The sequence below is a fragment of the Agromyces agglutinans genome, from assembly GCF_009647605.1.
In the GTDB taxonomy this organism is placed as follows: Bacteria; Actinomycetota; Actinomycetes; order Actinomycetales; family Microbacteriaceae; genus Agromyces; species Agromyces agglutinans.
In genome coordinates this window covers 1-56,247 of sequence record NZ_WJIF01000003.1, presented here as the reverse complement: position 1 = coordinate 56,247, position 56,247 = coordinate 1, and the positions used below count along the sequence as shown (strand labels likewise).

General features: G+C 71.7%; 51 protein-coding genes, 1 tRNA gene and 1 pseudogene (1 of these 53 only partly in view). 31 read left to right on the top strand and 22 right to left on the bottom strand.

Annotated features, from left to right (window positions below; translation table 11 throughout):
- The 3 genes from GE115_RS06470 to GE115_RS06455 form a co-directional block, all read right to left on the bottom strand.
- On the bottom strand, nt 1-941 hold the 5' portion of the coding sequence (locus tag GE115_RS06470) for an RNA polymerase sigma factor (protein ID WP_312854960.1). The gene continues 379 nt to the left of window position 1, outside the view; the window shows 941 of its 1,320 coding nt (coding positions 1-941); the start codon lies at nt 939-941; its stop codon lies beyond the left edge, outside the window.
- A 29-nt stretch (nt 942-970) separates the two neighbouring features.
- Nucleotides 971-1,795 carry a YciI family protein gene (locus GE115_RS19210; protein WP_312854959.1) on the bottom strand — a complete coding sequence of 275 codons (825 nt, stop codon included), beginning with the start codon at nt 1,793-1,795 and terminating at the stop codon, nt 971-973.
- A 127-nt stretch (nt 1,796-1,922) separates the two neighbouring features.
- Nucleotides 1,923-2,729, bottom strand: coding sequence for a LysE/ArgO family amino acid transporter (locus tag GE115_RS06455; RefSeq protein ID WP_312854958.1), 807 nt, complete (start codon nt 2,727-2,729; stop codon nt 1,923-1,925).
- 71 nt (nt 2,730-2,800) lie between these two features.
- On the opposite strand from GE115_RS06455, the gene GE115_RS06450 reads away from it, so the two are divergent.
- The 3 genes from GE115_RS06450 to GE115_RS06440 all read left to right on the top strand — a co-directional run bounded on the left by GE115_RS06450 (nt 2,801) and on the right by GE115_RS06440 (nt 7,242).
- On the top strand, nt 2,801-3,700 hold the full coding sequence (locus tag GE115_RS06450; RefSeq protein ID WP_153683996.1) for a LysR family transcriptional regulator ArgP: 900 nt from the start codon (nt 2,801-2,803) through the stop codon (nt 3,698-3,700).
- A gap of 130 nt (nt 3,701-3,830) precedes the next feature.
- Nucleotides 3,831-6,947, top strand: a complete 3,117-nt coding sequence (locus tag GE115_RS06445) for a hypothetical protein (protein WP_153683995.1) — start codon at nt 3,831-3,833, stop codon at nt 6,945-6,947.
- Between the two features lie 121 nt (nt 6,948-7,068).
- On the top strand, nt 7,069-7,242 hold the full coding sequence (locus GE115_RS06440) for a CsbD family protein (RefSeq protein ID WP_153683994.1): 174 nt from the start codon (nt 7,069-7,071) through the stop codon (nt 7,240-7,242).
- 124 nt (nt 7,243-7,366) lie between these two features.
- On the opposite strand, the gene GE115_RS06435 is transcribed toward GE115_RS06440, so the two are convergent.
- The 3 genes from GE115_RS06435 to dgt all read right to left on the bottom strand — a co-directional run bounded on the left by GE115_RS06435 (nt 7,367) and on the right by dgt (nt 12,627).
- A complete protein-coding gene (locus tag GE115_RS06435; RefSeq protein ID WP_312854957.1) occupies nt 7,367-8,593 on the bottom strand; it encodes a pyridoxal phosphate-dependent aminotransferase in 1,227 nt (408 codons plus the stop codon).
- Nucleotides 8,594-8,723: 130 nt separating this feature from the next.
- A complete protein-coding gene (locus GE115_RS06430; protein WP_153683993.1) occupies nt 8,724-10,997 on the bottom strand; it encodes an esterase-like activity of phytase family protein in 2,274 nt (757 codons plus the stop codon).
- 112 nt (nt 10,998-11,109) lie between these two features.
- Nucleotides 11,110-12,627 (bottom strand): dGTP triphosphohydrolase, encoded by a 1,518-nt coding sequence (gene dgt, locus GE115_RS06425; RefSeq protein ID WP_153683992.1) that lies wholly within the window; start codon nt 12,625-12,627, stop codon nt 11,110-11,112.
- 205 nt (nt 12,628-12,832) lie between these two features.
- Between dgt and GE115_RS06420 the strand changes: the two genes are divergently transcribed.
- The 5 genes from GE115_RS06420 to rplA all read left to right on the top strand — a co-directional run bounded on the left by GE115_RS06420 (nt 12,833) and on the right by rplA (nt 15,655).
- A tRNA-Trp gene (locus GE115_RS06420) sits at nt 12,833-12,905 on the top strand.
- A 40-nt stretch (nt 12,906-12,945) separates the two neighbouring features.
- Nucleotides 12,946-13,221, top strand: a complete 276-nt coding sequence (gene secE / locus GE115_RS06415) for a preprotein translocase subunit SecE (protein WP_312854956.1) — start codon at nt 12,946-12,948, stop codon at nt 13,219-13,221.
- A gap of 70 nt (nt 13,222-13,291) precedes the next feature.
- Nucleotides 13,292-14,221: a transcription termination/antitermination protein NusG gene (nusG, locus tag GE115_RS06410; RefSeq protein ID WP_312854955.1), complete on the top strand. Its 930-nt coding sequence runs from the start codon at nt 13,292-13,294 to the stop codon at nt 14,219-14,221.
- A gap of 190 nt (nt 14,222-14,411) precedes the next feature.
- Nucleotides 14,412-14,840 (top strand): 50S ribosomal protein L11, encoded by a 429-nt coding sequence (gene rplK / locus GE115_RS06405; protein WP_127792295.1) that lies wholly within the window; start codon nt 14,412-14,414, stop codon nt 14,838-14,840.
- A gap of 125 nt (nt 14,841-14,965) precedes the next feature.
- Nucleotides 14,966-15,655 (top strand): 50S ribosomal protein L1, encoded by a 690-nt coding sequence (rplA, locus tag GE115_RS06400; protein WP_153683991.1) that lies wholly within the window; start codon nt 14,966-14,968, stop codon nt 15,653-15,655.
- Between the two features lie 215 nt (nt 15,656-15,870).
- On the opposite strand, the gene GE115_RS06395 is transcribed toward rplA, so the two are convergent.
- On the bottom strand, nt 15,871-16,155 hold the full coding sequence (locus GE115_RS06395; protein WP_153683990.1) for an acylphosphatase: 285 nt from the start codon (nt 16,153-16,155) through the stop codon (nt 15,871-15,873).
- A 62-nt stretch (nt 16,156-16,217) separates the two neighbouring features.
- On the opposite strand from GE115_RS06395, the gene GE115_RS06390 reads away from it, so the two are divergent.
- Nucleotides 16,218-16,448 (top strand): hypothetical protein, encoded by a 231-nt coding sequence (locus GE115_RS06390; RefSeq protein WP_153683989.1) that lies wholly within the window; start codon nt 16,218-16,220, stop codon nt 16,446-16,448.
- 76 nt (nt 16,449-16,524) lie between these two features.
- Here GE115_RS06390 and GE115_RS06385 read toward each other — a convergent pair whose 3' ends face one another.
- Nucleotides 16,525-17,889: an NAD-dependent succinate-semialdehyde dehydrogenase gene (locus GE115_RS06385; RefSeq protein WP_153683988.1), complete on the bottom strand. Its 1,365-nt coding sequence runs from the start codon at nt 17,887-17,889 to the stop codon at nt 16,525-16,527.
- Between the two features lie 199 nt (nt 17,890-18,088).
- Here GE115_RS06385 and GE115_RS06380 point away from each other — a divergent pair, with 199 nt between their 5' ends.
- A complete protein-coding gene (locus GE115_RS06380) occupies nt 18,089-19,228 on the top strand; it encodes a CaiB/BaiF CoA transferase family protein (RefSeq protein WP_153683987.1) in 1,140 nt (379 codons plus the stop codon).
- A complete protein-coding gene (locus GE115_RS06375) occupies nt 19,225-20,436 on the top strand; it encodes an acyl-CoA dehydrogenase family protein (protein WP_153683986.1) in 1,212 nt (403 codons plus the stop codon). Before GE115_RS06380 ends, GE115_RS06375 begins: the two co-directional genes overlap by 4 nt.
- A 70-nt stretch (nt 20,437-20,506) precedes the next feature.
- Here GE115_RS06375 and GE115_RS06370 read toward each other — a convergent pair whose 3' ends face one another.
- Nucleotides 20,507-20,833, bottom strand: a complete 327-nt coding sequence (locus tag GE115_RS06370; protein WP_153683985.1) for a hypothetical protein — start codon at nt 20,831-20,833, stop codon at nt 20,507-20,509.
- Between the two features lie 292 nt (nt 20,834-21,125).
- On the opposite strand from GE115_RS06370, the gene GE115_RS06365 reads away from it, so the two are divergent.
- From GE115_RS06365 to GE115_RS06350, 4 genes are all read left to right on the top strand, one after another.
- The gene (locus tag GE115_RS06365; RefSeq protein ID WP_153683984.1) at nt 21,126-21,947 is read left to right on the top strand and encodes an amino acid ABC transporter substrate-binding protein; all 822 of its coding nucleotides are present in this window, start codon (nt 21,126-21,128) and stop codon (nt 21,945-21,947) included.
- A 39-nt stretch (nt 21,948-21,986) separates the two neighbouring features.
- Nucleotides 21,987-22,652 carry an amino acid ABC transporter permease gene (locus tag GE115_RS06360; RefSeq protein ID WP_312854954.1) on the top strand — a complete coding sequence of 222 codons (666 nt, stop codon included), beginning with the start codon at nt 21,987-21,989 and terminating at the stop codon, nt 22,650-22,652.
- Entirely contained in the window at nt 22,639-23,505 is an 867-nt protein-coding gene (locus GE115_RS06355) for an amino acid ABC transporter ATP-binding protein (RefSeq protein ID WP_153683983.1), read from the top strand. Before GE115_RS06360 ends, GE115_RS06355 begins: the two co-directional genes overlap by 14 nt.
- 91 nt (nt 23,506-23,596) lie before the next feature.
- Nucleotides 23,597-24,331, top strand: a complete 735-nt coding sequence (locus GE115_RS06350; protein ID WP_153683982.1) for a Pr6Pr family membrane protein — start codon at nt 23,597-23,599, stop codon at nt 24,329-24,331.
- Here GE115_RS06350 and GE115_RS06345 read toward each other — a convergent pair.
- The 4 genes from GE115_RS06345 to GE115_RS06330 form a co-directional block, all read right to left on the bottom strand.
- Complete coding sequence (locus GE115_RS06345; protein ID WP_153683981.1) at nt 24,216-25,742, bottom strand: flavin monoamine oxidase family protein; 1,527 nt, start codon at nt 25,740-25,742, stop codon at nt 24,216-24,218. The two genes, GE115_RS06350 and GE115_RS06345, sit on opposite strands and share 116 nt — an antisense overlap.
- Nucleotides 25,743-25,801: 59 nt before the next feature.
- The gene (locus GE115_RS06340; protein ID WP_153683980.1) at nt 25,802-26,992 is read right to left on the bottom strand and encodes an aminotransferase class I/II-fold pyridoxal phosphate-dependent enzyme; all 1,191 of its coding nucleotides are present in this window, start codon (nt 26,990-26,992) and stop codon (nt 25,802-25,804) included.
- Between the two features lie 136 nt (nt 26,993-27,128).
- Nucleotides 27,129-28,487 (bottom strand): aspartate aminotransferase family protein, encoded by a 1,359-nt coding sequence (locus GE115_RS06335; RefSeq protein WP_153683979.1) that lies wholly within the window; start codon nt 28,485-28,487, stop codon nt 27,129-27,131.
- A 12-nt stretch (nt 28,488-28,499) separates the two neighbouring features.
- On the bottom strand, nt 28,500-29,987 hold the full coding sequence (locus GE115_RS06330) for a CoA-acylating methylmalonate-semialdehyde dehydrogenase (RefSeq protein WP_153683978.1): 1,488 nt from the start codon (nt 29,985-29,987) through the stop codon (nt 28,500-28,502).
- Nucleotides 29,988-30,089: 102 nt separating this feature from the next.
- Between GE115_RS06330 and GE115_RS06325 the strand changes: the two genes are divergently transcribed.
- The 5 genes from GE115_RS06325 to GE115_RS06305 all read left to right on the top strand — a co-directional run bounded on the left by GE115_RS06325 (nt 30,090) and on the right by GE115_RS06305 (nt 35,207).
- Nucleotides 30,090-31,793: a PucR family transcriptional regulator gene (locus GE115_RS06325; RefSeq protein WP_153683977.1), complete on the top strand. Its 1,704-nt coding sequence runs from the start codon at nt 30,090-30,092 to the stop codon at nt 31,791-31,793.
- 151 nt (nt 31,794-31,944) lie between these two features.
- Entirely contained in the window at nt 31,945-33,477 is a 1,533-nt protein-coding gene (locus GE115_RS06320) for an APC family permease (RefSeq protein ID WP_153683976.1), read from the top strand.
- Complete coding sequence (locus GE115_RS06315) at nt 33,461-33,895, top strand: GlcG/HbpS family heme-binding protein (RefSeq protein ID WP_153683975.1); 435 nt, start codon at nt 33,461-33,463, stop codon at nt 33,893-33,895. Before GE115_RS06320 ends, GE115_RS06315 begins: the two co-directional genes overlap by 17 nt.
- Nucleotides 33,896-33,991: 96 nt before the next feature.
- Complete coding sequence (locus GE115_RS06310; protein WP_153683974.1) at nt 33,992-34,444, top strand: VOC family protein; 453 nt, start codon at nt 33,992-33,994, stop codon at nt 34,442-34,444.
- A gap of 13 nt (nt 34,445-34,457) precedes the next feature.
- Nucleotides 34,458-35,207 (top strand): winged helix-turn-helix transcriptional regulator, encoded by a 750-nt coding sequence (locus tag GE115_RS06305; RefSeq protein ID WP_153683973.1) that lies wholly within the window; start codon nt 34,458-34,460, stop codon nt 35,205-35,207.
- A gap of 9 nt (nt 35,208-35,216) precedes the next feature.
- Here GE115_RS06305 and GE115_RS19080 read toward each other — a convergent pair whose 3' ends face one another.
- The 4 genes from GE115_RS19080 to GE115_RS06285 form a co-directional block, all read right to left on the bottom strand.
- A complete protein-coding gene (locus tag GE115_RS19080; protein ID WP_312854953.1) occupies nt 35,217-35,657 on the bottom strand; it encodes a cupin domain-containing protein in 441 nt (146 codons plus the stop codon).
- The gene (locus tag GE115_RS06295; protein ID WP_312854952.1) at nt 35,654-37,102 is read right to left on the bottom strand and encodes an NAD(P)/FAD-dependent oxidoreductase; all 1,449 of its coding nucleotides are present in this window, start codon (nt 37,100-37,102) and stop codon (nt 35,654-35,656) included. The genes GE115_RS19080 and GE115_RS06295 overlap by 4 nt, the downstream gene beginning before the upstream one ends.
- Before the next feature lie 138 nt (nt 37,103-37,240).
- Nucleotides 37,241-37,720 (bottom strand): OsmC family protein, encoded by a 480-nt coding sequence (locus GE115_RS06290; protein ID WP_153683971.1) that lies wholly within the window; start codon nt 37,718-37,720, stop codon nt 37,241-37,243.
- Nucleotides 37,717-38,358, bottom strand: coding sequence for a GntR family transcriptional regulator (locus tag GE115_RS06285; RefSeq protein ID WP_216648777.1), 642 nt, complete (start codon nt 38,356-38,358; stop codon nt 37,717-37,719). Before GE115_RS06285 ends, GE115_RS06290 begins: the two co-directional genes overlap by 4 nt.
- Nucleotides 38,359-38,527: 169 nt before the next feature.
- Here GE115_RS06285 and GE115_RS06280 point away from each other — a divergent pair, with 169 nt between their 5' ends.
- The gene (locus GE115_RS06280) at nt 38,528-38,935 is read left to right on the top strand and encodes a DUF7144 family membrane protein (RefSeq protein WP_153683969.1); all 408 of its coding nucleotides are present in this window, start codon (nt 38,528-38,530) and stop codon (nt 38,933-38,935) included.
- Between the two features lie 3 nt (nt 38,936-38,938).
- On the opposite strand, the gene GE115_RS06275 is transcribed toward GE115_RS06280, so the two are convergent.
- Nucleotides 38,939-40,447 (bottom strand): XRE family transcriptional regulator, encoded by a 1,509-nt coding sequence (locus GE115_RS06275; protein ID WP_153683968.1) that lies wholly within the window; start codon nt 40,445-40,447, stop codon nt 38,939-38,941.
- Between the two features lie 634 nt (nt 40,448-41,081).
- Here GE115_RS06275 and GE115_RS06270 point away from each other — a divergent pair.
- A complete protein-coding gene (locus tag GE115_RS06270; RefSeq protein WP_153683967.1) occupies nt 41,082-41,651 on the top strand; it encodes a putative endonuclease domain-containing protein in 570 nt (189 codons plus the stop codon).
- Nucleotides 41,652-41,816: 165 nt separating this feature from the next.
- Here GE115_RS06270 and GE115_RS06265 read toward each other — a convergent pair whose 3' ends face one another.
- Both GE115_RS06265 and GE115_RS06260 read right to left on the bottom strand, forming a co-directional pair.
- Nucleotides 41,817-43,277 (bottom strand): permease prefix domain 1-containing protein, encoded by a 1,461-nt coding sequence (locus tag GE115_RS06265; protein ID WP_216648776.1) that lies wholly within the window; start codon nt 43,275-43,277, stop codon nt 41,817-41,819.
- A gap of 4 nt (nt 43,278-43,281) precedes the next feature.
- Complete coding sequence (locus tag GE115_RS06260; RefSeq protein ID WP_153683966.1) at nt 43,282-43,647, bottom strand: PadR family transcriptional regulator; 366 nt, start codon at nt 43,645-43,647, stop codon at nt 43,282-43,284.
- A gap of 184 nt (nt 43,648-43,831) precedes the next feature.
- On the opposite strand from GE115_RS06260, the gene GE115_RS06255 reads away from it, so the two are divergent.
- The 4 genes from GE115_RS06255 (at nt 43,832) to GE115_RS06240 (ending at nt 48,569) form a co-directional block, all read left to right on the top strand.
- A complete protein-coding gene (locus GE115_RS06255) occupies nt 43,832-45,262 on the top strand; it encodes an anaerobic C4-dicarboxylate transporter family protein (RefSeq protein ID WP_153683965.1) in 1,431 nt (476 codons plus the stop codon).
- 31 nt (nt 45,263-45,293) lie between these two features.
- On the top strand, nt 45,294-46,643 hold the full coding sequence (locus GE115_RS06250; protein WP_153683964.1) for a M20/M25/M40 family metallo-hydrolase: 1,350 nt from the start codon (nt 45,294-45,296) through the stop codon (nt 46,641-46,643).
- Between the two features lie 43 nt (nt 46,644-46,686).
- Nucleotides 46,687-47,994 carry an APC family permease gene (locus GE115_RS06245; protein ID WP_153683963.1) on the top strand — a complete coding sequence of 436 codons (1,308 nt, stop codon included), beginning with the start codon at nt 46,687-46,689 and terminating at the stop codon, nt 47,992-47,994.
- An 83-nt stretch (nt 47,995-48,077) separates the two neighbouring features.
- Nucleotides 48,078-48,569: a hypothetical protein gene (locus GE115_RS06240; RefSeq protein WP_153683962.1), complete on the top strand. Its 492-nt coding sequence runs from the start codon at nt 48,078-48,080 to the stop codon at nt 48,567-48,569.
- Nucleotides 48,570-48,634: 65 nt separating this feature from the next.
- Here the strand turns inward: GE115_RS06240 and GE115_RS06235 are convergent, their stop codons facing one another.
- Nucleotides 48,635-49,075: a VOC family protein gene (locus GE115_RS06235; protein ID WP_153683961.1), complete on the bottom strand. Its 441-nt coding sequence runs from the start codon at nt 49,073-49,075 to the stop codon at nt 48,635-48,637.
- 112 nt (nt 49,076-49,187) lie between these two features.
- Between GE115_RS06235 and GE115_RS06230 the strand changes: the two genes are divergently transcribed.
- The 3 genes from GE115_RS06230 to aceB all read left to right on the top strand — a co-directional run bounded on the left by GE115_RS06230 (nt 49,188) and on the right by aceB (nt 53,491).
- Nucleotides 49,188-50,267, top strand: a complete 1,080-nt coding sequence (locus tag GE115_RS06230) for a helix-turn-helix transcriptional regulator (RefSeq protein WP_153683960.1) — start codon at nt 49,188-49,190, stop codon at nt 50,265-50,267.
- A gap of 144 nt (nt 50,268-50,411) precedes the next feature.
- Nucleotides 50,412-51,758: an isocitrate lyase gene (gene aceA, locus GE115_RS06225; protein WP_153683959.1), complete on the top strand. Its 1,347-nt coding sequence runs from the start codon at nt 50,412-50,414 to the stop codon at nt 51,756-51,758.
- A gap of 47 nt (nt 51,759-51,805) precedes the next feature.
- Nucleotides 51,806-53,491: a malate synthase A gene (aceB, locus tag GE115_RS06220; protein ID WP_153683958.1), complete on the top strand. Its 1,686-nt coding sequence runs from the start codon at nt 51,806-51,808 to the stop codon at nt 53,489-53,491.
- A gap of 95 nt (nt 53,492-53,586) precedes the next feature.
- Here the strand turns inward: aceB and GE115_RS06215 are convergent, their stop codons facing one another.
- Nucleotides 53,587-54,963 (bottom strand): ATP-binding protein, encoded by a 1,377-nt coding sequence (locus GE115_RS06215; RefSeq protein ID WP_153683957.1) that lies wholly within the window; start codon nt 54,961-54,963, stop codon nt 53,587-53,589.
- Nucleotides 54,964-55,024: 61 nt separating this feature from the next.
- On the opposite strand from GE115_RS06215, the gene GE115_RS06210 reads away from it, so the two are divergent.
- Together GE115_RS06210 and GE115_RS18520 are read left to right on the top strand one after the other, a co-directional pair.
- The gene (locus GE115_RS06210) at nt 55,025-55,609 is read left to right on the top strand and encodes a GNAT family N-acetyltransferase (protein ID WP_246190616.1); all 585 of its coding nucleotides are present in this window, start codon (nt 55,025-55,027) and stop codon (nt 55,607-55,609) included.
- Nucleotides 55,610-55,662: 53 nt separating this feature from the next.
- Nucleotides 55,663-56,247: pseudogene (locus tag GE115_RS18520) on the top strand (hypothetical protein); the annotation flags it as partial.

Below are 56,247 nucleotides of genomic sequence, written 5' to 3'. Positions count from 1 at the left end.
GGCGGGTCGCCGCGGAATCCGTCGACGAGCGCCAGCCCCTCGCGGATCTCGGCGGCATCCCACGCCGTGCGGTCCTGCTCGCCGAGCGGCACGAGGTCGCCGTCCGCGTCGACTCGCGCCGCCGACCGCGCGTGCTGCAGCAGCAGGAGGGCCAGCAGGGCTCGCGCCTCCGCGGCATCCGGGACGAGCGCGACGAGGAGCCGCGTGAGCCGGATCGCCTCGGCGGCGAGGTCGAGCCGCTGCAGGTCGTCGCCGTGCGACGCGAGGTATCCCTCGTTGGCCACGAGGTAGAGCACGGCGAGCACGCCGCCGAGGCGTTCGGGCAGTTGGTCGGCCGCGGGCACCCGGTAGGGGATGCCCGCGTTGCGTATCTTGCGCTTGGCCCGCACGATGCGCTGGGCCATCGTCGCCGCGGGCACGTGGAACGCGCGTGCGATCTCCACCGTGTCGAGGCCGCCGACGGTGCGCAGGGTCAGCGCGACCCGCGCCTCCATCGGCAGGGCGGGGTGCGCGCACGTGAACACGAGGCGCAACCGGTCATCCCAGGCGGGCTCGCCGCCGGCCGACCCGGCAGCCCCGGCAACCCCGGCGGGCCCGGCGAGACCGCCGGATGCGGCGACCTCGGCCGGATCGGGCGGTCCGTCGGCTCGTCCCTCCAACCGCTCGTCCATCAGCCACTCCTTCACCTTCTCGGCCTCGACGCCTCGACGTCGCAGCCGGTCGAGGGCGAGATTGCGGGCCGCGGTGGTCAGCCAGGCCCCCGCATTGCGCGGGATGCCGTCGCGGGGCCAGGTCAGTGCGGCGCGCTCGAAGGCGCCCGCGGCGGCCTCCTCCGCGACATCCCAGTCGCCCGTGACGCGGATGAGGGTCGCGACGACCCGCGCCCACTCGGCGCGGTACGCGTCGCGGAGCGCGTCGGCGACCTCGGGTGCGAGCGGCACGCCGCCCGCACCCGTCGCTTCGTCGTCGGTCAGAGCGCCGCCCCCGCGAGCGCGTCGGCAGCCGCCGGCTCCAGCCGTCGGTCGCGGTCGGCCGCTTCGCGCTCGGCCCGCTCGACGTGGTCCTCGTGCTCGTCGAAGGGCCACAGCGGGCGCAGCTCGATCGTGCCGCCGCGGGCCATCGGATGCTTCGCCGCGACCTCGATCGCCTCGGCGAGGTCGCGCACCTCGAGCAGGTCGAAGCCGGCGATCCACTCCTTGGCCTCGGAGAACGGCCCGTCGGAGACGAGCACCTCGCCGCGGCGTCGGCGCACCATGGTCGCGTCGGCCGGCGGGTGCAGCACGTCGCCGAACAGGCGTGCGCCACGGGCGTCCATCTCGGCGACCCACGCCTCGGGGTCGTCGTCGCCCGACTCATCGCGCTCGCCCGCCGGGTCGGAGACGACGAGCATGAGGTAGCGGCGTCGGCCGGGCTCGGGCTCTTCGGCGAAGCCGTCGGGGACGATCCGGGCGCCGGGCTCGGCATCGTGCCACTGCATGAACGGACGGACCTCGACCCTCCCGAATGCGGCGACCGGATGCTTCGACGCGACCTCGATCGCCTCGTCGAGGTCGCGCACGTCGATGATGTCGAACCCGCCGATCGACTCCTTCGACTCGGTGAACGGGCCGTCGGTCACGAGCACCTCGCCGCCGCGGACGCGCACGGTGGTGGCATCCTGCTCGGGGCGCAGGCGCTCTCCGTACTCGGAGATGCCGCGGGCCTCGATGTCGTCGACCCAGTCGCCGACGTTGTCGTCGGCGGGCACATAGGGAAGGGCGTCGACTCCCTCGGCGTAGAACAAGGCGTACTGCATGGTGGATTCCTCTCTCTCGGTCACGCTACGCAGGTGCGACGAACGAGGGGAGGGGGAATCGACAGGTCGGCCGGAATTCGTTCCGAGATTCGGCCGCGACGCGCACCGCGCACCGCGGGCCGCCGACTCAGTGCGGCAGCACCAGGGAGACGCCGAGCGCGACCATCACGACGGCGATGATCGCATCGAGGATGCGCCAGGCGCGAGGCCCCGAGAGCCAGCGGCCGAGCCCGCGCGCGCCGTAGGCGAGGCCGAAGAACCAGATGATGCTCGCGAGGCTCGCGCCGAGGGCGAAGACCCAGCGGTCGTCGCCGTGGGTGTTCGCGACCGAGCCCAGCAGGAACACGGTGTCGAGGTACACGTGCGGGTTCAGCCAGGTGAGGGCGAGGCAGGTGAGGATCGCCGCCCGCAGCGAGGTCCGTCCTGCAACGCCCGCCGGGCGGGCCGTGTCAGAGCCGGCGCCAGTTCGTGATTCAGGAACCTCACCTCGATGCTCCGGCGTGTCGGACCCCGGCCCGCGGCGTGTCGGAGATTCTTCCTGAATCGCGGATTCGGCGCGGGCGTGGATGGCGGCGGAGGCGGCGGGTGCGGTGTTCGCGAGCACGGATGCCTCGTCGACGTCCTGCTCGACCGCGAGCGCCTCGCCGCTCGGCTTCCACGCGCGCTTCGCCGCGAGCAGCCCGTAGACGACGAGGAACGCCGCGCCCGCCCAGCGGATCGCCTCGACGAGCCACGGCACCGCGATGAGGATCGCGCCGATGCCCGAGACCCCGACGATGATCAGGGTCAGGTCGCTCACGGCGCAGATGGCCGCGACCGCGAACACGTGCTCGCGCCGGATGCCCTGTCGCAGCACGAAGAGGTTCTGGGCGCCGATGGCGACGATGAGCGAGAGGCCGAGGCCGAGGCCGGCGAAGAGGGCAGCGAGATCCACGCTTCGACGGTAAGCGCCCACCTCGCTGCAATCCAGTTCAGGATTCTGCACCACCATTAGCATGACTTCAGATGGAGATACCGCTCGAACTCGCGCGCACCCTCGCCGTCGTCGTCGACGAGGGCACCTTCGACGCGGCATCCCGTCGCCTGCAGGTCACGCCTTCGGCCGTGTCGCAGCGGGTCAAGGGGCTCGAGCAGCAGCTCGGCCGCGTGCTGCTCGTCCGATCCAAGCCCGTGCGGCCCACCGAGGCCGGCGCGGTCATCGTGCGCCTCGCGCGCCAGCTCGCCCTGCTCGAGCACGATGCGCTCGCCGAGTTCGGCCTCGACGCGGCCGGCGGCGACCGCGGGCGCCCGACGTCGATCCCGCTCGCCGTCAACGCCGACACCCTCGGCACGTGGATCCTTCCGGCGCTGGCACGGCTCTCGGCGCGGCATCCCGTCGTGTTCGACCTGCACCGCGACGACCAGGACTTCACCGCCGAACTGCTCGAGTCGGGCACCGTGATGGCCGCGGTGACCTCGCAGGCGACGCCCGTCGCCGGCTGCGTCGCACGCCCGCTCGGCGTCATGCGCTACCGCGCCGTCGCGACGCCGGCGTTCGCCGAGCGCTGGTTCGGCGGGGGCGCGACGCCCGCGGCGCTGTCGCGCGCGCCCGTCGTCGAGTTCGACCGCCGCGACGACCTGCAGACCGGCTACCTGCGATTCGTCGGTGCGGATGCCTCGGCGCCGCCGCGCCACTACGTGCCCGCGTCGAACGACTTCGCCGTCGCGATCAAGCTCGGGCTGGGATGGGGGCTCCTGCCCGGGTTCCAGTCGACGGATGAGCTCGCCTCGGGCGAGCTGGTCGCGCTCGGCGGCCCGCCCATCGACGTGCCGCTGCACTGGCAGCAGTGGAACCTGCGCTCACCGCTGCTCGAGGCGATCGCCGACGAGGTGGTCGCCGAGGCGCGTAGCGCGCTGCGAGGGTGACCCGGCCGGTCGCGCCGAGCGACGCGGCCGGGCCGCGGCGCGGCGGCCCCAGCTCGGCGGGCCCCGTCCGATCACGGTTCGACAACGCCACTGGGACATCTGACCCACTCTTGCTACGCTCGCCCGCGTGATGACGCGAACCCGACGATCGGTGACCGTCGGCATCGCGCTCACGGCCCTGCTCGCGCTGGGCGCGGGCGTCGCGTTCGTCGTCGGAGACGAGCTCGGCATCCGGAGCGAGGCGGCCGACGTTCCGCTCGAGCACCCGACCGCCGCGCCCGAATCGCCGGCGGTCGCCCCGCCCGAGTTCACCTCGATCGACGCGCCGGCGTCTCCACGGCTCGACCTCGCGGTGGGTGAACTCCGCGACGCGGTCGGCGATGCGGTCGCCACGTCGGGCGCGGTATCGCTCCAGGTCGTCGTCGGCGGGGGAGCGGCGGACGGCACGTCCGCAGACCGGGCAGACGCCGCCGGCCAGGACGCACCAGCCGACGAGACGTACCGACTGGAGGGCGACGCCGCATCCCTCCGCATCGTCGCCGACGCGGAGGCCGGCGCCGTCCGCGGCGTCTACGACATCGCCGCGGCCGTGCGCGACCGGCGGTCGGTGAGCGAGCGACTGGGCGAGACCGTGACCTCGCGGCTCGGATTCCGCATGGTCGACCTCGGCGCGGTCGGCGTGAGCGTCGACGAGACCGCGTGGGCCGCGGGCGACGACTACTCGCACCATTCGAAGGCGTTCGCCGACGTGATCCTTCCCGGGGCGCCGTACATCGACGAGGCCGCGCTCGAGGTCGCGCGCGCCGACTTCGATGCGTACCTGCGGCACGTCCTCGCCGAGGGGTACACGGCGATCGCGATCCCGGGCTTCATCGAGTACCTCACGTTCGACCGCGTGGGCGACGGCCACGAGGTCTACGACGCCGACGACGAGCACGTCGCCCGGGCACTCGCGATGCGCGAGGCGTTCGGACCGATGTGGGAGCAGGCGCACGAACTGGGGCTCGACGTCTACTTCCGCACGGATATGCTGACCCTGACCACGCCGCTCGAGGAGTACCTGACCGAGCGATTCGGCTCGCTCGCGACCGAGGATCCCGCGTTCTGGAGCGTCTACGCCGCCGGCCTCGACGAGCTGTACGCCCAGATGCCCTACGTCGACGGGGTGCTCGTGCGCATCGGCGAGGCGGGCCGCGTCTACGACCTCCCGGGCTGGGACTACTACTCCGAGTTGGGGGTGACCACGGTCGATGCGGTCCGGGCGATGCTCACCGCGCTGACCGACCAGGCCGAGCGCGCCGACCGCGAGGTGATCTTCCGCAGCTGGAGCGTCGGCGTCGGGGCGGTCGGCGACATGCACACCAACGTCGACTCGTACCACGCGGTGCTCGACGGCATCGACTCGGAGAAGCTGGTCGTCTCGACCAAGTACACGCTCGGCGACTTCTACAGCCACCTGCCGTTCAACGACACGCTCGAGGTCGGCGAGCAGCGCCGCATCGTCGAGTTCCAGAGCCGCCGCGAGTTCGAGAACTTCGGCGCCTTCCCCAACGACCTCGGCGAGCAGTACCGGGGTGCGCTGCAGCGCTTCCTTGCCGCGAATCCGCGGGTTGAGGGCATCTGGACCTGGACGCAGGACGGCGGGCCGTGGCGTGCGGGCCCACTCGCGCTCGAACTGAAGGCCGGCTTCTGGCAGCTCTACGAGCTCAACACCGAGCTCGCCGTGCGCCTGGCCCGCGACCCCGAGACCGACCCCGCCGCGATCACCGCCGACTGGGCGCGGCGCTGGTTCTCGGATGACCCGGCAACGGTCCGCGCGATCGGCGAGGCGATGTCCGACTCGCGCACCGCGATCACCGATGGCCTCTACATCGGCCCCTTCGCAGACCGCCGCGTGTTCGCGATCGGCCTCGAACCGCCCCCCATGATGTGGATCTTCGAGTGGGACATCCTCACCGGCGACAGCGCGGTGCTCGACGTCATCTACGACGTGAGCCGCGATGACCTCGACGAGGCGATCGCGGGCGGCGAGCGCGCACTCGCCGCCGTCGAGGGCATGCACGAGCGCATCGCCGCGACGGATGCCTCGACCTGGCGGGATGCCTCGCTGCGCGACGAGTTCCTCGCGACCTTGGACTACCAGGCGTCGACGTTCGCCATGCTCGGCGACTATCGCGAGATGTTCCTGCGCCAGGCGCAGTGGCACGACACGCTCGATCCGGTCGCCCACGAACAGTGGGATGCCGCCCGCCGCGCGTTCGAGGCATCCGCCGCCGCCCACGAGGCGGCCTACGCCGGCGACCCGTACCACCCGGCCTACAACCTCACCGCCGCGCGCATCGGCGTCGAGCGCGCCGAGCGGGACCTGCCGATGGCGTGGGCCGCCCGCATCCTGCTGGTGCTGCTCGTGGCGTGGGTCGCGTACGGGGTCCTCGCCGGCCGGAGTCGCTTCGCGCGCCTCGCTGCGTGGCCCGGCGCCCGCGCGGCACGCGCGCTCTGGGTCGCCGGGACCCGACCGTGGCGGGCCGCCGAGGCGACCGCCGCGCTCGGCGCGCTCGACCGGGCCCTGCTCCTGGCCGTGCCCGCGGTGCTGCTGGCGGCGAGCCGCGGCATCCAGACCTGGTTCCTCGCACCCGCGCACCTCGCGGTGACGCTCGGCTCGTGGCTCGTCTTCGTGCTCGTCGTGCTCCTCGTGCTCCGGCTGCTCGGTCGGCGTCCGGCCTGGCCGGTGCTCGCCGCGATCGGCGGCGCCGCGACCCTGCGCGTCGCGCTACTGCTCGTCGCGCTCGTGCCCTCCGGGCCTGGCGGCTACTGGTTCGGATTCTGGACCGACCCGGTCGCCCGCTCGCTCTACGTGACGGTCGCGTTCGCGGCGTTCGGCTGGGTGCTGGTCGCGGTGGCCTGGGCGCTCGCCGGAGCTGTCGGCGGGCGCCGGGCGCTCGGCGCCGTCGTCACCGCCGTCGGCACCGTGCTCGCCGCCGCGGGCGCACTCATCGGCCTCGTCGGCCTCGAAGCCGCGGTGACGGAGTGGAATGACCAGATGTCGCTGCTGCCGTGGGGACTCTCGCGCATCCTCGGCATCACCGTGTACCTCGACATCCCGGCAGACACGGCCTGGTGGGTGGCGGCCATGGGTGCGGCCGTCGCGGTGGCGGGCGTGCTGCTCGCCATTCCGTGGCGGCGCGCCGCCCGCCCCGGCCGCGCCGCCGACGGGACCGCCGCATCCGAGACATCCGCGGGGCGCTAGCGCCTCGACCGGCGATCGGCAAGCCCCTGTCGTCTGCGGGCCGCCTCGCGTTCACTGGGTGTCAGGCGGTGATCCCGCCGGAAGCGAGGCGGGGCTTCCCCCGCCCGGGAAGGAGATCGAGATGGGTGCCGACGAGCGCGCCGATGCGACGGGCGATGACATCAAGGGCAAGGCGAAGGAGGCCTGGGGAAAGGTCACCGACGACGAAGGTCTCGAGGCGGAGGGCAAGGTCGACCAGGCCAAGTCCGACCTGAAGAACGCCGGCGAGGACGTCAAGGACGCCTTCAAGCACTGACCGTCAGCGGGCCAGCCCGCGCACGGAACACGACGGCCGTCGGATCGCTCCCCCGATCCGGCGGCCGTTCCGTGTGCCCGGGGCGCCGAGCCCGGCTCAGCCGGGAGAACCGCCGGTCAGCTGGTCAGCCGAACAGTCGCTGCAGCCGCTGCACGCCCTCGAGCAGCGCCTCGTCGCCGAGCGCGTAGCTGAAGCGCAGGTAGCCCGAGGGCCCGAACGCCTCGCCCGGCACGGCCGCGACCTCGGCCTGGTCGAGGATCAGGTCGGCGAGCTCGAGCGACGAGCTCGGCGTCACGCCGCCCCATTCGCGGCCGAGCAGCCCGGTCATGTCGGGGTAGACGTAGAACGCGCCCTCGGGCACGGGAACCGTGAAGCCGTCGATCTTCGACAGCTCGGCGACGATCGTGCGCCGGCGGCGGTCGAACGCGCGGCGCATCTGCTCGACCGGCTCCTGCGGGCCGGTGAGGGCCGCGAGCGCGGCGCGCTGCGAGATGTTCGAGACGTTCGACGTGAGGTGCGACTGGAGGTTGGCGGCGCCCTTCATGAGGTCGGCGGGACCGACCATCCAGCCGAGCCGCCAGCCGGTCATCGCGTACGTCTTCGCGACCCCGTTCACGAGGATCGCCTGCTCGGCGAGCGCCGGCACGGCCTCGACGATGGAGACGGCCCGGGGCGCGGGGGCATCCGCGTCGCCGTCGATGGGACCGTAGGTGAGGTTCTGGTAGATCTCGTCGGCCACGACGAAGATGCCGTGCTCGAGCGCCCACTCGCCGATCTCGCGCACCTGCTCGGGCGAGTACACGGCGCCCGTCGGGTTCGACGGCGAGACGAACAGCAGCGCCTTCGTGCGCTCGGTGCGCGCCGCCTCGAGCTGGTCGACCGTGACGAGGTAGCCCTGGTCGGCGCCGGCGAACACGTCGACCTGCCGACCGCCGGCGAGCTTGATCGCCTCGGGGTACGTGGTCCAGTACGGCGTCGGCACGAGCACCTCGTCGCCGTCGTCGAGCAGGGTCTGGAACGCCTGGTAGACGGCCTGCTTGCCGCCGTTCGTGACGACCACCTGCGATGCGGATGCCTCGAGCCCCGAGTCGCGCGCCGTCTTCGCCGCGATCGCCTCGCGCAGGTCGGGCAGGCCCGCCGCGGGCGTGTAGCGGTGGTTCTTGGGGTCGCGCACGGCCGCGAGGGCCGCCTCGACGATGTGCTCGGGCGTCGCGAAGTCGGGCTCGCCGGCCGCATAGGAGATGACGGGCCGGCCCTCGGCCTGCAGGGCCTTCGCCTTGGCGTCGACCTTCAGGGTCGCGGACTCGGCGATGGCGGCGATACGGGCGGACAGGCGCGGCTTCTCGGTCACCCTCGGATCCTATCGAGCGGGCGCGGAATCCTCGCGAGCGGATCCGACGTCGGCGCGGGCGCGCTGACGCGACGGATGCCGCGGGCAGGCGCCCGCGGCATCCGGTCGGTTCACTCGTCCGGTCGGCCCGTCAGCCCTCGACGGGCGCCTCGACCGTGGCCGCGACATCCGGGTGGTCGCTGAAGATGCCGTCCATGCCTGCCTCGAGGAACACGGCGATCTCGCCGGCGAGGTCGCCCGGCGCGTTCGGGTCGGCGCTCGAACGGAACTCGAGCGGCAGGAACACGTTCTCGAGCCGGAACGTCCAGCCGTGCACGGTCAGCCCGGCGCGGTGCGCGTCGCGGATGACGGGCGTCGGCGCGCCGAGGTTGCCGGCCGTCGTGCGAGGGATCATGACGGACTTCTCGAGGCCGACGCCGTCGGCGTAGCGGGCGATCTCGCGCAGGCCGCGCGGGGTGACGAGGTCGGCGTACGTGCGCGAGTCGCCCGCGACGGTGAAGTCGTAGGGCCGGCCCGACGCGCTGACCAGCTGGGCGAGGTCGACGCGCGTCAGACGGCTCAGTTCCTTCAGGTTGCCGACCTCGAAGCTCTGCACGATGACGGGCGCGTCGCGCCGGTCGAGCCCGTTCTGCTGGAGCGCGGCCACGAGCGGCTCCTCGAGCGAGAGCCCGATGCCGTCGAAGTAGGTCGGATGCTTCGTCTCGGGGTACACGCCGACCTGGCGGCCGTCGCAGCTGACCGAGTGGCGGGCCAGGTCCATCACCTCGTCGAGCGTGGGCACCTGGTAGAGCCCGTCGAACGCGGTGTTGGCCGGGCGGGTCAGCGGCAGGCGCTCCGTCGCCCGGAGCGCCTTCAGCTCGGCGAGCGTGAAGTCCTCGGTGAACCAGCCGGTGACGCTCACGCCGTCGATGACCTTCGTGGCGCGCCGGTCGGCGAACTCCGGCCGGTTCGAGACATCCGTCGTGCCGCTGATCTCGTTCTCGTGCCGCGCGACGAGCACGCCGTCCTTCGTGGAGACGACATCGGGCTCGATGTAGTCGGCGCACTGGATGATCGCCTGCTCGTAGGCGGCGAGCGTGTGCTCGGGACGGTAGCCGCTCGCACCGCGGTGGCCGATGACCGTGACATCCGACCGCTCGACGCGGGTCTTCACCAGTTCGACGACGTCGAACTCCGTGTCGTCGGGCGTGCCCGTGATGCGAGCGTCGTTGCCCGGGTAGTTGTTGTCGTTGCCGATCAGGAGGCGCCCGTCGCGCAGCAGTACGACCGTCTCGAACGACTGCACGGGCAGCGAGAAGACCTCGCCCGTCCCGTAGCCGTCGCCCGCCCCGATGCCGTCGGGGTTGTCGATGCGGAGCGCGTCGAGCACGAGCGACTTCTCGAGGCGGCCCTGGTCGTCGGTGCGGCCGAGGTCGACGGAGTAGACCCGCTTGGTGACGGCCTGGTCGCCCTCGAAGTCGTCGCGCTCGACGATGAGCATCGAGTCTCTGCCGGTCATGAAGGCGTCGCCGAGCACGTTCGCGTCCTGGTCGGCCTCGTACCTCCAGGTGCGGCCGGTGTACGACGTCGTGCGGAGGTCGAACTCGTGCACCTCGCGGCGGCGCAGGTCGGTCTCGTCGGCGTAGGAGCCCTCGATGATCGGGTAGAGGTAGCGGCCGTTGGAGGCCATCGCCTCGAAGCCCCGGCTCGCGCGCACCCGCGGCGTCTCGCCCGGCTGCAGGTACGGGTTCTGCGGGGACTTCAGCCCGTCGAGGGAGTAGGGCTGCTCGAGCAGCGTGCCCTCCGCGTCGAAGTGGAGCAGGAACGGGCCGAACTCCTCGCCCACCCAGAACGTGCCGTCGTCGGCGCGCACCACCGACTCGATATCGAAGTCGGCACCCGTCAGCAGGCGATCCTCGGTCGCGTCGTTGACGATCGGGAACTCGAGCACCCGGTTGCGGTCGTTGTACGAGATGAAGCGCTCGACGCCGATCGACCCGTCGCCGCCGTCGGCGGTCTGCCAGGCGGGGCGGACCAGGTAGTTGCGGAGCAGGAAGTCGGCCGAGTTGCCCTTCGAGCCGAACCCGTTGTCGGGCTGCGCCCAGAACGTGCCGTCGCCGTTGTCGATCATCGCCGAGAAGCCGGGGATCACCTGGCCCGGCCACGGGCCCGTGCGGCCGTTCGCGGGGCTCGCGAGGGCGCCCGACGCCGGGCCCTCCTCGAGGTGGTCGGCCGACAGCGTCGCCCGGGCGACGAGCGTGGGCACGGTCGCGTCGCGGCCGTGCGAGTGGCCGCCGCGGCCGCGTTCGCCCTCGCCGTCCGCGGCCATGGCGGCATTCGGCACGAGGAGCACGGCCGCCGTGGCGGCGGCGGCGATCACGGCGAGGGTGCGCGGTGTCGCGCGTCGTTTCAGGATTCCGGTCATGCGCCCGAGCCAACCGACCGCGGGCTGAATCACCGTGACGTGCGGGCTTCCGGCAAGGGGCGGCTCGGTGAACGGATGCCCCCGTTCGGGGTACACGGGAGGGGAGGGGCCGCTACAGGCTCTGGCCGATGTCCCAGAGCCGGTCGGGCCGGCCGTCGATCGCCTCCGAGACGGCGAGCGCCTGGTCGTCGGAGAGCGAGGCGATGTAGTCGACGACGCCCCTTCCGACGCCGAGCCTCGCGACATCGCCGGCCTCTGGCACCGGGACGCCCTCGGGGCGCGCCGCGCGCACCTTGGCGTAGCCCTCCGTGGCGAGCTCGACGAGCTCGCGCAGCCGCTCGGGCACGCGGTAGCGGTCGACGTCGTCGGTCACCCACGCCGTGAGGCCCTTCACGGCCCGGGTCAGCACGCGGCTGAGCCCGCGCTGGTACATGGCGATGTCGGCACGGTCGAGGATGAAGTGCCGGTGCACGAACTTCAGCACCTCGACCTGGTGCCACGCGAGCCGGTCGAGGGTCACGAGTCCCGTGCGCGGCTCATCGGCCGGCGCCGGCACGACCGAGTTCTGCAGGTGGTCGATCCAGCGGTTCGTGAACGACGAGAGCGCCCGCTCCGACGCGATCGAGCCGTCGAACGGCGAGGCCAGCAGGCCGTCGACGAGATCGTCGGCGACCACGTCGACCGCCTCGGCGAAGGCATCCGCGTCGGCGATCCACGGGTCGCTGCGCGCGATCTTGCGACGCAGCCCCTCGAGCGCCGCGCCGGGCGGCGCGCTGCGCGCCGCGAGCGCGGCGTCGTCGAGATCGCGCAGCTCGGCGGTGCGCTCGAGCCAGCCGCGGAACTCGCGCGCGACCGCGCCCTGGCTCAGCAGCCCGGCACGGTAGAAGTCGTCGACGTCGTGGATCGAGTAGGCGATGTCGTCGGCGAGGTCCATGATCGAGCACTCGAGCGACTGCGCCAGGGCCGGCAGCCCCTGTCGTGCCTCGGCGAGGTCGGCCGCGTCGAGGTCGTACGCCGAGAACTTCGCCACCTCGACGCCGCCCGAGAGTCGGCGCATGCCGCGGGGCAGCCGCCCGTCGCCGAGCGTGCGCGGGTCGACGAACCGGGTCCACGGGTACTTCGCGACTCCCGACCGCACCGCCGCGGTCAGGTTCAGGCCGTGCGGGGCGGACTCGGTGACGTCGAGCGTCGCGATGATGCGATACGTCTGCGCATTGCCCTCGAACCCGTCGGCGAGCCCCAGCGTCTCGCGCGCCAGGCGGTCGAGCACGCGTTCGCCGAGGTGCCCGAACGGCGGGTGCCCGAGGTCGTGCGCGCTCGCCGCGGCCTGCACGACGACGGCGTCGCAGCCGTGTTCGGCGGCCACGGCGCGGGCCGCCGGCGAGGCATCCGGAAAGGCCACCGCGATCGCCCGCGCGACCGCCGTGACCTTGATCGAGTGCGTGAGCCGGTTGTGGATCAGGGGGCCCGCGCCCGGCTGCGCGATCACCTGCGTGACGGCCGACAGCCGCGAGAAGTACGGAGAGAAGCGCACGCGCTCGAGGTCGAGCCGGAACTGCGAGTGCTCGCCGACGACGTCGACGCTGCCCCTCGGCTCGGCCGTGCGGCGGGCGGCGCGGTCGATTCGCATGCGGTCCTCCTCGCGGGCGACGTGACGGATGCCCCGCCCCGGCCCCAATCTACGGCGCCGGGAGGCGCCGGGCGCGCGTGGTTTGGCGGCGCGGCATCCGTCGCCTAGACTTGCTCAGGTTGCGACGCCGACCAAGCTCCTCCATGCCTTCAACCGGCAGGAAGCGCGAGGCCGGGCAGCGACCGTCAGGAGCACACGCTCCTGAAGGGCGGTGGCTCAATTGGTAGAGCAGCGGTCTCCAAAACCGCAGGTTGCAGGTTCGAGTCCTGTCCGCCCTGCGAGCCGGCAGTGAATGCCGGCCCACGAAAGGGAATACGAGTGGCCCGGAAAGTCATCGACGAACCCAGCGAGGACGTCGTCGCCAACGCCAAGCGCGAGCGCGCGGCGAAGCGCAACCCGTTCTCCCGGATCGCCCTGTTCATGCGACAGGTCTTCGCCGAACTGAAGAAGGTCGTCACCCCGACCCGCAAGGAGCTGTTCAGCTTCACGGTCGTGGTGCTCGTGTTCGTCGTCATCATGATGGCGATCGTGTGGGGGCTCGACCAACTGGCCGGCCTGCTGGTGCTGTACGTCTTCGGACAGCCGGGCGTCTGATCGGGCCCTCGGCGCCGAAGCGGAAGCCCGGATCGGGGTTCCGATCCGGCGAGAGAGAAGGATCAACGAAGTGACGAAGTACGAGCGCGACGACGTCGACTGGGCGACCGCGGCCGAGCAGTCGTCGGAAGACGACGAGGCCCAGGAGGGCTCGTCGCTCGAGCACGACGAGGCATCCGTCGAGGCTGCCGAGCACCGCGCCGTGCACGTCGTCGACGACGAGGGCAACGACGTCGACCTCGACGCCGTGCTCGACGCGATCGCCGAGGCCGCCGACCCCGAGGCCGACGCGGTCGTCGACGACGCCCTCGAGATCGACTCCGCCGACGAGGCCGAGGCTGCCGCAGAGGCCGTCGAGGAGGAGGACGCGGAGCACGAGCACGACCCGTACGAGGAGTTCCGCGCCGAGCTGCGCTTCCTCCCGGGCAAGTGGTACGTCATCCACTCCTACGCGGGCTTCGAGCGCCGCGTGAAGGCGAACATCGAGCAGCGCCGCGAGTCGATGGCGATGGCCGACTACATCTACCAGGTCGAAGTGCCGATGGAAGACGTCGTCGAGATCAAGAACGGCCAGCGCAAGATGGTCACGCGCGTGCGCATCCCGGGCTACGTGCTCGTGCGCATGGAGCTCAATGAAGACAGCTGGTCGGTCATCCGCCACACGCCCGGCGTCACCGGCTTCGTCGGCAACGCCCACAACCCGACGCCGCTGCGCTTCGAGGAGGCCTTCGGCATGCTGAAGAGCCTCGTCGAGCCCAAGGAGGCCCCGGTCGCGAAGGGCGCGAAGGCGACCGCCGCTCCCGGCGCCGCCCGCGTCATCCCCGCCGAGATCGACTTCGAGATCGGCGAGACCATCACGATCAAGGACGGCTCGTTCGCGGGCCTGCCCGGCACGATCAACGAGATCAAGCCCGAGAGCGGCAAGCTCACCGTGCTCGTCTCGCTCTTCGAGCGCGAGACGCCGGTCGAGCTCAGCTTCGACCAGGTCACCAAGCTGTAGCGAGCGACGGATGCCCCGGGCCACGGTCCGAGGCATCCGATCGCCCAGCACGCTCGGAGGATTCCTCCGCTATCATTGACCGGTTGCCCGCCGCGCGCGTGCGACCTCCCCAAGACCACCGCATCCCGGAACCGCCGGGCGTGCGGGAGAGTGCCCGGTTCCCGGGCGTTCGAACAGAAAGAGAGAAATCATGGCACCGAAGAAGAAGGTCACTGGTCTGATCAAACTTCAGATCAACGCCGGCGCCGCCAACCCCGCACCGCCCATCGGTCCGGCGCTGGGTCAGCACGGCGTGAACATCATGGAGTTCTGCAAGGCCTACAACGCGGCGACCGAGTCGCAGCGCGGCAACGTGATCCCCGTCGAGATCACCGTCTACGAAGACCGTTCGTTCACCTTCGTCCTCAAGACCCCGCCCGCTGCCGAGCTCATCAAGAAGGCCGCCGGCGTCGCCAAGGGCTCGGGCGTCCCGCACACCACCAAGGTCGGCAAGATCTCGCCCGACCAGGTCCGCGCGATCGCCGAGCAGAAGATGGCCGACCTCAACGCGAACGACCTCGACGCCGCGTCGAAGATCATCGCGGGCACCGCTCGCTCGATGGGCATCACGGTCGAATAAGGCCGGTCCGTCCGGAGGTCTCGATACCGCGCTGCGCGCCGACTCGACCGCCGGAAAGCACAGAACTCTCATTCGTGGCAGCGCCCGCCAGGCGCGATGACCACACTCTCGCTAGGAGAACCAACATGGCACAGAAGTCCAAGGCCTACCGGGCCGCGGCCGAGAAGATCGAGGCCGGCAAGTACTACGCACCCACCGAGGCGGTCGCCATCGCCAAGGAGACCGGCTCGGCGAAGTTCGACTCGACCGTCGAGGTCGCGCTGAAGCTCGGCGTCGACCCCCGCAAGGCCGACCAGATGGTGCGCGGCACCGTCATCCTCCCGCACGGCACGGGCAAGACCGCCCGCGTCATCGTGTTCGCGACCGGCCCTGCGGCCGAGGCTGCGATCGCGGCGGGCGCTGACGAGGTCGGCGGCGCCGAGCTCATCGAGAAGGTCGCCGGCGGCTACACCGCGTTCGACGCGGCGGTCGCCACCCCCGAGCTCATGGGCCAGGTCGGCCGTCTCGGCAAGGTGCTGGGCCCGCGCGGCCTCATGCCGAACCCGAAGACCGGCACCGTGACCCCGAACCCGGCCAAGGCCGTCGAGGAGATCAAGGGCGGCAAGATCGAGTTCCGCGTCGACAAGCACGCCAACGTGCACTTCGTCGTCGGCAAGGCCTCGTTCTCCCTCGACCAGCTCAACGAGAACCTGCGCGCCGCGCTCGACGAGGTCCTGCGCCTCAAGCCGTCGAGCTCGAAGGGCCGCTACGTGCAGAAGGGCGCCGTGTCGACCACGTTCGGCCCCGGCATCCCGCTGGACGTCAACGCACTCTGAGTCCCGCACTCGTCACGAAGGGCCCGCCGGTTGGCGGGCCCTTCGTCGTCAACCCGGATGCCTCCGGTGCGGATGCCTCTGTGCGGATGCCTCCGGTGCGGATGCCGCTGGTGCGAGTTGCTCGCATCCGTGCGGGATCCTCGTCGCACCGGGGCGAGGAAGTCGCACGGCGGCGTGGCGGCGTGGCGACGGCGCGGCGGCGCGCGGGCGGGGGGTCAGTGCGTGATGCGGAAGTCGGATGCCTCGGAGCCGGGTTCGCGGGTCGCCTCGAGCTCGTGCGCCGTCACGGTCACGACCTCGGCCTCGGGCGGCCCCGCCGCGAGCCATCCGAGCATCGACTCGACCATCTCGTCGTCGCCCTCGATCTCGGCCTCGACCGAGCCGTCGGGAAGGTTGCGCACCCAGCCCGACAGGTCGCGCCGCCGCGCTTGGCGCCGCGTGGCATAGCGGTAGCCGACGCCCTGCACCTCACCGTGCACCACCACCCGAACCCGCCGCATGCCGCGAGGATATCCCGCGGGTGGGATGCCCGCCATGGGCGGGTCGGCGTAGCATCCGTGACATGAGCGAACGAGCGAAGGTGGTCGGCGCCGTCATCGGGGTGACGGTCGCGGTCCTCGCCGTCGACCTCTGGTTGTCGTCTCTTGGCGCCTGGGGCCTCGCGGCGTACTGCACGGCGCTCGGGGCGGTGATCGCGTGGCTGCTCGTCGCCGATCACCGGCGGCAGACCCGCGACGAGGTCCGGTCGGATCCGAGAGCAGCGGCCGGGCACGGCCTCGAGTGGTCGCCCTGACGCGGTCGGGCGGGTGAGATGCAACGAGCGGATGCCCCCCGCCGGGGCATCCGCTCGGTCGCGGGTTCTGCGTGCGTCAGCCGATGCGGATCAGCTTCTTGTTGACGAACTCGTCGGCGCCGAAGCGGCCGAGCTCGCGGCCCGAGCCCGAGCGCTTGACGCCGCCGAAGGGCAGCTCGGCGCCGTCGGCGAGCACGACGTTGACGAAGACCATGCCGGCCTCGATGCCGTCGGCGACGCGCAGCGCCTGCTCGCGATCGGTCGTGTAGACGTACGAGCCGAGGCCGAAGGGGATGTCGTTCGCGATGCGCACCGCGTCGGCTTCGTCCTTCGCGCGGTACACCTGCGCGACCGGCCCGAAGAACTCCTCCTTCGAGGCGGGATTGTCGGACGTGACCTCCGTCAGCACGGTCGTCTGGAAGAAGGCGCCGTCGCGACCGCCGCCGTGCACGAGCTTCGCCCCGTGCTCGACGGCGCGCTTGACCTGCTCGTCGAGACCCTCGGCGGCCTTCAGCGACGACAGCGGCCCGAGCGCGGTCTCGGCGGCGGTCGGGTCGCCCGTCTCGACCTCGGCGAGCTTCGCCGTGAACTTCTCGAGGAACGGGTCGTAGAGCTCGTCGGCGACGATGAACCGCTTGGCCGCGTTGCAGGACTGGCCGTTGTTGTCGAGGCGTGCATCGACGGCGTTCTGCACGGTGGCGTCGAGGTCGTCGGTCGACAGCAGGATGAAGGGGTCGGAGCCGCCGAGCTCGAGCACGACCTTCTTCAGGTGCTTGCCCGCGATCGCGGCGACCGCTGAGCCCGCACGCTCCGATCCCGTGAGCGAGACGCCCTGCACGCGCGGGTCGGCGATCACGGTCTCGATCTGCTCGTGCGACGCGTACACGTTGACGTAGGCGCCCTCGGGGAAGCCCGCGTCGAGGAAGATCCGCTCGATCGCCGCGGCCGACTCGGGGCACTGCTCGGCGTGCTTGAGGATGATCGTGTTGCCGATGATCAGGTTCGGGCCGGCGAAGCGGGCGACCTGGTAGTACGGGAAGTTCCACGGCATGATGCCGAGGAGCACGCCCAGCGCCGAGCGGCGGATGACCGCCGAACCCTCGCCGTCGAGCAGCGTGATCGGCTCGTCCTTCAGGAAGTCCTCGGCGTGATCGGCGTAGTACTCGTAGATCGCCCCGGCGAAGTCGGCCTCGCCGAGCGCCTGCTCGATGGGCTTGCCCATCTCGCGCACGATGATCTCGGCGAGCTCCTGGCGACGCTCGACGTGGAGTTCGCCGACGCGGCGGACGAGGGCGGCGCGCTCGGCGACCGTCGTCGACTTGGACCACGTGCGGTGCGCCTCGTCGGCCGCCGCGATCGCCGCACCGAGTTCGGCTTCGGTGATCGTGGGGAAGGTCTTGATCGTCTCTCCGGTAGCCGGATTGACCACGGCGTAGCTCATTGCGCTCCTTCTCGGACGGTGCACGGGAACTCGTCGACCGGCGGTGACGACGGTGCACACCTGGCCCCCAGCCTACGTCGCGACGGCGCGCGCGAGAACGGACGGGATGTCGCGAGGACGCGCCGGATTCGACGGGATGTACACCGGCGTCGGCTGGAGCCGTCGGTATCGTGGGCCGCGATCGAGCCGAGGAGGGTGCATGGGGCGCAGCGTGCTCGACGGCGTGCGCGTGGCCGACTTCTCGCGCGTGCTCGCCGGCCCCTACGCGACCATGACCCTCGCCGACTTCGGCGCCGACGTCATCAAGGTCGAGCCGCCCGGAGGCGACGACACCCGGGCCTGGCGGCCGCCCGTCGACGCCGCGGGCGACGCGACGTACTTCGCGAGCGTGAACCGCAACAAGCGCTCGGTCGCGCTCGACCTCGCGACCGAGTCGGGCCTCGCCGAGGCGCGCCGCCTCGTCCGGACGGCCGACGTCGTCGTCGAGAACTTCCGACCGGGCGTGATGGAGCGGTTCGGCCTCGCCTACGACGACGTCGCCGCGGTCAACCCCCGGGTCGTGTACTGCTCGATCACCGGATTCGGCACCGCCGGGGGCGCCGGGCTCGCCGGCTACGACCTGCTCGTGCAGGCCGTCGGCGGGCTCATGTCGATCACGGGCGACCCGTCGGGCGGGCCGGTGAAGGCGGGGGTCGCCCTCGTCGACGTGATCACCGGGCAGAACGCGGTCGCCGGCATCCTGCTCGCGCTGCGCGAGCGCGACCGGAGCGGTCGCGGCCAGCACGTCGAGGTGAACCTCCTGCACGGGCTGCTCGCGGCCCTCACGAACCAGGCGGGCTCGACGCTCGCGACCGGTGCCTCGCCGCGACGGCTCGGCAACCGGCATCCGTCGATCGCGCCGTACGCGGTGTTCCGCGCCGCCGATCGCGATCTCGTGCTCGCCGTCGGCAATGACCGGCAGTTCCGCTCCCTCGCGCGGTTGATCGGCCGGCCCGACCTCGGCGACGACCCGCGGTTCGCCGGCAACGAGGCGCGCGTCGCGAATCGCGACGCCCTGACGGAGGCGCTCGAGGCGGCGCTCGCTGTCGGCGCGGCCGCCGACTGGGTCGAGGCGTTCGCCGACGCCGGCGTGCCCGCCGGGCTCGTGAACGACGTGGCCGAGGCGATCGCGTTCGCCGAGTCGCTCGGCCTGGACCCCGTCGTCGACCTCGGCGGGCGCCGCTCGATCGCCGACCCCATCGGACTCTCCGCGACCCCGGCCGAGCACCGAACCCCGCCGCCCGCGCTCGACGAACACCACGGCGCCGACTGGCGCGAAGCCAGGAAGGAACCCCGATGACCGCAGCACCCCGCATCGACGCCGTCTTCGACCTCGACGCCCTGCTCACCGACGACGAGCGCGACTGGCAGCAGCTGGCGCGCGCGTTCGCGCAGGAGCGCATCCTGCCCGTGATCGAGGCGGACTTCGAGGCGGCGCACTTCCGCCGTGAGCTGGTGCCCGAACTCGGCGCCGCCGGATTCCTCGGCATGCACCTGAGCGGCTACGGTTGCGCCGGAGCCGGCGCGGTCGCCTACGGGCTCGTCTGCCTCGAGCTCGAGGCGGCCGACTCGGGCTGGCGCACCTTCGTGTCGGTGCAGGGATCGCTCGCGATGAGCGCGATCCACACGTACGGCTCCGAGGAGCAGAAGCAGCGCTGGCTTCCCGGCATGGCCGCCGGCGACCTGATCGGATGCTTCGCCCTGACCGAACCGCAGGGCGGGAGCGATCCCGCCGCGATGACGACGGTCGCCCGCCGCGACGGCGACGGCTGGGTGCTCGACGGCGCGAAGCGCTGGATCGGCCTCGCGTCGCTCGCCGACGTCGCGGTCGTCTGGGCCCGGGTCGAGGACGCGAGCGGCCCCGACGGCTCGAACGCGTATGGCGCGGGCGCCCGCGCCGTGCGCGGGTTCCTCGTACCCACCTCGACGCCGGGGTTCACCGCGACCCCGATCGACGGCAAGCTCTCGATGCGCGCGTCGGTGCAGTGCGACATCGAACTCGCGGGCGTCCGAGTGGGCGACGACGCGCTGCTGCCCGGGGCATCCGGCTTGTCAGGCCCGTTCGGATGCCTCAACGAGGCGCGCTACGGCATCGTGTGGGGCGCGATGGGCGCCGCGCGGTCGTGCCTCGAGGCGGCCCTCGAGCGATCGGTCGCGCGCGAGGTGTTCGGCCGACCGATCGGCGCCAACCAGCTCACGCAGGCCAAGCTCGCCGACATGTTCCTCGAGGTCGAGAAGGGCGTGCTGCTGGCCCTGCACCTCGGCCGGCTGAAGGAGCGCGGCGCGCTCACCGCCGCCCAGATCTCGGTGGGCAAGCTGAACAGCGTGCGCGAGGCGCTCGAGATCGCGCACCAGTCCCGGAGCATCCTCGCCGGCGACGGCATCACCAATGCGTGGCCGGTGATGCGGCACGCCGCGAACCTGGAGTCGGTGCGCACGTACGAGGGCACCGACGAGATCCACCAGCTCGTGATCGGCCGGGAGCTCACCGGGCTCAGCGCGTTCTGAGGGCGGGCGACGCGAAGCGCATCGAGGCCCGTGCGGGGTCTCGATACGCTTCGCCACTCGACCGGCGGTGTCAGTTGATGCCGGGGATCACGATCCAGTGGTTGACGAGGATGATCCAGATGCCGATGACGACGAGCGCCGCGATCGTGAGGCCGCGACCGGTGCGACCGCCGGCGAAGAGGGCGACGACGAGCGCGATCAGCGTCGCGACGGCGAGCACGAGCCCGCCCCACGGGATCGGGACGAAGAACGACAGGATGAACAGCGCGGCGACGATCACCTCGATGACGCCGACGATCGTCGAGCCGCCGCGGGCGCGGAGTCGCCAGATGCCGTCGACGAGGGCGAGCACGCCGCCGATGAGGCCGATGAGGAGGAGCCAGGACAGGGTGATCATGACACTGCCTTCCGTGTGGTGAGGGGGGCACCGCGACGCGGGAGGGATCCCGCGACCTCCGTCACGCTAGTGAGTGCGCGAGATCCGGAGCGAGGGGTTGCGGAACCGGCCCGCGAACCGGTATTCCGCGCGAGGAATACGGCGCAGGCGGCGAATCGGGGGAACGATCGGGGAATGCCACACGGCGTCATCGGGTTGGGATCCCGGGTGCGCCCGTGCTGGACTGAAACGGTCCCCGGGCGCGCATCGATGCCCATCGGGCATCCCAGAATCCCCACGAAGGAGCCGTTCCATGATCCGTGCCCGCCGTACCGCCATCGGTCTCGCCGCCGCAGCCCTGACCGCCATCGCCCTCGCCGCCTGCTCGTCGGGCTCGACGGGTTCCGACGGGGCCGGGGCATCCGCATCGGGTGACGAGTACGGGCTCGTCTCGGCCGGCACGCTGACGGTGGCGACCGAGGGCACGTACCGTCCGTTCAGCTACCACGACGAGGGCTCGGGCGACCTGGTCGGCTACGACGTCGAGATCGCCGAGGCGGTCGCCGAGAAGCTCGGCCTCGACATCGAGTTCCAGGAGACGCAGTGGGACGCGATCTTCGCGGGCCTCGACGCGGGCCGCTTCGACGTCATCGCGAACCAGGTGTCGATCAACCCCGAGCGCGAGGAGAAGTACCTGCTGAGCGAGCCGTACACCGTCTCGCCCGGCGTCATCGTCGTCAATGAGGGCGACTCGTCGATCTCGAGCTTCGACGACCTCGCCGGCAAGACCACCGCGCAGTCGCTGACGAGCAACTGGTACGAGCTCGCCCAGGAGGCGGGCGCGAACGTCGAGGCCGTCGAGGGCTGGGCGCAGGCCGTCGCGCTGCTCGAGCAGGGTCGCGTCGACGCCACGATCAACGACGAGCTCACCTTCCTCGACTACCTGAAGTCGACGCCCGACGCGCCGATCGAGGTCGCCGTCGAGACGGATGACCCGTCGCTGAGTGCGTTCGCCGCGGCGAAGGACAAGCAGGCGCTCGTCGACGCGATCGATGCCGCGCTCGAGGAGTTGCGCGCCGAGGGCGTGCTCGCCGGACTCGGTGACAAGTACTTCGGCGCCGACGTCTCCGAGTAGGGTGACTCCGCGGCGGAAGCCTGCGGAGGGAGGCCTCGCGTGAACGACGGCTTGCAGCTGTTCCTCGATTCGCTCTGGCCGATCGTGTGGGGCGGGCTGAGCGGGACCATCCCGCTCGCCCTGGCCTCGTTCGTGATCGGCCTGGTGATCGCGCTCGGCGTCGCGCTGGCGCGGATCTCGAAGAATCGGGTGCTCTCGGGCATCGCCCGGTTCTACATCTCGGTGATCCGCGGCACGCCTCTGCTCGTGCAGCTCTTCGTGATCTTCTACGGCATGCCCGCGGTCGGCGTCGTGCTCGACCCGTGGCCGAGCGCGATCATCGCGTTCTCGCTGAACGTCGGCGGGTACGCCGCCGAGGTCATTCGAGCGGCCATCCTCTCGGTGCCGAAGGGCCAGTGGGAGGCCGGGTACACGATCGGTATGTCGAGCGGGCGGACGCTCCGGCGCATCATCCTGCCGCAGGCCGCGCGCGTGTCGGTGCCGCCGCTGTCGAACACGTTCATCTCGCTCGTGAAAGACACGTCGCTCGCATCGCTCATCCTCGTGACCGAGCTGTTCCGCGTGTCCGAGCAGATCGCCGCCTTCAGCCAGGAGTTCATGCTGCTCTACCTCGAGGCGGCGCTCGTCTACTGGGTGTTCTGCCTCGCGCTGTCGGCCGGGCAGAACCGCATCGAGAGGAGGCTCGACCGATATGTCGCAGCCTGACGAAGCATCCGGCGACGCCGTGCCCGAGGCATCCGGCGACGCGCTCGGCGCATCCGGCGACGCGCTCGCGCCGCAGTCCGCGCCCGACGACTCGGTGCTCGTGCGCGCCCGTGGCATCCGCAAGACGTTCGGCGGCAACGAGGTGCTGCGCGGGGTCGACCTCGAGGTGCGCCGCGGCGAGGTCGTGGCGCTCATCGGCCCGAGCGGCTCGGGCAAGACCACGGTGCTGCGGTCGCTGAACGGCCTCGAGACGCCCGACGCCGGCGAACTCGAGATCGTCGGCGGGCCGCGCATCGACTTCGCCGCCCAGCGCCCGCTGCCGAAGGCAGCGCGCTATGCGCTGCGGGACCGCTCGGCGATGGTGTTCCAGCACCACAACCTGTTCCCGCACATGACGGTGCTGCAGAACGTGATCGAGGGTCCGGTGCAGGTGCGGCGGATGCCGCGTGCCGATGCGACCGCGCATGCCGAGGCTTTGCTCGCCCGGGTCGGACTCGCCGAGAAGCGCGACGCGTACCCGTTCGAGCTGTCGGGAGGCCAGCAGCAGCGCGTGGGCATCGTGCGGGCGCTCGCGCTCGAGCCCGACCTGCTGCTCTTCGACGAGCCGACGAGCGCGCTCGACCCCGAACTCGTCGGCGAGGTGCTGCGCGTCATCAAGGAGCTCGCCGACGAAGGCTGGACGATGGTGATCGTCACCCATGAGCTCGCCTTCGCGCGCCAGGTCGCCGACGAGGTCGTGTTCCTCGACGGAGGCGTCATCGTCGAACGCGGGGCGCCCGCGACGCTGTTCACGGCGCCGCGCGAGGAGCGCACCCGGCGGTTCCTCGATCGCCTCCTCCATCCGTTCGAGTAGCGCGACTCCCATCCGTTCGAGGAGCACGGTCGGGGGTCGCGCTCGCGCGCGCCCGGCTCGCGCGGCGCCGCCTGCCGCGTACCGTGGAGGCATGTCCCCGCGGTCCGCGCGCCGGTTCCTGGGAGGATTCCGCCTCGCGGTCGCGCTGCTCGAGATCGTGGCGATCATCGGCAACTTCCAGTACGTGCTCGGTTTCCGCTTCTTCGCGACCGCGAACTTCTTCAGTTACTTCACGATCCAGTCGGCGTTCCTCGCGGTGATCACGCTGCTGATCGCCGCTGTGTTCGCGCTGTCGGCTCCCCGGGATCCGGCATGGCTCGGCATCCTGCGCACGATGGTCACCGTCTACGTGCTCGTGTCGGGCGTGGTGTTCGGGCTCATCGTGAGCCAGGCGTCGACGCGCGACTACCGCATCGAGGTGCCGTGGTCGGACACGCTGCTGCACTTCGTGGTGCCGGCGCTCGCGCTCGTTGCGTGGACGACCGACAGCATCATGGCCGTGAACCCGCGCGTGCCGTGGTCGACGGTCGGGTGGGTGCTCGTCTACCCGACGATCTGGCTGGGCTACACGCTCGCGCGCGGGCAGGACATCGGCTGGTTCCCGTACTTCTTCCTCGACGAGACGCAGGTCGGGGGCTGGACCGGGGTGCTGCTCTACTGCCTGCTGTGCCTGGTGATCTTCGTCGCGATCACCGCCGGGCTCGTCGCGATCAACCGGCGTCTGTGGGCGCGGCGGCGGCGAACGGCGCGAGGCTCGCGAGCACCTCGTCGAGGAACGCGCCGTCGTCGAGTTCCTCGAGTCGCCGAGCCTGCTCGGCCGCGATGATCCCGACCAGCAGCGCCTGGTCGCCGGAGCCTCCTGCGTCGATCCAGGCGCCGACCGTCGTCGTCTCGCCGACGACGGTGAGCACGTCGCGTCGAGGATCGCCGGGAGCGGCATCCGACCGCCAGAACGCGTCGTCGAACCGCAGCCAGACGAGATCGAGGCGACCCATGCCGAGCACCGAGATGGCGTGCTGGTGCGCGCGCGGCAGCCGCGGCGAGAAGCGGATCGTGTCGGTCTGGAGGACGCCCAGCGGCGCCGTCACGATGACCCGGTCGACGCGCAGCGACTCCCCCGAGTCCATGCGCAGGCTCACGCGCCGGTCGTCGTATGCGATGCGCGTGACGACGTTCGAGACGGCGACGTCGACGGATGCCGCGAGCTCGTCGATCACGTCGGCCAGGCGCCCTCGGACGAGGCTCGCCGGCTGCCAGGCCGAGGTCGGCTGGGCCTGGCGCGCCGACATGAGCCGCGGCGACGCGCCGGTCGACGGCTCGACATCGCTCGCGAGCGTGTAGGCGAGCCAGTCGGCCGGCGACGGGCCGGGCACGCCCTCGGTGTCAGGTTCGGTCGACAGGGCGCCGGCGCCGCTGCCGGCGAGCGCGGCGTCGAGACCGACGTCGTAGGGCCAGGCCTCGGCCCAGGCCCGGGCGGCCGCGATCGCCTCGAAGCCGACCGGCTGGATCGGCGCCCAGGTGCCGTCGGCGGTGCGCGCATCGGCCGGCGGCGCGACCGGTCGGGTGTCGACGGAGGCCTCGGCGAGGAGGTCGGCGACGGCGGGGGCATCCTCGCCGACCAGCAGTGCGCCGAGCTCGACCGTGCCGTCGGCATCACCCGTGAGCGCCTCGTCGGCGACCGAGTGGATGCGCCCCCCGACGCGGTCGCGCGCCTCGATCACCACGACCTCGAACCCGCGGTCGACGAGCTGGTTCGCTGCGGCGAGTCCGGCGAGGCCCGCGCCGATCACCGCGATGCGCTCGCCGTCCTCGGCGGTGCGTGCGACGTCCTGCGCGGCCGCGAGGCCCGTCGCGAGCGCGCCGCGCAGGGTGCCGGGCGCCTCGGCCGAGCAGGCCTCGCCGGCGAACCACACCCGATCGCCGATCGGTCTCGCGAGCTGCTGCCTCAGCTCGGGCGTCGTGCCGATGGCGTCGAAGCTGAACGCGCCACGGGCGAACGGGTCGGTGCCCCATTTGGACCGCCGCATCGCGGTGGGGGCCGGCACACCCGGCGGCAGCGTCGGCTCGGGCGTGGGCGTCGGGGTCGCGCTCGGCGTGCGCGACGCGGTCGGGCTCGGTGTGGGCTCGGGCCCCGTGCAGCTCGCGAGCACCACCGTCGCGACGCCCGCGACGGCCGCGGCGAGGAAGCCGCGACGCGGCACGCCGCCCGGAAGGCCGCCGGCGCCCTGGGAGTCCATGCGTTCAGGCTAACCCGGGTGGGTGCGCGTGCTTCGGAAGCGGTACCCGGTGCGGGCTGTCAGCCGACGCGGTCGAACGCGGCCGCGAAGCGCGGCAGGCTCTCCTCGATCGTGGCCATGGTCGCGGTCAGGCAGATGCGGAAGAAGCCGGGCGTCTCGAACATCGTGCCCGGGAGCACGAGCACGCCCTCGCGGTCGAGCGCCTGCGCGAAGGCGGCGTCGTCGCCGCCGGGCGCCTCGGGGAAGAGGTAGAACGTGCCCTCCGGCACGCTGACGCGGTAGCCGATCTCGCGCAGCGCGGCGACCATCACGTCGCGCTTGCGCTGGTAGAGGGGGATGTCGAAGGCCAGGGTCTCGAGCTTCGGCAGCGCGTACTGCATGGAGGCGTTGGGGAAGAGCCATCCGCCCGTGATCTGGATCGCCTCGATCGCCGCCCGCAGCTCCTCGCGGTCGGGCATCGTGGGCGGCACGGCGAGGTAGCCGATGCGCTCGCCGGGGGAGAGGAGCGTCTTGCCGTAGCTGTACGCGAGGAAGCTCCACGGATAGAACTCCGTGGGGCTGCGGAAGTGCGCACCGTCGTAGACGATGCGGTTGTACGCCTCATCGGAGACGAGGTGGATGCGGCGGCCGTTGCGCTGCGAGGCGTCCTCGAGCACGGCGGCGAGGCGTTCGAGCGTCTCGGGCGGATAGATGCGGCCCGTCGGGTTGTTGGGGCTGTTGACGATGACGATCCTCGTGCGCGGCGTGATCGCCGCGGCGATCGCGTCGAGGTCGAGGTCGAACGTGTCGCGATCGATCGAGACCTTCACGGGCACGAGGCCGGCCTCGAGGATCAGCCCCTCGTAGAGGAACCAGGGCGGCAGGCTGTAGAGCACCTCGTCGCCCGGGTCGCCGACGATCTTCAGCGCGGTCGAGATCGCGGCGAAGCCGCCGGTCGTCAGGTGCACGTCGGCCGGCTCGAAGGGCATGCCGACGTGCCTTCGGAGCGACTCGGTCGCCGCGTCGATGGCCTTCGCGTCGCCGAAGTTGTACGCGAACCAGAGCTCGTGCTGCGGCACGGTGGCCTCACGGAGCGCCTCGACGTAGGCCTCCGACGGCGGCTCGTGCGGATCGCCGAAGGTGAAGTCGAGCACGCCCGGCTCGTGCCGCCGGCGTTCGTAGCCCGAGAGTCGGTAGAACTCGTAGAGCCGCTGGAACGGCGTCGCACGCGCGACCGTGTCGACTCGATGCGATGTGGGCCTGCCGTCCATGGCGCCTCCCCCGAGGGGCGGGCGCCGAGGCATCCGGCCGCCCGCGGATGCCGCCCATGCTACTCGCGGGCGGCATCCGCGACGCGACCCCCGAAGGAGGCGCGCAGGAGCTGCAGGCTGCCGGCGGCGGCTCCGGTCAGCCCACGCGGGCGTCGGCCAGGGAGAGCGCCTCGTCGATGACGTCGAGGCCGCGGCGCAGCTCGTCCTCGGAGATGATCAGCGGCGGCGCGACATGCAGGCGGTTGAAGTGCGTGAACGGCCAGACCCCGGCGCGCTTGCACGCGGCGGCGACCTCGGCCACGGGCGTGGCATCCGCCCCCGACGCGTTGAACGGCACGAGCGGTTCGCGCGTCGCCGGATCCTTCACGAGCTCGATCGCCCAGAACAGGCCGAGCCCCCGCACCTCGCCGACCGACGGGTGCACCGCGGCGATCTCGCGCAGCCGCGGCTCGACGACGCGCGCGCCGAGGTCGCGCACGCGCTCCAGGATGCCGTCGCGTTCGAACACCTCGAACGTCGCGACGCCGGCGGCGCAGGCGAGCGGATGCCCCGAGTACGTGAGTCCACCCGCGAACGCGACGGTGTCGAAGTACTCGGCGATGCGCTGCGAGATGACCACGCCGCCGAGCGGCACGTAGCCCGAGTTGACGCCCTTCGCGAAGGTGATGAGATCGGGAACGACGTCGAAGTGGTTCACCGCGAACCACTCGCCGACCCGGCCGAAGCCGACCATGACCTCGTCGGCGATGTAGACGATGCCGTACTTGTCGGCCAGCGTCCGCACGCCCGCGAGGTACCCGGGCGGGGGCACGAGCACGCCGTTGGTGCCGACGATCGTCTCGATGATGATCGCGGCGATCGTCGACGCCCCCTCGAGCACGATCACCTGCTCGAGGTGGGCGAGCGAGCGCTCGGTCTCCTGCTCGGGGGAGTCGGCGTGGAACGACGACCGGTACGGGTAGGGCCCGAAGAAGTGCGCGACGCTGCCGTCGCTCGGCTCGTTCGGCCAGCGCCGCGGGTCGCCCGTGAGCGAGATCGCGGTCGCGGTGCCGCCGTGGTAGCTGCGGTACATCGAGAGCACCTTGCGGCGCCCGGTGACCGCGCGCGCCATGCGCACGGCGTACTCGTTGGCGTCGGCGCCGCCGTTGGTGAAGAACACCTTGTCGAGGTCGCCCGGCGCGACCTCGGCGATGCGGCGGGCGAGCTCGCCGCGCACGTCGGAGGCCATCGAGGGCTGGATCGTCGCGAGGCGCCCGGCCTGGCGCTGGATCGCCGCGACGAGGTCGGGGTGCTGGTGGCCGAGGTTGAGGTTCACGAGCTGGCTCGAGAAGTCGAGGTACGCGTTGCCGGCGTAGTCGCGGAAGGTCGACCCCTCGCCCGAGGCGACGGGCAGGGGATCGATGAGCGCCTGCGCGCTCCACGAGTGGAAGACGTGCGCGCGGTCGTCGGCGCGCACCTGCGCGTCGGCCGCGAGGTCGGGAAGGGTGAGGGTCATGCGGATGCTCCGTCAGTGGTTGCTCGGGAAGCCGAGGTTGACCTGCGACTCGGAGGGGTCGGGCCAGCGCGTGGTGACGACCTTCGAGCGCGTGTAGAAGTGGATCGACTCGGGGCCGTAGATGTGCGAGTCGCCGAAGAGCGAGTTCTTCCATCCGCCGAACGAGAACGCGCCGATCGGCACGGGGATCGGCACGTTGACGCCGACCATGCCGACCTCGATGTCGAACTCGAACTGGCGCGCCGTGCGACCGTCGCGCGTGAACAGCGCGACGCCGTTCGCGAAGCGGTTCGCGTTGATGAGCTCGACGGCCTCGTCGTAGGTGCCGACGCGCACGACCGAGAGCACTGGCCCGAAGATCTCGTCCTCGTAGACCTTCATGCCGGGCCGCACGTGGTCGACCAGCGACGTGCCGATGAAGAACCCGTCGCCCTCGAATTCGGCCTGCGTGCCGTCGACGACGACCGTCGCGCCCTCGGCGGCGGCGCCCGTGACGTACGAGGCGACCTTGTCGCGGTGCTCGCGCGTGATGAGCGGGCCCATCTCGCTCGAGGCATCCGTGCCGTCGCCGATCTGCAGCTTCGCCATGCGCGACGCGACCTTCTCGACGATCGCGTCGGCGACCTCGTCGCCGACGGCGACGAGCACCGACACGGCCATGCAGCGCTCGCCCGCGGAGCCGTACGCGGCCGAGACGGCGGCGTCGGCCGCCGAGTCGAGGTCGGCGTCGGGCATGACCACCATGTGGTTCTTGGCGCCGCCGAGCGCCTGGACGCGCTTGCCGGCGGCCGAGGCGCGCTCGTAGATCGACTTCGCGATCGGGGTCGATCCGACGAAGCTGACGGCCTTGACGTCGGGGGAGTCGAGGATCGCGTCGACCGCGACCTTGTCGCCGTGCACGACGTTGAGGACGCCGGCGGGCAGGCCCGCCTCCTCGAACAGCCGAGCGAGGAAGACCGATGCGCTCGGGTCCTTCTCGCTGGGCTTCAGCACGACCGTGTTGCCGCAGGCGATGGCCGAGGAGATCATCCACAGCGGCACCATGACCGGGAAGTTGAACGGCGTGATCGCGCCGACGACGCCGACCGGCTGCTTGACCGAGTGCACGTCGACGCCGCGCGCGACCTGCTCGGCGTGCTCGCCCTTCAGCAGGTGCACGAGCCCGGCCGCGAATTCGACGTTCTCGATGCCGCGGCTGATCTCGCCCTTGGCGTCGGCGAGCACCTTGCCGTGCTGGCTCGTGATGATGGCAGCGAGGTCGTCTTGACGCTCGACGAGCAGCTGACGGAGGCGGAAGAACACGTCGGCGCGCTTGACCAATCCGGTCGCCCGCCAGCCCGGCAGGGCCGCCTTCGCCGCGGCGATCGCGGCGTCGACCTCGGCGGTCGACGCGAACGCGACCTCGTGCGCCCGCTCGCCCGTCGCGGGGTTGAAGACGGGACCGGTGCGCTCGGCGTCGCCGGTCTCGCGGCCGTCGACATGGTGGCGGATGAGGCTCATGGTGTTCCTTCGCGTGCGGTGGTCGGCGCCGATCGGACACATCGACCGAGCGTCGTCTAGGCTGACGATCCTCAGTGTCGCAGAGCAGGAAAGGGCCCAACGATGGCAGATCGTCGCGAAGCGGCGAGGATCAGGACGGATCGTCCGCCCGACCCGTCAGCCGACCAGGGGCTCCCCACGGTCCGCGAGATCCTCACCCTGCAGGCGGTCGTCGACGGCGTGCCCGAGGTGCTCGTCGGCGACGACGCGGGCGACGCGCTCGGCGCGAGGGTGCGCTGGGCGCACGCCTCCGACAGTGCGGGCGTCGCGCGGCTGCTGAACGGCGGGGAGCTGCTGCTGTCGACCGGCTCGGGCTGGCCCGAGGCGCCCGACGAGCTGCGCGCGTTCGTGGCCGGCCTCGTCGAAGCGGGCCTCGCGGGCCTCGTGCTCGAGCTCGGCGTGCACTACCGCTACGTTCCGGCGGTCGTGGCCGACGCGGCGCGCGAGCACGGGCTGGCGCTCGTGGCCCTGCACCGCGAGGTGAAGTTCGTCGCCCTCACCGAGGCCGTGCACAGCCGCATCATCTCGGAGCAGACCGCGGCGCTGCGCGCCCGCGACGAGGTGCGCGAGCGGTTCATGGCGCTCGCGCTGCGCGGATCGCCTGCCGACTTCGTCGTGCACCAGCTCGCGCAGACGCTCGGGGCGTCCGTCGTGCTCGAGAACCTCGCGCACGAGGTCGTCGCGGCCGAGGTGCCGCTCGCCGACGACGAGGCCCTGTTCACCGGCTGGGAGGCGCGGTCGCGTGCGGCTCACCGCGACGACGACGCGCGCCGGGCGAGCGGCCAGTCCGTCGCCGATGCCGACGACTGGCTGATCGTGCCGGTTGAGGCGCGGGGCATCCGCTGGGGGCACCTGATCGCGCTGCCCGGTCCGCCGCACCCGGCCGGGCGCGCGAGCGTGCTGGAGCAGGGCGCGATCGCGCTCGCGCTGGGTCGGCTGGCCGACGGCGACGCCGACGAGTGGGCGAGGATCGGCCGGCGACGCCTCGTCGACGGGCTGCTGGCGGGCCGGTTCGCCGGCCTCGCCGGCGCGTCGGCCCGGTTCGAGGCGGCGGGCCTGCCGGTCGACGGCATGCGCCTGTACGGGCTCGTCGCGGCGGGCGCGGCGGTCACCGTCGAGCGAGCGGATGCCGCGGCGCGCGAGCTGGGCGGACGCGTCGTGCTCGGCTCGACACCCGACGGCACCGGGGCCCGGGTCGCCGCACCCGCGGCGGCGATGCTGCTCGCCCTGCCCCCGTCGCGCCGGTTCGACGACACCGTGGCCCTCGGGTTCGCCCGCGCGCTCGCGGCAGACGCCGCGGCGGCCGAGCGCCTCGTGCTCTCGGTCGGCTCGGCCGCGGCCGGACTCGAGGAGGGCCTCGCCTCGCTGCACGAGGCCGTCGACCTCGCCCGCGGACCCGCGCCGCGCGCCGGCCGTTCGCTCGGCGCGCGCGGACCGTCGCTGCGCCGCGCCGAGGACCGCCCGCTCGTGCGCCTCGTCGCGACGCTGCGCGACGACCACCGGCTGCTGGAGCACGGCGAGCGGATGCTCGCGCCGCTGATCGAGTACGACCTCGGCCGGGGCGGCGACCTGCTCGACGTGCTCGCCGCGATGCTCGCGCATCCGGGCAACCGTACGGCCGCGGCATCCGCGTCGCACCTCTCGCGCTCGGTGTTCTACCAGCGGCTCGCGCTCATCGAGGAGCTGCTGGGCGTCGACCTCGACGACGGCGAGACGCAGACCGCGCTGCACCTGGCGCTGCTCGTGCGCCGCAGCATGGCCCGCTGACCGTCGCCCGCCGGGCACGCAGATCGGCCGGAAGCGGCGCCGGCTCCGGGCGGAGTGTTCGGACCTGCGCCGCGATGCCCGATGGCGTCTGGACACGTCCGATCGCGCAGCCCTAGCGTCTGGTCCACCTCGATTCTCAGACAGGAGCCTCATGGCAGAACGCAGCGCGCTGCGCAGCAACGCGGTCGGACTCGGCGGCGCGGTCATCATGTCCGCCGCCCTGATGGGCCCGGCGGTGTCGGTCTACTTCAACCCGCAGGTGGTCGCCGGGAGTGCCGGTGCGGCGATGCCGCTCGTCTTCGTGATCGCGCTCGTGGTCATGCTCGTCGTCGCGAGCAGCGTCATGGAGATGGCGCGCGTGTTCCCGAGCGCCGGCTCGTTCTACACGTACGTCTCGCGCGGCATCGGGCCGCGCACCGGGTTCGTCACGGGCGGGCTCATGTTCATCGCCTATGCGCTGCTGGTTCCCGCTGAGCTCGCGCTGATCGGCGTCTACACGCAGGACGTGCTCGCCGGGTACGGCGTGACCATCCACTGGACGATCATCTCGGCGGTGTTCACCGCGCTCATGCTCGTGCTGTCGCTGCGCGGCATCGCCGGGTCGCTGCGCACGGCCGCGATCCTGTTCTGCGTCGAGGTCGGCGTGATCGTGCTGCTGAGCGCGATCGTGCTCGCGCAGGGCGGCGCCGACGGGCTCACGCTCGAGCCGTTCTCGCCGACCTCGTCGCCCACCGGGATCTCGGGACTCGCGCTCGGCATGACCTTCGGCATCCTCTCGTTCGTCGGCTTCGAGGCCGCGACCACCCTGGGCGAGGAGGTCAAGGAGCCCCGTCGCAACGTGCCGCGCGGCATCCTCTACTCGCTGCTGCTCGTCGGTGCGATCTACGTCTTCTGCACGTACAGCGAGATGATCGGGTTCGGCATCGCCGGCGCCGGCGACCTCGCCGGCAACTCGGCGCCGTTCAACACCCTGGCCCGCACCTACGCGCCCTGGCTCGACCTGCTCATCGGCCTGGCCGGCATCTCGAGCATCTTCGCGGTGACGATGAACGCGAACAACGGCGTCGTGCGCATCCTGTTCGCGATGGGCCGCGAGGGCATGCTGCCGCGCGGGCTCGGACGCATCCACCCCGTGCACGCCACGCCGACGAACGCGATCTGGCTGCAGGCCGTGATCGCCGTGGTGTTCACGTTCGGCGTGGGCCTGCTTTCGGGGCCGTTCAACGCCTACGTGTACCTCGGTTCGATCCTCACGCTCGCGATCATCCCGGTCTACATCCTGACGAACCTCGCGGTCATGCGGCACTTCGGCGGCGCAGGCCGGGGCGAGCGGCGCGTCTGGCGGCACGTCGTGCTCCCGGTGCTCGGCATCGCATTGCTCGCGATCCCGATCTACGGCCAGGTGTACCCCGTGCCCGCGGCGCCGCTGGCGTTCTTCCCGTACCTGATCCTCGCGTTCATCGCCGTGATGACGGTCGTGGCGATCGTCATGGGCCGCCGCCGGCCCGATGTGCTCGCCCGCGCGGGCGCGGTGCTCGCGACGGGCGACGCCGCGGAAGCGGTCGATGCGGATGCCTCGGGCGATGCGGATGCCACGGGCCACGCGGATGCCACGGGCCACGCGGATGCGTCGAGCGACGCGGATGCTGCCGGCCGGACCGACGCGGATGCCGGACGCCGCTGAGCTGCGCGCGGCCGCCTCGATCCCGCTCGACCTCGCGGTCGAGCTGGTCGGGGCGGCCCGCGCCCACGCCGAATCGCTGGGCGTCGCGGTCAGCATCGCCGTGGTCGACGCCGGCGGTCACCTCGTCGCCTTCGCCCGGATGGACGGCGCCGAGATCGCCGGGCCGACGCTCGCGGTCGACAAGGCGTTCACCGCGGTGGCCCACCGCGCCGCCACGGGCGACCTCGGACCGCTCGCGGTTCCGGGCGGACCGCTCGCGGGCCTGCACGCGAACGGCGGCGGACGGTACGTCGTCTTCGCGGGAGGGCTCCCGCTCGCCGTCGACGGCGTGGTGGCCGCGGGTGTCGGGGTGAGCGGTGCGAGCGCCGACGAGGATGCCGCGTGCGCGGCCGCGGCGGCGGAGAGGTTCGCCGGCTGAGGCATCCATTTCACTTGCTATTGACAAGTTCACTTGCAAAGAGCAAGCTGGGTGCTGCAACCCGGAACCACCACCATCCATGAGACCGGAGACATCATGTCCAGCAGCATCTTCGTCAACCTGACCACCACCGACCTCGAGCGGGCCAAGGCGTTCTACGAGGCGCTCGGCTGGAGCATCAACCCGCAGTTCACCGACGAGAACGCGGCGTGCGTCGTAATCGACGAGCACCTCTACTTCATGGTGCTGACGCGCGAGTACTTCGCGACCTTCACCGACAAGCAGGTCGTCGACCCGAAGACCCACGCGCAGGTCTCGCTCGCGATCACGCGCGACTCGCGGGAGGACGTCGACGACATCCTCGCCAAGGGGCTCGCGGCCGGCGGCACCGAGCCGCGCGACCCGCAGGACCTCGGGTTCATGTACTCGCGCGACCTCGACGACCCCGACGGCAACAACCTCTCCTTCCTGTACATGGAGCCGGCCGCCGCCGAGCAGGGCCCCGAGGCGTACCTGGCCGAGCAGGGCGCCGGCTCGGCGTCGGCCTGACGGCCGGCCCGAGATGGCCACTCGCGCCGCTCGGGGCCTCGGCCAGTACAGCGGCGTCGCGCGCGCGGTCGAGCGGGTCGGCGAACGGTGGGCCCTGCTCATCGTCCGCGACCTGCTCGGCGGCGCGCGCCGCTACAGCGACCTGAAGGCCGGCCTCCCGCGCATCCCGACGAACATCCTGAGCGATCGTCTGAAGGAGTTGCAGGAGGCCGGCATCCTGCGCCGTGTGCCCACGGTGCGCGGCGGGTACGAGCTCACGGCCACGGGGCGCGCCCTCGAACCGGTCGTGCTCGCGCTGGAACGCTGGGGCTTCTCGGGCCTCGGCGAGCCCGCCGAGGGCGAGATCATCACCGCCGACGCCCTGGCCGTGACGCTGCGAGCCGCCTTCCGACCGGATGCCGCGGCCGCGCTGCCGCCCACCGAGTACGTGCTGCACGTCGGCGGCACCTCGGTTTCGGCGACCGTGGTCGGCACGACGCTCGACATCGTGCCGGTCGGGCCCGGGGCGCTGCCCCAGCCGGCGCGGGCCGTGGCATCCGTCGACCCGCCCGAGGCGATCCTCGAGCTGATGGCCGAGCCCCGGGCGTTCCGCGACCTGCTCGCCGGGGTCGGCGATGGGGCCGCGGTCGGGGATTCCAGTGGGGTGACCGTGCTCTCGGGCCGGGCCTCGTTCGTCAAGCGCTTCGCGCGGACCTTCCGGATCGAGCCCATCGGGCCGGTGGGCGACTCGCGCGAAGCGGGCGTGACGGCGTCGGTCGCGTAGGCCTCGCCGCTACGGCGCGATGTAGATCTTGCGGAGCGTCTCGCGCACGGTCCAGGTCGTCTGCATGCCGGCCGTGAGTCGCACCACCGAGCCGGGCCGCAGTTCGATCGGGTCGAGCGCCGGCTGCTCGAATGCCACCGTCGCGTCGCCCGCGAGCACCACGAAGATCTCGTCGGCCTCGACGTCGCGCATCGCGCCGACGCTCATCTCCCACACGCCGACGGTGCGGCCGGATGCCGCCTCGCCGGCGATCGCCTCGCCGACACTCGCGTCGCCGACACTCGCGTCGCCGGCACTCGCGTCGCCGGCGATCTCGTCGAGCACGGCGTGACCGGTGGTCGGTGAACCGGCGACGACCTGGTCGGGTGCGACCGGTTCGTGCGGGAGCGGGAGGCTCGAGGCATCCGTCGTAGTGGCGGCGGCGAGCCGCACGGTCGTCTCGCCGCTCACGAGTCGAACCCCAGGCCGAGCGCGTCGAGCGTCTTCAGTAGCAAGTTGCGCCGGCCGCGGTTGTGGTCGGCGCGGTCGAGCGACCAGCGCGTGGCATTGATGCCGATCGCGGCGGCCGGCTCGGGCGGGAACGGCAGCGGGCGCTTGCGCACCATCTCGAGCCGCGTGCGCTCGTTGTCGCGGCGCTCGAGCAGGTCGAGCATGACCTCCGCGGCGAACCGGGTCGAGCCGACGCCGAGGCCCGTGAAGCCGGCGGCGTAGGCCACGCGGTGGTCGCGCGCGGTGCCGAAGAACGCGGTGAACTGCGTGCTCGTGTCGATCGCGCCCGCCCACTGGTGGCTGAAACGCAGGCCGTCGAGCTGCGGGAACGTGGTGAAGAAGTGGCTCGCGAGCCGCTGCCACGACTCGGGCCGGTGCTCGTACGACTCCCGGACGCGCCGGCCGTAGTGGTAGATCGCGTCGTAGCCGCCGAACAGGATCCGGTTGTCCTTCGAGAGCCGGTAGTAGTGGAACTGGTTGGCGAGGTCGCCGATGCCCTGGCGATCGCGCCAGCCGATCGATGTCAACTGGTCGTCACTCAGCGGCTCGGTCATCAGCACGTAGTCGTACACGGGCACCGTCATCAGGCGGTTGCGCTTCAGGAGCGACGGGAACACGTTCGTCGCGAGCACCGCGTGCTGGGCGTCGACGCGCCCGTGGTCGGTGAAGACCTCGACCGCACCCGTCGAGCCCGGCGTCTCGATGCGGCGCACGGGGGAGTGCTCGAAGATCTCGACGCCGCGCTCCTGCGCGACGCGCGCCAGTTCGGCCGCGAGCAGGGCGGGATGCAGCATGCCGTTGGTGCGCTGCTCCCAGAGTCCGGCCAGGTAGGTGGGGGAATGCACGGCGGCCTGCACCTCGGCTGCGTCCAGGAAGACGACGCCCTCCTCGCCGTGCGCGGCCGCCTCGTCGGCCGCCTCGCGCAGCCACTCGACCTGGTGCTCCTCGATCGCGGGCGCGAGCTGCCCGGTGCGCTCGAACTGGAAGTCCATGCCGTACCGCGACTCCGCCGCCTCGATCGCGTCGAGGTTCTCGAGTCCGAGGCGCTTGAGCAGCGGCATCTCGCCGGGCCAGCGCGCGAGGCCGTTCTCGTCGCCGTGCGTGAGGCTCGCCTCGCAGAAGCCGCCGTTGCGGCCCGATGCCGCCCAGCCGATGCGCTTGGCCTCGACGAGCACGACGTGCGAGTCGGGGTTGCGCTCCTTTGCGAGCAGCGCCGTCCACAGTCCGGTGTACCCGCCGCCGATCACGACGAGGTCGGCGATGAGCCGGCCCTTCAGACGGGGCCGGTCGGGGCGGGCGGCCTGCGGAAGGTCGTCGATCCAGAAGACGGATTCGCGGGTGTCGGCGAGCGAATGCTCGACGACCGCGGCGGGCGGGCGGCGTCGTTCGAAGACGGTGGTTCCCACGGGGATCACTCCGATGCGGTTGGTACTTCCCATCCTCCCCGCGACGGTCGCGGCGCGCCAGCTTCGGGCCGTCGTGAACGGATGCCCCGGTCGGACGGGTCGTCCGGCGCGGTCGGTGGTCGAACTCGTCGCGTCGCCTCAGCCCGCCGCCTCCACGACGATGACCGGTTCGTGGCGCACGGGGAAGTTCACCGACCGCGCGATGAAGCAGAACGCGCCGACCCGCTCGTGCGCTGCGGCCGCCGCTTCGGGATCGCTGTCGGCCGTGATGGTGACTCGCGGGCGCAGGGTGACCTCGCGGAAGCTGCCCGAGCCGTCGGCTCCCTCGACCATGGTGCCGGTGGGCGAATCCTCGTACGCCGTGACGACCACGCCCGCCGTGGAGGCGAGGTGCAGGTACCAGAGCAGGTGGCACTGGGCGATGGATGCCACGAGCAGTTGCTCGGGGTTCCATCGCGCGGGATCGCCGCGGAAGGAGGGATCCGAGGAGCCGGGGATCTCCGGCAGGCCGGGCGCCGAGAGCACGTGGTCGCGGCGGTAGCCGCGATAGGTGCGCGTGCCCTCGCCGTCGTCGCCGGTCCAGGTCAGGTCGATGGCGTAGTGGTGTTCGCGGGTCATGCGTGCTCCTCGGGGGCGGTGGTCGTGGTGATGGCGGCGGTGGCAAGGGCGTGGGCCTGCGCCAGCGTGGCGGCGCGCTCGGGTTCGCCGGAACGGATCGCGGCGAGCAGCCCGGCGTGCTCGTCCTGCACGGCGCGGACGCGTGCGGGCGCGGCCAGCTCGGCCCGCGTGGAGACCTGGATCTGGTCCCAATAGCGGCGGAGGGCGAGGGTGATGACCGGGTTGCCGGCCAGCTCGGCGATCCGCTCGTGGAACCGACGGTTGCGCGCGGTCGCGACGGCGAGGTCACCGGAGCGGGTCGCGGCATCCGTCTGCTCGGCGAGTTCGTCGAGCTCGGCGAGCGTGGCCGGTGCGAGCCGGCCCGCCCGTTGGCGTTCGGCGAGCCGCGCCGCGGCGAAGCCGTCGAGCGCCGCGCGCGCCTCGTAGACGTCGCGCAGTTCGGCCGGCGACCGGCGGCGGATGCGCACGCCGCGGCCCTGCGCGAAGACCAGGCCCTCGGATTCGAGCCGCTGCAGGGCCTCGCGCACCGGGGTTCGGCTGACGCCCAGGCGCGCGGCGATGGCGCTCTCGCTCAGCCGGTCAGCGCCGTCGAGTGCCCCGGTGACGACGAGTTCGCGGAGGCTGTCGGAGATGGTCACTCCACCAGTATTGCATGCAATAAACAATATTGCATGCAATGTCTCGATTTGGAAACCGCCTGCCCCCGGACGATGCGGCGGGTTCGGGCTCCCGATACCCTGCGGCCGAGGCGAGGTAGACGTCGGCGCTCGGTCCGACGCCGGTCGCCCGACCGAAGGGGTGGGGACCATGAGTGACACCGAAACGACCGGATGGGTCGGCTGGGGCTGGTTCGCGGGATGCGTCCTCCTGACCGCGGGACTGTTCGACCTCATCTACGGCTTGATCGCGGTGATCGGCCCCGACAGCGCGTATTTCATCACCGGAGGATCGCTCTTCATGTTCGATGTCGCCGGCTGGGGATGGTGGCACCTGATCAGCGGCGCCGCGCTGGCGCTCGTCGCATTCGCCCTGTTCGCCGGCGCGACCTGGGCGAGGGTCGTCGCCATCATCCTCGCGATCGTGAGTGCCGTCGGTCACGTCTTCATGCTGCCGGCGCAGCCGTGGTGGGCGATGATCGTCATCGCCTTGAACATCCTCGTGATCTACGCCCTCACGGTCCACGGAGCCGAGATGCGCCGCGCCGTCGGGCGCTGAGGTTCACCCGACCGGCGCGTGCGCCTCGAGGAACTGGAACACCTCGGTCTGGTCGACGCCCGGGAACGTGCCCGTCGGCAGTGCCGCGAGCAGGCTCGTGGGGGTGCGAGCGGCCGGCCACGAGGCATCCGCCCATTTCTCGGCCAGCCCGGCTGGCGCCTGGCAGCACGACGGATCGGGGCAGCGTGAAACCGCACGATGCGGTGTCTCGCGCCCGCGGAACCACTTCACGTGCTCGAACGGCACGCCGACCGACACCGAGTACTCGCCCTCCTTGGCCTTCTCGATGCGGGAGGTGCACCAGAACGTGCCCGAGGGCGTGTCGGTGTACTGGTACCAGGGGCTGAAGCGGTCCTCGACGTCGAAGACCGTGCGGGCCGTCCAGTTGCGGCACATCGTCGTGCCCTCGACGGCGCCCAGTGCGTCGGCGGGGAACTTCACCCGGTCGTTCTCGTACGCCTTGATGATCGTGCCCGACTCGTGCACCTTCACGAAGTGCACGGGGATGCCGAGCCGTGCGGTCGCGAGGTTCGTGAACCGGTGCGCGGCGGTCTCGTACGAGACCGCGAAGTGGTCGCGGAGCTCCTCCATCGAGATGCGGCGCAGGTTCTTCGCCTCGGTCAGGTAGCGCACGGCGGCCTGCTCGGGGAGCAGGATCGCGGCGGTGAGGTAGTTCGTCTCGATGCGCTGTCGCAGGAAGTCGCCGTAGTTCGCCGGCTCCTCGTGGCCCAGCACCTGCGAGGCGAGCGCCTGCAGGATCGGCGAGCGCGAATCGCGCGAGGGGGACTGGGCGGTCGGCAGGTAGATGCGACCGTGGCGCTTGTCGGTCACCGACCGGGTCGAGTGCGGCAGGTCGGAGACGTAGTGCAGCGAGAACCCGAGATGGGCGGCGAGGTCGGCGACCACCTGGTGCGAGACCGGGCCGCCCGCGTACCCGACGGCCTCGAGGAGGGCTGCCGCCTGCCGCTCGAGCTCGGGCTCGAAGTTGTCGCGCGCCCGCATGTCGGCGCGCAGCTCGGCGTTGGCCCGCCGCGCCTCCTCGGGCGTCGCCGCGCGTTCGCGGTGCAGGCGGTCGATCTCGTGGTGCAGCGCGAGGATCGTCGCGAGCGTCTGGTCGCTCATGGACTTCGCCACGCGGAACGGCTCGAGCCCGAGCGCCTGGAACACCGGTCCGCGCTGCGCGCGTTCGACCGCGATCTCGAGGGCGGCGCGCTCCGACGGGGCATCCGGTCGCAGCAGTTCGTCGACCGTGGTGCCGAGCGCCAGCGCGATGGTGCGCAGCATCGACAGCCGCGGCTCGCGCTTGCCGTTCTCGATTGCGCTGACCTGGCTCGGCGCCCGGTCGATCGCCTGCGCGAGCTCGCCGAGCGTCATGCCGCGCGCGGTGCGCCGGTCGCGGATGCGCCGGCCGAGGGTGAGCGCGTCGACCGTGGCCGAGGCATCCGTCTCGTCGGCGGACGCGGCGAGCGCCGCCGCGAGGGATGCGGGGCCGGATCGATCGGCGGTGACCATGCCTCGATGCTCACACGGTGCGACGGATGCCGCAAACGGAAGAACCCCGAAAATTCTCTGGCAGCCGCGCATGGCTGCCCATGTTCGTGTCTCGAACGATCGGGTCGCGCCGAAATGCGCCCGGTTATTCCCTCGCGAACGGACCCCAGATGCATGCGAATGGCCTTCCGAGGCGCGTCTGGCGTCCGTTCGCGGTCGGAGCGGCCCGGATGTCAGGGTGAGCGAGCACTCCTGCACAGGGTTCGATCGGGCATGCGCGCCCGGTCACCAGAGCACCCCGGGCGCGGTGGGCTTGCGGCTGAGCGATGCTGCGTCGATGCCGACGAGACTGCCCCATTCGATCACCGGTCGCCCATTCGCCGTCGCCGAGGCACTCGGTCTCGGGGTGCCACCGCATCGACTGCGGGCACCCGACCTCGTCGCTCCGTTCCGAGGCATCCGGATGCCTCGGTCGACGCCGCCGTCGACGCTGGAACTCGCCCGCGCCTACGCGCGGGGTATGCCGGTCTCGCAGGCATTCGCCGGGCCGACAGCCGCCTCGATCTGGGGGCTGCCGCTCCCCGCGAGTCTCGCTCGTGATACCCGCCTGCACGTCGTCGCGCTCGACGGCGGACGAGCGCCGAGGAGCGATCGGGTGGTCGGTCACACCACCGAGCGGCCGGTCGAGACGCGGTCGATCAACGGCGTGAGGGTCGTCGGCCCGATCGCGGCTTGGATCGGGCTCTGCGGACTGGTCGGAATCGACGACCTCGTCGCCGCGGGTGACCGACTCATCGGGCTTCCGTACCGGCTGGCCGCCATCGAGGAGATCGACGCCGCGGTCCTCGCGCACGCGTGGCGGCGGGGAGCGCGCGACCTCCGCGCGGCTCGCGGGCTCATCCGTGCCGATGTGTACTCCCCGCGCGAGACGAGACTGCGTCTGCTGGTCACGCGGGCCGGGTACCGTGAGCCGGAGCCGAACGGCCGGATCCGCCTCGCGAACGGTCGGGTGTTCCGCGGCGACCTCGTGTTCCGGGCGGAGCGCGTGCTGCTCGAGTATGAGGGCGACCACCACCGTACGGATGCCACCCAGTGGGCCCGGGACCTCGACCGGTACAACTCGCTGGCCGCGGCGGGATGGATCGTCGTGCGGCTCTCGGGCCGGATGTCCGATCGGGAGGTGCTCGCCGCGGTCGGTCGTGCCTTCGAGGCCGCCCGGGCGTGACCGCCCTGCACGCGCCGCAACGAACGGACGCCAGTCGTGGCGGCGGGTCCCCGATCGGCGCAGCTGGCGTCCGTTCGGGGGAGGGAGTCAGGGAGGCGGCGAGCGGGGGAATTGGTGAGGCGCCGGCGGACGGGGGAGCGGCTCGAATCCGATCGCGAGCTGAGCTCAGGCGAAGCCGAACAACGGCGGGAACGCGAGCGCCACGAACGCCGCCCAGGCGAGGTACACCGGCAGGTACGCGGTCTGCCAGCGCTCGACCGCGGCGAACGGCAGTCGGCCGCGCACGAAACCGACCTGCAGGCGCAGGGCCCAGACGAGGTTCGCCGCGAGGATCAGGTTGAGCCCCAGCGAGGCGGTCTTGTTCGGGCTGAAGCCGAATTCGCCGGTGCGGCCGAGCATCGCGATGAGCACGATCACGTCGACGACGAGCGCACTGGCGAGCATGAGCACCTGCAACCGGTCGAACCAGCCGGGCGCCTGCAGCGGGTCGCGCGCCGAGATGGAGTACACGAGCAGGGCCACGACCACGACGAGCACGACATCGAACGCGATCAGGAGGTCGCGGCTGACGTCGACGAGGTTCCACTGCACGAGGGCCGCGACGATGAGCGCGAGCATCATCGCCGTCATCAGCGGTGTGAACACCTTGGTGAGCACCGGCGCGATGTTCTCGATGACCCGCTGCTTCGCCTCGACGAGCCAGGCGGCGACGAGCACCGCACCGGCGGCGCCGCAGGGCAGCACCCACTCGAACACGAACCAGGAGACATCGACGCCGATCGACGCGAACACCCCGATGGTCAGCGCCGAGAGCGCCCCGCCGCCGAGGGCGAGCAGCAGGTAGTAGACGAACCACTCGCCGCTGAACCTGACGAAGTCCATACGCGATGCGTCGCGCCGCCAGTCGCCGCCCGTGTACGCGACGCCGACGATCAGCCACAGCGCGACGATCGAGTGGATCGCCGCCAGCAGCTCGGTCGCCGCGAGGCTCGAGACGTCGGGGTCGAACGGGTACGCGTTCAGGGCGATCGCGAACACCGCGAAGCCGCCGGCGACCACCGCGATCGGCACCGCGTCGAGGCGCCGGCGCCACGCGAAGTACGCGGCGAGGAACGGCAGCACGAGCAGGGCCGCGTTGCGCAGGTAGAAGGAGAGGTCGCGGGGCGCATCGACGCCGAAGAGCTCGGGCAGCTTGACGGCGAGACCGGCGGCCACGCCGAGCCCCAGCGCGACCGCGAGTCCTGCGGCGCGGCGGCGACCCGTTCCCGCGCCGCTGCCGACCGCGGCGCCGCTGGGGGAGCCGTCGCCGAGCACCAGTTGCTTCCACAGCCGCTCGGAGTGCTCGCGGGCGTATTCACGGGCGAGGTCGTCGACGCGGCCGAGGCGCTTGACCGCGACGAGGAATGCCTCGTCGTCGGAGAGGCCGCGGCCGAGCAGGTCGTCGACCTGGTCGCGGAGGTGGCCCTCGAGCTCGTCGACGTCGGCCGGCGCGATCGCGTCGCGCTGCTCGATCCAGGTGCGCCACGACGCGACGAGGGCGTCGATGCCGGTCGTGTCGATGCCGTTCGCGTGGGTGCCGGTGACGTCGGTGCCGGATGCCTCGGCGCCGGGTTGCTCGGTCGCCATCGCGTCAGGCCATCCCGAGGGCGAGGTTCGCGCGGGGGCCGCCGTCGTGCGGCCAGACCTTGCCGAGCACGTCGCCCACGACGGTCCACTGCCGGCGCTGTTCGGCGAGTGCCGCTGCGCCCGCGGCGCTCAGGCGGTAGTGCTTGCGCGGGCGCCCGGCGTCGGACTGGCGCCACTCGGACTCGACCTGCCCGAGCCGCTCGAGTCGGTGCAGGAGCGGGTAGAGCATGCCGTCGCTCCACTGCAGCTCGCCGCCCGAGAGGTCGGCGATGCGCTGCAGGATCGCGTACCCGTAGGACTCGCCGTCGGCGAGGATGCCGAGGACGACCGGGGTCGCGGCGGCCGCGACGAGGTCTTTGCCGATGCGCATGATGCCTCCATCGAAGGTGAGGAGCTCTGGTCATACCTAGCACTGCAAGGTATATAGAACTACAAGATATCGAGAACTGCAAGCCATCTGAAATAGAGGATGGACGTGCGCAGCCGCACGGCGGTACGCTGCAGCCAGCGGTGCATCGGGGGAGTGTGCACCCGTCCAGAGGGGTCGTCCGAAGATGGATATCCTGCTCGTCATCCTGCAAGCCTGCGTGGTCATCGGCGCGATCGTCATGGGCGTCCGCACCGGGGGGCTCGGCCTCGGCCTCTGGGGGGTCCTCGGCACGGCGATCCTCGTCTTCGTGTTCCAGCTTCCACCCGGTTCGGTGCCTGTCGACGCGTTCTTCATCATCATCGCCGTGATCACGGCGTCCTCGGCGATGCAGGCGGCGGGGGGCATCGACTACCTCGTCGCGATCGCGTCGAAGATCATCCAGGCCAATCCGAAGCGGCTGACCTACGTGGCGCCGCTCGTGGCGTTCGTCTTCACCGTGCTCTCGGGTACGTCGAACATCTTCTTCGCACTGATTCCGGTGATCTACGAGACGGCGTATCGCAACGGCCAGCGACCAGAGCGCGCCCTCGCCTCCTCCACCGTGACGTCGGGCCTCGGCATCACGGCCAGCCCGGTCTCCGCCGCGATGGCCGCCTATCTCGTGCTGATGGACGGCACCGGCTTCGGGTTGCCGCAGATCCTGGCGATCACGATCCCGGCCGCGATCGTCGCGTGCCTCGTGACGAGCCTCGTGCAGCAGCGCGTCGGCAAGGAGCTCGTCGACGACCCCGAGTTCCTCAAGCGCGTGGAGGCGGGAACGGTGCAGGTGCCGGCAGCGCTCCGAGCCCGGTACGCCGAGAAGGTCGGCGCACCGGCCCCAGGCGCTCCCGTCGGCGGTGGTGGGGTCGCGACGGGCGCGGGCAACGCGGCGCCGACCCGGATCGAGCACCCCGTTCCGCCCGGCGGTGCCGTGTCGGCCTGGATCTTCGTCGCGGGCACGCTGCTGATCGTCGTGCTCGGCCTCTTCCCAGGGCTGCGTCCCGCGTTCCCCGATGAGGAAGGCGAAGTCGTCCCGATCGGCATGTCGACGATCATCGAGATGATCATGTTCACCGTGGCACTCGTGATCATCCTGGTTCGCAGGGTGAAGCCCGCGGTGGTCGTCGAACAGCCCTTGCTGAAGGCCGGTTTCGTCGCCGCCGTCGCCCTGTTCGGCATCGCCTGGATGGCCGACACGTTCATCGCGGCGAACGAGGAGACCATCATCGAGCCGCTCGGCGCGATGATCGAGGCGAATCCGCTGCTGCTCGCGGTCGCCCTCTTCCTCGTGTGCGGTCTCACGACCAGTCAGTCGGCGACGACGAACACGATGATTCCGATCGCGCTCGCCGCGGGACTGGCACCGGGCATCATCACCGCGATGTGGCCGTCGCTGATCGGCGTCTGGCTCTTCCCGGCGAACGGATCGCAGATCGCGGCGGTCGAGACCGATCTGACCGGCTCGACGAAGCTGACCCAGGTGCCGGTCTGGCACTCGTTCACCATTCCGATGCTCGTCTCGTGGGTCGCCGTCGTGCTCGCGGGGCTGCTCATCCAGCTCGTCATCCCCGTCTGAGCGGGAGTCGACGCCCGACGAAGGAGGAACCATGTTCGATGCCGCGTCCACGATCCGCAGCGATGCCGCTGCGCTGATGCCCGACGTGATCGAGCGACTCGAGGCGCTGGTGCGCATCCCCTCGGTGGCGTTCCCGGGGTTCGACCCCGAGCCCGTGCATCGCATGGGTCGCGCGGTCGTGGAGCTGTTCGAGGCCGCCGGCGCCACGGGCGTGGAACTCCTCGATGTGCCCGACGGCTATCCGTGCGTGTACGCCGACCTGCCCGGGCCAGAGGGGTCCCCGACCGTGCTGCTCTACGCGCACTACGACGTGCAGCCGGCGCCGGAAAGCCAGGGCTGGACGACGGCGCCCTTCGAACCGGTCACGAAGGAGGACGGCCGCATCTACGGTCGAGGGGCGGCCGACGACAAGTCGGGCCTCGTGATCCACTACGGCACGCTCAAGTTGCTGGGTCCCGACCGGCCGTGCCGGGTGAAGCTGCTGGTCGAGGGCGAGGAGGAGACGATCTCGCATCTCGAGGCGTTCGTCGAGGCGAACCCCGAGCGATTCGCGGCCGACGCCTACGTGATCGGCGACATCGGCCCGCAGCAGGTCGGCAGCCCCGGCCTGACGACGGCGTTGCGAGGCGATGTCGCGTGCACGATCACCGTGCGAACGCTCGCCAGTCCCGTCCATTCGGGGCAGTTCGGCGGCGCGGCGCCCGACGCGATGACCGCGATGATCCGCATCCTCGACTCCCTCCACGACGAGCACGGCGATACGGTCATCCCCGGCGTGCCCGTCGGGACATGGGACGGCGCGGCGATGGACGAGGACGTCTATCGAGGCGGATCCGCCATCCTGCCCGGCGTGGACTACCTCGGCACCGGCTCGTTGTCGGATCGGATCTGGGCGAAGCCCTCGGTGACGGTGCTCGGCATGGACCTGCCGAACACCGCGGAGGCCTCCAACGTGCTCCTGCCCCAGGTGACCGCCAAGCTCTCGATGCGCATCGTGCCCGGCGTCGACGCCGAGGAGCAGCTCGAAGCCCTGATGTCGCACCTCCGGTCGCAGCGTCCATGGAACTGCGAGGTCGAGGTCGCGAGGGTGAAGACGGGGCAGCCGTTCCGGGTCGACGAGTCGCATCCAGCGGTCGTCGCCGCGGTGGACGCCCTTCGCGAGGCGTATGCGGCCGAGGTCGAGTCGATCGGCAGCGGCGCGTCGATCCCGCTCGTGGCGTCGCTCCAGAAGGTCTCGCCGGACGCGGCGATCATCCTCTGGGGTGTCGAGGACACGGCGCAGGCGCGCATCCATGCCTCCGACGAGTCGGTGGATCCGAGCGAGATCGAACGCATGATCGCCGCGCAGACACTGTTCATCCGCGGGCTCGCAGCGCGGTGACCGAACCGGGCCGGCATGCTGCCGGGAACCGAGGCATCAGCTGATGAGCGGTGAGCCGGCCCCCGCTCAGCGCATGACCGTCATGCAGGCGACGTTCATCGGCGTCGGCTCGATGGTCGGCGCCGGCATCTTCGCGCTCCTCGGCGCCGCGGGCGCGGTCGCCGGTTCGGCGGTGTGGGTGTCGTTCCTGATCGCCGGGGCCATCGCCGCGCTGCAGGGCTACTCGTTCGCGAAGCTCGGTGCGACGTATCCGTCGGGCGGCGGCATCCTGACCTTCCTCTCACGCGGGTTCGGCGAGGGGCACGTGGCCGGCATCGGGTCGTGGCTCTTCTTCGTCGCCGGCTCCATCGTCGTCGCGATGATCGCCACATCGTTCGGCGGCTACGCCAGCGCCGTCGTCGCAGGAGGGGACGCCACGTGGGCGAAGGTCCTGGCGATCGCCTTGATCGCGGTGATGTCGGCCCTGAACACGGTCGGGGCGAACGCCGTGGCCCGCGTGCAGTCGGTCATCGTGATCATCGTGCTGGCGATCCTGGTCGTCTTCGCGGTGGTCACGATCGCGGCCCTCGATCCGGCGCTGCTCGCACCGTCCGGCTATCCCCCGGTCCCGGACGTGATCGCGAGCGTCGCCCTGACCTTCTTCGCCTTCCTCGGGTTCGGCGTCATCACGTTCACCGCGAAGGATCTCGCGCATCCGGCCCGCGAACTGCCGATCGCGATCTACCTCGCGCTCGCCGTGGCGACCACGATCTACGTCGCCGTGTCACTCGGGGTGTTCGGGACGCTCACCGCAGATCAGGTCGTGGAATACGGCACGACCGCCCTCGCCGAGGCGGCCAAACCGACGCTCGGCGAGGCCGGATACGTGCTGATGGTGATCACCGCGCTGTTCTCGACCACCGGCGCGGTCAACGCCGGCCTGTACCCGTCGATCGGGATGTCCCGCCACCTGGCATCCGTCGGCCAGTTCCCGCCCGTCTTCGGCCGCGCGGTCGGACCGTTCCCGGTCGGCCTGATCGTCATGGCGGTGCTGGCCGCCGTGTTCGTGCTCGGATTCGATCTGAACAACATCGCGTCGATCGGCAGCGCGGTCGCACTCCTCGTCTTCTCCGCGGTCTCCGTGGCGCATCTCCGGCTCTTCCGAGTGACGGGCGCCAACGCGATCGTGCTCGTCGTGGGTCTGGTTGCGACACTGGGGACGTTCGTCGTCTTCTGCACGACGACCCTGCTCGAAGAGCCGGCCACTGCCCTCGCTCTCGCGGGCATCCTCGTGCTCGCCGTCATCGTCGACTTCAGCTGGAAGGCGGCGTCCCGGCGACGCGGCTCCAGCCCGATGAGCGTCGACCCCTGACCTGCCCATTTGGGGCGTGACCCGTCTCCTGATTGGATGTCCCGGGGGTCGGTTCGGCCCGCGAACCGAAGGGGAAACACCACATGACTGCCACTCGACAGATCGCCGCCGCCTCGCTGGCCGCGCTGGCCCTGCTGCTCGGCGGCTGCACGGCCGGCGGCGACGCGCAGGCCGACAAGACCAGCTCGACGACGACCGAGGCGAAGCCGAGCGAGACGCCCGACGCCTCGGAGTCGTCGTCGGCCGGCGGCCAGACCGTGCAGGAGGCCTGCGAGGGCATCCAGACGAGCCTCGCCGAGGTCGCCCAGCTCAGCTCGGTCGACACGAGCGACCCGGCCGCCGCACTCGAGGCGCTGAAGGGCGCGTCGGCCAGCGTGACCGAGGCGGCCGCCGCGGTCGAGAACCCCGAGGTGAAGGCGGCCGCCGACGGCGTTGCCGGCTCGCTCGAGGCGTACGTCGTCTACCTCGGCGGCGTCGTGGTCGACCCGGCGAACGCCGACCTCTCGGCCATGGGCGACCAGGTCGCCGGCCTGCAGACGAGCATCACCGAGCTCGGCACCATCTGCAGCGCCTGAGACATCCGTTCCCGAAGGGGGCGTGCGCTTCGGCGCACGCCCCTTCTGCGTGCCGGCGACGCGGTTCAGTCGCCGACCGCGCTGCGCTCGCCGACCTGCTCGAGGTAGTGCACGTTCGTCATGATGCCGAGCGTCGTGCCGAACGGGTCGACGACCGATGCGGTGATGAAGCCCGGCCCGTGCTCGGTGATCGGCAGCAGGGGCGTCGCGCCGAGTTCGACGAGGCGGGCGAGCGTGCCCTCCAGGTCGTCGACGTGCCAGTGGATGAGCGGGCCGGCGGCGACCTCGCCCTCGCCGGGTGCCGAGAGTCCTGCGGGCGCGTAGCGGCGGTCGATGAAGCCGAGTTCCTGTTCCAGGTCGCCCACGCGGAACTCGACGTACGCGGTGCGCCCGTCGGGGCCTTCGCGATGGAAGTACGGGTCGAACCCGAGCACCTGCGCGTACCAGGCGGCCGTGGCGGCCGGGTCCTCGACGTAGACGTTGACGGTGGCGATGCCTCGCAGCATGGGTGTCTCCTCGTGGCTTCCGGTGTGCCGAGCGACCGGTGCCGCTCGATACATCCATGGTCGAACGCAGAAGTGCTCACCTTCTGACCACTTTTCCGAGGAGAATCGGAAGATGCGCGCAGACCGTCTCGTCGCCACCCTCCTGCTCATGCAGGCCCGCGGCCGGGTGACCGCCGCCCAGCTCGCCGACGAGCTCGAGATCTCGGTCGCGACCGCGCGTCGCGACCTCGAGGCGCTCTCGTCGGCCGGGGTGCCGGTCTATCCGCAGCCCGGTCGTGGCGGCGGGTGGTCGCTGCTCGGCGGGGGGCGCACCGATCTCAGCGGATTCACCGCCGCGGAGGCGCGTGCGCTGTTCCTGCTGCTGGGCCCGCGGGCAGGCGATTCCGACGACGCCAAGTCGGCGTTGCGGAAGATCCTCCGCGCGCTGCCCGCCACGTTCCGCGCCGACGCGGAAGCCGCGGCGGAGGCCGTCATCGTCCGGGCCGGCGGGTGGGACACGGCCGCGGATGCGTCCGGGGGAGCGATCGCCCGCACCGAGACGGTGCGAACGGCCGCCGGGCGCCTGCAGCGCGCGGTGGTCGACCGCCGCGTCGTGCGATTCCGGTACACCGCGTGGGGCCGGGAGCCGCGCGAGCGCGTCGTCCACCCGCTCGGCCTCGTCGATCACACCGGGACGTGGTACCTGCTCGCGACCCCGCACGAGGCGGGCGCCGACGCGTGGCGCACCTACCGGCTCGACCGCATGGACGACCTCGACGTGCTCGACGAGACCTTCGAGGCTCCCGCCGGGTTCTCCCTCGACGACGCCTGGGCCGAGGTCGCCCTGGCCGTCGACCGCACACGGCATCGGGCGAGCGCCGTGGTGCTCGTCGCGCCCGAAGCAGTCGCCGAGGTCCGCGGCTGGATCGGCGACACCGAGCTCCTGGGTGCAGCGCCCGGCGACGTGGGCGGTGCGGACGCCGCGGGCAGCGCGGGTCGCGGTGACGGCGCGGACACGGCCGATGACGCGGGGGAACCCGGCGACCGCCGCATCCGGCTCCGCGCATCGGCACCGACCGAGGCCGTCCTGGCGAGACGCCTCGCCGCCTGGGCCGACGTCGCCGAGGTCGTCGAGCCCGCCTCGCTGCGCGCTGCCCTCGCCGCGGCCGGCGCCGCGCTCGCCGACCGGTACGGCGTTCCGGACGCCGGCTGACCCCGAGCGCCCCTGAACTTCCGGCGCGCAGAAGAACGCCCGAAGTTCACCCCCTCGATCGTCGTCCGTACCCCTCGCGGCGCCCGCAGGCTGGTCCTGCAAGCCCCGAACGACCACGGGCACGACGACACGAGGAGCACGACGATGAGCACCATCCGCCCCGGCGACCAGACCCAGACCGCAGCCGAGCTGCAGCTCGAATGGGACGCGAACCCGCGTTGGGAGGGTGTCAGCCGCGACTACACCGCCGAGGACGTCATCGCCCTGCGCGGTCCGGTCCGCGAGGAGCGCACCCTCGCCAAGCGCGGCGCCGAGCGCCTCTGGGAGGACATCCAGCGCAACACCGGCACCGCCTTCGCGCCGCAGGAGGACCCGCAGTGGTCGGCTGCGCTCGGCGCCCTCACGGGCAACCAGGCCGTGCAGCAGGTGCGCGCGGGCCTGAAGGCGATCTACCTCTCGGGCTGGCAGGTCGCTGCCGACGCGAACCTGAGCGGCCAGACCTACCCCGACCAGTCGCTCTACCCCGCGAACTCGGTTCCCGCGGTCGTGCGGCGCATCAACAATGCGCTGCTGCGCGCCGGCCAGATCGAGACGGATGCCTCGGCGACGGGCGCCGCATCGGTGCAGGGCGGCGACTGGATGGCCCCGATCGTGGCCGACGCCGAGGCCGGCTTCGGCGGACCGCTCAACGCGTACGAGCTCATGCACCAGATGATCGAGGCCGGCGCGGCGGGCGTGCACTGGGAGGACCAGCTCGCCAGCGAGAAGAAGTGCGGCCACATGGGCGGCAAGGTGCTCATCCCGACGAGCCAGCACATCCGCACGATCAACGCGGCCCGGCTGGCGGCGGACGTCGCCGGCGTGCCGTCGATCATCATCGCCCGCACCGACGCGCTCGCCGCGACCCTGCTGACGAGCGACCACGACGAGCGCGACCGCCCGTTCGTGACGGGTGAGCGCACCGCAGAGGGCTTCTACGAGGTGCAGAACGGCATCGAACCGGTCATCGCCCGCGGCCTCGCCTACGCCGAGTACGCCGACCTGCTCTGGGTCGAGTCCGCCGAGCCCGACCTCGACCTCGCGCGCCGCTTCGCCGAGGCCGTGCACGCGAAGTTCCCGGGCAAGCGCCTCGCCTACAACTGCTCGCCGTCCTTCAACTGGAAGCGCCACCTCGACGACGACCAGATCGCGACGTTCCAGCGCGAGCTCGCGTCGATGGGCTACGCCTTCCAGTTCATAACGCTCGCCGGCTTCCACTCCCTGAACCACGGCATGTTCACGCTCGCGAAGGACTACTCCGAGCGCCACATGTCGGCCTACGTCGAACTCCAGGAGGCGGAATTCGCCTCGGAGGCATCCGGCTACACCGCCACGCGCCACCAGCGCGAGGTGGGCACCGGCTACTTCGACCGCATCGCCACGGCCCTGAACCCCACCAGCGCCACGCTCGCCCTCGTCGGATCGACCGAGGAAGACCAGTTCCAGCACTGACGCGACCGGCGGCCCGCGCGACCGCCGAAGCAGCGAAGGAGAAGACCATGAACACCCTCACTATCGAACGAACGGATGCCGCGTCCGAGGCGCTGCCCGAGCCCAAGCCCGCCACGGGGGGCTTCCGCCACGCCGAGCCCCGGCTCGAGGTGATCGCGCCGCTCGGCGAACGCTACGACGAGATCCTCACGCCCGAGGCGCTCGCGTTCCTCGCCGAACTGCACGACCGGTTCGCCGGCACCCGCCACGACCTGCTCGCGGCTCGCCTGCAGACCCGGGTCGACGCGGCCAACGGACGGGACCCGAAGTTCCTGCCCGAGACCGAGCGCATCCGCGCCGATCGCACGTGGCGGGTCGCGGGCGCCGGCCCCGGCCTCGAGGACCGCAGGGTGGAGATCACCGGCCCGACCGACCGGAAGATGGCGATCAACGCGCTGAACTCCGATGCGAAGGTGTGGCTCGCCGACCAGGAGGATGCCACGAGCCCCACCTGGCGCAACGTCGTCGAGGGCCAGCTCAGCCTGTTCGACGCGCTGCGCGGACGCCTCGAGTACACGAGCCCCGAGGGCAAGGAGTACCGCCTGTCCCGCGACATCCGCGAGACGCCGACCATCGTGTTCCGCCCGCGCGGCTGGCACCTCACCGAGAAGCACCTGCGCTTCCACGACCGGGCCGGGCGCGCCCTGCCGGCATCGGGCTCGCTCGTCGACTTCGGGCTGTACTTCTTCCACAACGCGAAGCGGCTCATCGAACTCGGACGCGGTCCGTACTTCTACCTGCCGAAGCTCGAGTCGCACCGCGAGGCGAAGCTCTGGAACGACATCTTCGTGTTCGCGCAGGAGCGCGTCGGCATCCCGCAGGGCACGATCCGGGCGACGGTGCTGATCGAGACGATCCAGGCCGCGTTCCAGATGGACGAGATCCTCTACGAGCTGCGCGAGCACTGCGCGGGCCTGAACGCCGGCCGGTGGGACTACATCTTCTCGATCGTGAAGACGTTCCGCTCGCGGGGTCGCCGCTGGGTGCTGCCCGACCGCAAGCGGATCACGATGACGGTGCCGTTCATGCGGGCCTACACCGAACTGCTGGTCGCGACCGCGCACCAGCGCGGGGCGTATGCCATCGGCGGCATGAGCGCGTTCATCCCGAACCGTCGCGACCCCGAGGTCACCGAGCGGGCGCTCGCCGCCGTCGCCGCCGACAAGCGCCGCGAGGCCACCGACGGCTTCGACGGCACGTGGGTCGCGCACCCCGACCTCATCCCGACGGCTCGCGCCGAGTTCGACCGCGTGCTGGGCGACCGGCCCGAGCAGTTGCATCGGCTCCGCGAGGACGTCGAGGTGACGGCCGCGCAGCTGCTGGACATCCCGTCGGCCGGCGGCGAGATCACCGAGCAGGGCGTCCAGGACAACATCGCGATCGCGATCCGCTACCTCGAGTCGTGGCTGCGCGGCGTCGGCGCGGCCGCGCTCGACGACCTCATGGAGGACGCGGCGACCGCCGAGATCAGCCGGTCGCAGGTCTGGCAGTGGCTGCACGACAACACCGTGACGGCCGAGGGCACGCGGATCGACCAGACGTCGATCGTGCGGCTCATGGCCGCCGCGGTGGCCGGCCTGCCGCGATTCGAGGGCGACCGGTTCGACGACGCGATCTCGGTGTTCCGTACGGTCGCGCTCGAGCCCGAGTTCCCGACCTTCCTCACGGTCGGCGCCTACGCCCGCTTCCTCTAGTCGCGCAGCGCACGCGTGGAGCGGATGCCCCGCCCCGGGGCATCCGCTCCTCGGCGCGCGATCGGCGAGGCGAAGGGGGGAACGGTGGGCGCTGCTCAGCGCAGCGGCACGCGCACGTCGCTGCCGCCCTCGGGCGTGAGGCGGGCATTCACCTTGACCAACGATGCCGTCGGCACGAAGCCCCCGGCGAACAGCGCCTCGCCCTGCCGGAACCACGGCGATCGCTCGAGCAGCGCCTGCGGGGCGTACCCGAACCAGGTGCCGAGCTCGGCCAGGTCCAGCGGAGAGGTCATCTTCATGAGCGCGAGGTTGTCGCACTGGCTGATGATGCCGGGATGCACCTTCGACGGTCGCTGGGTCGACAACAGCAGCCACAGCCCGAACTTGCGGCCCTCTGCCGCGATCTGCACGATCCGTTCACGCACCGCCACCGCGATGGGGGAGTCGAGCAGCGGTGAGCACAGGTTGTGCGCCTCGTCGATGACGAGCAGCACCGGGCGCCGCTCCTCGCGCCGGGCCCAGAGGTCGTCGAGCAGGGCGAGTGCCACGACGAGCTGCTGCTCGGGCGTCGAGAAGCCGCCGAGGTCGAGCACCGTCGCATCGGGACGCTCGGCGACCACGTCGGTGACCGAACGGTCGTCGCCTGCCCAGACCTCCCACTCGAGCAGGCCGAGGTTCTCGATCCTCGCCGCGAGGGGGTGGGGCCCGTCGTCGCTCAGCGCGTTGAGGGCGGGCAGCACCTCATCGAGCACGTGGTAGCCCGTGATCGCCTCGTCGAAGTGGAGGAGGGTGTTGTACTCGTCGCGATCGGCCACCGGGTCGAGGCGCAGCACCGCGGCCTTGGACGGCAGGGGCAGATCGAGGAACTTCGCGCGCAGCGGCGACGCGGGGTCCTTCGGCCGCAGCACCCGGATGTCCCGTTCCGCGAGCGCGTCGGCGGTGGCGCCCTCCGCGCCCGGGGCGAGCTCGCCGAGGCGCACGAAGTCCGAGTTCGGATCGAACACGACCACGGGCAGCGCCGTGTGCGCGATCAGCTGCTCGAGCACGACGCCGAGCGCGTAGGTCTTGCCGGATCCGCTCTGCCCGCACCAGAAGGTGTGTCGATTGAAACGAGTGGGCAGCAGGCGCGCGGGCCCCTGCGGCGCGGTCAGGTTCACGCCGATCTCGAGCAGCGCGCCCGTCGTGCGATGCAGCACCTCCATGGTGCCGTGATCGACGCCGGCGAGCGTCGCCGATTCGAACGGATGACTCGCGTGGGTGTCGAGGCTGTCGTCGCCGAGTTCGCCGAGGAGGCGCCCGCTCAGGGTGGGCGGCGTGAGGCCGGTGCGCTCCTCGACGATCGCGAGCTGACGCGAACCCTCATCGGCAAGCACGACGAGGGATCCGGCGTCGAGCCGCACGCCCGAGGCATCCGCGACCGTGAACGACCTGCCGTCGTCGCTGCGGGCGACGACACCCCGAGGGATGACCATGTCCCGATCCTCGCATCCGCCGGTGCCGAGGGGAACGTGCGTGTCTGGAAGAATCCGTCGCATGCCCGATTCCATGAGCCGGCCCGAAGCGCGCACGGCGACCGCCGTCCCGGTGCGGCCGGCGACCGAGACGGATGCCGCGGCGCTAGCCGTGCTCGCCGCCGAGACCTTCCCGCTCGCGTGCCCGCCGCACACCACGCGCGCGGCCATGGACGCGTTCGTCGCCGAGCACCTCTCCGCCGAGCGGTTCAAGGGGTACGTCGCCGACCCGTCCCGACTCGTGCTCGTGGCCCGCGGCGCCGGCGCCGCACGGCTCGTCGGCTACACGATGCTCGTGTTCGGCGAACCGCACGACGCGGATGTCGCGGCCGCGATCCGCCTGCGCCCGACGGTCGAGCTGTCGAAGTGCTACGCGCTGCCCGGCGTGCACGGTTCGGGGGTGTCGTCGACATTGATGGCCGCATCGCTCGACGCTGCTCGGGCGCGCGCCGACGGCGCACCGGCCGGCATCTGGCTCGGGGTCAACCAGGAGAACCTGCGCGCGCAGCGCTTCTACGGCAAGCACGGCTTCGAGCGAGTCGGCACCAAGCGCTTCCTCGTGGGGGAGCGCTGGGAGGACGACTACGTCTACGAGCGCGCGCTGTGAGCGCCGATCGCCGGTCGCACCGCCTCCGGCATCGGCTCGGCTAGAGTCGACGGGTGTTCGAGTACGCCCCCGCCGTCGACGGAATGCAGCCCGGGTTCGCGATCGTCACGGGCCGCTTCGTCACCCTCTTCGGTCATGAGACCGGCGCCGAGTTCGCGGGCGAGCTGTACGCACTCCTGCAGGAGGACTCGTCGGAACTGGCCGACGTGCTGGACCTGCTCGCCCTCGAGGGCGGACCGGCCGACTGCGGCATCGTCGAGGTGATCGACGACGCGGCGCGCGTCGTGCACGTCGGCGCGCGCGGTTCGGTCGAGGTCGTGCTCGACGGGACGTCCTCCACCCGATTCTCGGGCCCGGGCGGCGGCGCCTGGGTCGTCGGCGAGGCGGCCGGCTTCGGCGGGCTGCGACTCGCGGTCGTCGGGGACCCCGTCGCACCGGGCACGCCGCGACTGCCCATGCAGCGCGGGGTCGTGCGAACCAGCCAGATCGCGATCGCGATGCCGCGCGCGGCATCGACCCGTCCTCGAAGCAACCCCCCGACCCGGCCGATCGACCTGCCGGTCGCGGTGCCCGCACCCGAGCCCGTACCTGCGCCCGCGCCCGCGCCCGCGCCGGCCGCGGCAAGCGCGCCCGCGCCG

Coding starts and splice junctions, on each gene's coding strand:
- GE115_RS06230 (WP_153683960.1), top strand. CDS start 49,188: ATGCGCGCAGACCGTCTCGTCGCCACCCTCCTGCTCATGCAGGCCCGC.
- GE115_RS06370 (WP_153683985.1), bottom strand. CDS start 20,833: ATGATCACCCTGTCCTGGCTCCTCCTCATCGGCCTCATCGGCGGCGTG.
- rplA (WP_153683991.1), top strand. CDS start 14,966: ATGGCACAGAAGTCCAAGGCCTACCGGGCCGCGGCCGAGAAGATCGAG.
- GE115_RS06365 (WP_153683984.1), top strand. CDS start 21,126: ATGATCCGTGCCCGCCGTACCGCCATCGGTCTCGCCGCCGCAGCCCTG.
- GE115_RS06330 (WP_153683978.1), bottom strand. CDS start 29,987: ATGAGCCTCATCCGCCACCATGTCGACGGCCGCGAGACCGGCGACGCC.
- GE115_RS06290 (WP_153683971.1), bottom strand. CDS start 37,720: ATGACCCGCGAACACCACTACGCCATCGACCTGACCTGGACCGGCGAC.
- GE115_RS06380 (WP_153683987.1), top strand. CDS start 18,089: ATGGGGCGCAGCGTGCTCGACGGCGTGCGCGTGGCCGACTTCTCGCGC.
- GE115_RS06275 (WP_153683968.1), bottom strand. CDS start 40,447: ATGGTCACCGCCGATCGATCCGGCCCCGCATCCCTCGCGGCGGCGCTC.
- GE115_RS06215 (WP_153683957.1), bottom strand. CDS start 54,963: ATGGTCATCCCTCGGGGTGTCGTCGCCCGCAGCGACGACGGCAGGTCG.
- GE115_RS06255 (WP_153683965.1), top strand. CDS start 43,832: ATGGATATCCTGCTCGTCATCCTGCAAGCCTGCGTGGTCATCGGCGCG.
- GE115_RS06385 (WP_153683988.1), bottom strand. CDS start 17,889: ATGAGCTACGCCGTGGTCAATCCGGCTACCGGAGAGACGATCAAGACC.
- GE115_RS06440 (WP_153683994.1), top strand. CDS start 7,069: ATGGGTGCCGACGAGCGCGCCGATGCGACGGGCGATGACATCAAGGGC.
- GE115_RS06315 (WP_153683975.1), top strand. CDS start 33,461: ATGCCGGACGCCGCTGAGCTGCGCGCGGCCGCCTCGATCCCGCTCGAC.
- GE115_RS06450 (WP_153683996.1), top strand. CDS start 2,801: ATGGAGATACCGCTCGAACTCGCGCGCACCCTCGCCGTCGTCGTCGAC.
- GE115_RS06310 (WP_153683974.1), top strand. CDS start 33,992: ATGTCCAGCAGCATCTTCGTCAACCTGACCACCACCGACCTCGAGCGG.
- aceB (WP_153683958.1), top strand. CDS start 51,806: ATGAACACCCTCACTATCGAACGAACGGATGCCGCGTCCGAGGCGCTG.
- GE115_RS06235 (WP_153683961.1), bottom strand. CDS start 49,075: ATGCTGCGAGGCATCGCCACCGTCAACGTCTACGTCGAGGACCCGGCC.
- GE115_RS06430 (WP_153683993.1), bottom strand. CDS start 10,997: ATGACCGGAATCCTGAAACGACGCGCGACACCGCGCACCCTCGCCGTG.
- GE115_RS06265 (WP_216648776.1), bottom strand. CDS start 43,277: ATGGCGACCGAGCAACCCGGCGCCGAGGCATCCGGCACCGACGTCACC.
- dgt (WP_153683992.1), bottom strand. CDS start 12,627: ATGCGAATCGACCGCGCCGCCCGCCGCACGGCCGAGCCGAGGGGCAGC.
- GE115_RS06340 (WP_153683980.1), bottom strand. CDS start 26,992: ATGGACGGCAGGCCCACATCGCATCGAGTCGACACGGTCGCGCGTGCG.
- GE115_RS06305 (WP_153683973.1), top strand. CDS start 34,458: ATGGCCACTCGCGCCGCTCGGGGCCTCGGCCAGTACAGCGGCGTCGCG.
- GE115_RS06350 (WP_153683982.1), top strand. CDS start 23,597: ATGTCCCCGCGGTCCGCGCGCCGGTTCCTGGGAGGATTCCGCCTCGCG.
- GE115_RS06245 (WP_153683963.1), top strand. CDS start 46,687: ATGAGCGGTGAGCCGGCCCCCGCTCAGCGCATGACCGTCATGCAGGCG.
- GE115_RS06320 (WP_153683976.1), top strand. CDS start 31,945: ATGGCAGAACGCAGCGCGCTGCGCAGCAACGCGGTCGGACTCGGCGGC.
- GE115_RS06395 (WP_153683990.1), bottom strand. CDS start 16,155: ATGCGGCGGGTTCGGGTGGTGGTGCACGGTGAGGTGCAGGGCGTCGGC.
- GE115_RS06390 (WP_153683989.1), top strand. CDS start 16,218: ATGAGCGAACGAGCGAAGGTGGTCGGCGCCGTCATCGGGGTGACGGTC.
- GE115_RS06445 (WP_153683995.1), top strand. CDS start 3,831: ATGACGCGAACCCGACGATCGGTGACCGTCGGCATCGCGCTCACGGCC.
- GE115_RS06335 (WP_153683979.1), bottom strand. CDS start 28,487: ATGACCCTCACCCTTCCCGACCTCGCGGCCGACGCGCAGGTGCGCGCC.
- aceA (WP_153683959.1), top strand. CDS start 50,412: ATGAGCACCATCCGCCCCGGCGACCAGACCCAGACCGCAGCCGAGCTG.
- GE115_RS06240 (WP_153683962.1), top strand. CDS start 48,078: ATGACTGCCACTCGACAGATCGCCGCCGCCTCGCTGGCCGCGCTGGCC.
- GE115_RS06355 (WP_153683983.1), top strand. CDS start 22,639: ATGTCGCAGCCTGACGAAGCATCCGGCGACGCCGTGCCCGAGGCATCC.
- GE115_RS06260 (WP_153683966.1), bottom strand. CDS start 43,647: ATGCGCATCGGCAAAGACCTCGTCGCGGCCGCCGCGACCCCGGTCGTC.
- GE115_RS06345 (WP_153683981.1), bottom strand. CDS start 25,742: ATGGACTCCCAGGGCGCCGGCGGCCTTCCGGGCGGCGTGCCGCGTCGC.
- GE115_RS06250 (WP_153683964.1), top strand. CDS start 45,294: ATGTTCGATGCCGCGTCCACGATCCGCAGCGATGCCGCTGCGCTGATG.
- GE115_RS06375 (WP_153683986.1), top strand. CDS start 19,225: ATGACCGCAGCACCCCGCATCGACGCCGTCTTCGACCTCGACGCCCTG.
- GE115_RS06325 (WP_153683977.1), top strand. CDS start 30,090: ATGGCAGATCGTCGCGAAGCGGCGAGGATCAGGACGGATCGTCCGCCC.
- GE115_RS06210 (WP_246190616.1), top strand. CDS start 55,025: ATGCCCGATTCCATGAGCCGGCCCGAAGCGCGCACGGCGACCGCCGTC.
- GE115_RS19210 (WP_312854959.1), bottom strand. CDS start 1,795: ATGCAGTACGCCTTGTTCTACGCCGAGGGAGTCGACGCCCTTCCCTAT.
- rplK (WP_127792295.1), top strand. CDS start 14,412: ATGGCACCGAAGAAGAAGGTCACTGGTCTGATCAAACTTCAGATCAAC.
- GE115_RS06280 (WP_153683969.1), top strand. CDS start 38,528: ATGAGTGACACCGAAACGACCGGATGGGTCGGCTGGGGCTGGTTCGCG.